This is a genomic window from Streptomyces sp. NPDC001450 (assembly GCF_053597295.1).
The window spans coordinates 56,471-111,485 of record NZ_JBSFHY010000036.1 but is presented as its reverse complement, the minus strand read 5'-3'; the positions used below and the strand labels follow the sequence as shown (position 1 = coordinate 111,485).

Sequence of the window (55,015 nt, the reverse complement as noted above, 5' to 3'; positions counted from 1 at the left end):
GTGAGGTGCTGCGCCGCCAGGGCCCCGACTCCCCGAGCCTCGAAGCCGCCCGCGCCCGGCAGGCTCACTGGCAGGGACGCGCGTCGGCAGGGCCCCCACCGCTGTGTCGACGGCCGCTCGTGAACTGCCGGCCGGGCTACGGGGCGGGCACAGCGTCCCACCGGTCGAAGTAGCTGAGCTCGCTTGCGGTCCATGCGCTGACGTCCTTGATCGCCACCCGCTCCTTCCACACAGCCTCGGGAGCCAGCCGGCCGGTGATGACGGCGCCGCCGACGACCACGGTCAGCGGCCGGTCTCGGCAGGGTTCCCCCTCCACCGGAAGGGTGAAATCTACGTTGGGCAGAGTAGATTTTCGCTCCCGATGTGGGTACGCTTCTTCTCGTAGACACGGTCGAACGAGACCCGCCAGACACGAACTGGCGGGTAGCTGAATACGAAGTTCGCAGGTCAGTGCGGCTCTCGAGCCTCGAAGCCAAAGCGTTCCCAGAACGGTGACGGGACTGGGAGCCGCACTGGGCGGCTCGCACGTCGAGGAGCTGCCAACAGCGGTACCGGTTCATTCAGTGGTTGGTCCAGAGAGGAATGGAGGAGCAGGCGCCATCAGGATCGCCCGGCCCGAGAGACACTCGGCCCGGGTACCGCAAGACCCCGGATTGGATGGTGGTCCCCGGTCACGCAGCAGCGATCCCCCGCTCCGCCCTGCCGGGCCGGGTAGCGGAAAACAGAAGGTCGGCACAGCAGTAGGGCCGACAGATGGTGTTGAATTTCCTTCGGGGCCCTGGTGCCGTACGGCACCAGGGCCCCTCGACGCGTTGCACAGCGAGGTGACATGACATCGGACAACCCCCTGAATGATCGTCTGGACGACGACGACTACCCCGCGTACACGATGGGCCGGGCAGCCGAGATGCTCGGCACCACCCCGGCCTTCCTCCGAGCCATCGGTGAAGCTCGTCTCATCACTCCGCTCCGCTCGGAGGGAGGACATCGCCGGTACTCCCGCTACCAACTGCGGATCGCCGCGCGCGCCCGCGAGCTCGTCGACAAGGGGACCCCGATCGAGGCCGCGTGCCGCATCGTCATCCTCGAGGACCAGCTCGAGGAAGCGCAGCGCATCAACGCCGAATACCGCCGTGCCGCCAGCGAATCGGCGGGCAGTGCCGGCTCCGGCTGAACACGCGGGCGGGGCCGTATCCGGAACGCCGTCCGGTGGCCGAAGGGGAGTGCGGCCCGGAAAGTGTCGGACCAGCACGAGCCGATGTGTCGGCCTGGGGGCGGTTGAGCCACGCGTCGGCATCCGGTCAGGCGTCGAGGTGGGACATCCCGGCGGCGGGGTATCGGTCACCGACTGCGATGCCGCTCGGGGCGATGTGGTCCAGAGCGGCCAGGTCCTCGGGGGTCAGGACCAGCGCGGAGGCGGCCGCGTTCTCCTCCAGGTAGCGGCGGCGCTTGGTACCGGGGACGGCAACGACGTCCGGGCCCTGGGCGAGCACCCAGGCGAGCGAGAGCTGGGCCGGCGTGACCTTTTTGACGGCGGCCAGCTTCTGGACTTCTTGCACGACGTCGAGGTTCTTGACGAGGTTTTCGCCCTGGAACCGCGGTGCGCCGCGGCGGAAGTCCGAATCGGGCAGGTCCTCCGTACTACGGATGCGGGCGGTGAGCAGACCACGTCCCAGCGGGCTGTAGGCGACGAAGCCGATGCCCAGTTCACGCACAGTCGCCAGCACACCGTTCGTCTCGACATCGCGGGTGAACAGTGAGTACTCCGTCTGCACGGCGGCCAACGGGTGAACGGCGTGGGCGCGGCGGATCGTGGCCGCCGAGGCCTCCGAGATGCCGAGGTTGCCCACCTTGCCCGCGGTGACCAGCTCGGACAGGGCTCCGAAGGTCTCCTCGACGGGCACCTCACGGTCGACGCGGTGGAGGTAGTAAAGATCGAGCCGGTCGGTACCCAGCCGACGCAGGGTCCCGTCGATGCTGCGGCGGATGTAGTCCGGGCGGCCGTTGACACGCCCGGTGAGCCTTCCGTCGGCGTCGATCTCCGCACCGACCTTGGAGGCGAGCCGGACGTTGTCGCGGCGGCCGGCAACGGCCTTGCCCAGGAGCAGCTCGCCTGCATGAGGACCGTACATGTCGGCGGTGTCGAGCAGCGTCACCCCGAGTTCCAGCGCGCGGTGCACGGTGCGGATCGACTCGTCCTCGTCGCCGGGACCGTAGGCGAAGGTCATTCCCATGCAGCCCAGGCCCTGCGCGGAGACCGACAGACCCGGGGTGCCCAACGTGCGTTGTTCCACTGAGAGTTTCCTTACTGCTTCGGTGAGGTCCTTGGCCCCGGTGAGGTTCCTGGCCCGGTGAGGCCGCTCGGTCACGGCAGGATCGGGCGCCATGACGGTGCTCGTGCGGCGGTCCATGCGCCGGCCGGCGCGGCCGGCGCCGTCGGCTGGCCCCACCGGGCCGCGGGTGGCTCTGCGTCGCCGGGCTCGCCGTCCTCCCGGTTGGCCAGGCCGTAGAGCACCGCGGTCAGCGCGGCCAGTTCGTGTTCCCGGGGGGCGCCCCGAACCACCCGGAACAGCGGGTCCTCGCCGGTCACTGCGGCTGATTCCCATGCTTGCGGCTGGGCAGCGGCACATGCTTGGCCCGCAGCATGGCGAGCGCTCCGATGAGCCGGTGCCGCGTCTCGGCCGGGTCGATGACATCGTCGACGAGGCCGCGTTCGGCGGCGTAGTAGGGGTGCATGAGCTCGCTCCGGTACTCCTTGACCCTCTGGGTGCGCACCGCCTCGGGGTCTTCCGCGGCCGCGATCTCGCGGCGGAAGATGACATTGGCCGCCCCCTCCGCGCCCATCACCGCAATCTCGTTGGTCGGCCAGGCGAAGGACACGTCGGCGCCGATGGAGCGGGAGTCCATCACGATGTACGCGCCGCCGTACGCCTTGCGCAGGATGACCTGGACACGCGGCACAGTCGCGTTGCAGTACGCGTACAGCAGCTTGGCGCCGTGCCGGATGATCCCCCCGTGCTCCTGGTCCACACCGGGCAGGAATCCCGGTACGTCGACCAGGGTGACCAGCGGGATGTTGAACGCGTCGCACATGGCGACGAACCGGGCGGCCTTCTCGCTGGCGTGGATGTCCAGCACGCCGGCGAGCGAGGCCGGCTGGTTGGCGACGACCCCCACCACGTGTCCGTCCATCCGGGCCAGGGCGCAGATGACGTTGGTCGCCCACAGCGGCTGGATCTCGAAGCAGTCGCCGTCGTCGACGATTTCCTCGATCACGGCGTGCATGTCATACGAGCGGTTGGGGTCCGCGGGCACCAGGTCGTTCAGCTTCTCGGTAAGCCGGCCCGGCGGGTCGGCCGAGGGAACGCGCGGCGGCAGTTCACGGTTGTTGGACGGCAGCAGGGACAGCAGGTGGCGCAGGTCCGCGAAGCACTCCTCCTCCTCGTCGTAGGCGAGGCTCGCCACCCCGGACACGGCGGCGTGCGCGTCGGCGCCGCCGAGCGCGTCGTGGCTGATCACCTCGCCGGTCACCGCCTTCACCACGTCGGGCCCGGTGATGAACATCTGAGCGGTCCCGCGCACCATGAACACGAAGTCGGTCAGCGCCGGGGAGTAGGCGGCGCCGCCCGCGCACGGGCCGAGGATCACGCTGATCTGCGGGATGACGCCGGAATTGCGGACGTTGCGCTGGAAGATACCGCCGTATCCGGCGAGCGCGGTCACGCCCTCCTGGATCCGGGCGCCCGCCCCGTCGCACAGGCCCACGATGGGGGCGCCGGCCGCCTCGGCCAGATCCATCACCTTGTGGATCTTGGCGGCGTGCGCCTCGCCGAGGGCGCCGCCGAAGATGCGGAAGTCATGGGCGTAGACGAACACGGTGCGGCCGTCCACGGTGCCCCAGCCGGTGACCACCCCGTCCGTGTAGGGCTTCTTGGCCTGCATGCCGAAGCCGGTGGCCCGGTGCCGGCGCAGGGTCTCGATCTCCGAGAACGACCCTTCGTCGAAGAGCAGCTCGATGCGTTCCCGCACGGTCAGTTTGCCTTTGGCCTTCTGCGCGGCGGTCGCCTGCGGGCTGGGGCCGCTGCGGGCTTCGTCCTGTATCTGGGCGAGTTCGGTGACGCGGAGCCGCATCGAGTCCGCCGGCCGCCCGTCATCAACGATGGTCATGCCTGCCCTTCCGATGAGATACGCGCCGCACGGGCGAGCCCGATGCGGTGACGCTGCCATGCCGGCGAGCGTCCGCCGCGGCCCTACAGCACCGCTCGAAGCCAACTGGACCGCCGCACCGCCGGTTTACGCCTCCATCTCGGATCCACCGGTGCTCCAGAGTGGTCGCGGAGAGTGACCTGCGGACGCGTTGAATCGGACTCAGGCGGCGGCGGTGTGAGATGTCGGTGACTCCAGACGAATTCCGGGCCTTCTTCGGCTCGTTCCCCACGTCCGTGTCGATCGTGACGACAGTCGACACGGACGGTACTCCTCGCGGGTTCACCTGCAGTGCCGTCACGTCGGTCTCGGTGGATCCCCCGCTGCTGCTGGTCTGCCTGGACCGGTCCGCACGCTCCCTTTCGCCGCTGCTGTCGGCGGGGGCGTTCGTGGTCAACGTGCTCGCCGACGGTGCCCAGGACGTGGCGCGGGCCTTCGCGAGCAGGTCGGAGCGGAAGTTCGCCGGCGTGCGATGGCAGCCCTCGGCGGCCGCCGGGGGCGCGCCCGTCCTGTCGGAACTGGCGGTTGGCTACGCCGAGTGCACGGTGACGCGGTCCCTGCAGGCCGGCGACCACTGGATCGTCATCGGCAGGGTGGAGGGGACCGAGGTCTTCTCCCGGCCGCCGGTGCTCTACCAGCGTGGCGTGTTCGGGGTCTGGCCCGGCGAACTCACCGCGGCCAAGGGGTGATCCGGGAGGGGCCGCGCACCGGCGCGGCCCTGTCGTCTCAGGCGTGGCAGACCGGCAGGCCCCCATGGTGCTCGATCATCTTCCCGAAGAGCTCTCCGATGTCCAGCGGGTCACCGGGGGCCGCACCCCGCTCCTCCGCGTAGGCGCGGTAAAGGTTCGGCACCAGCCGCTCAGCGTCCAGCAGCCCGGCGTACTCGCCGAGGTCGGCCTCGCGGGCCACGTCGAGTGGGTCGAGGCCGGCCGCCACGCCTGCCTTGGCCAACTGCTGGATCCAGCGCAGGTATCCCTCGGTCTCATCGAGCACCTCCGGTCCGGCGACCGGACCGTGCCCGGTGACGAGGACACGTGCCCCGAAGGCGCGCAGCCGGTCGACGGCAGCCAGGGAACCGGACACCGAACCCATCGGACAGAACGGCGTCACCCCGGCCATGACGAGGTCACCGGTGAACAGCACCCGCTGTTCCGGCAGCCAGACCACGGTGTCGTTGGTGGTGTGCGCCGGCCCCAGGTGCACCAACTCGGCCCGCACACCGCCTACATGGAGAGTCAGCCGGTCCTCGTAGGTCACCGTGGGCAGCACGAGGCGCACGTCCCCCCAGTCGACCTTCGGCCACAGCGAGGCCAGGTGGAGCCCGGCCGCGGCCATCTCGGTGCGCGTCCGATGCTGCGCCACGACCACGGCCTCGGGGAAGACGAAGTTCCCGAAGGCGTGGTCGCCGTGGAAGTGGGTGTTGACGACGAGCCGGGGCGGGGCCGGGACGACGGCCGACACGGCCATGCGCAGTCGCCGGGCGCGTTCCTCCGTCGCGGCGGTGTCGATCAGCGCGGCCTCGCCATCGGCGACGACCAGGCCGGCGTTGTTGAGGCACCATCCGCCGTTCGGCTGTACATAGGCGAACACACCGTCAGCCACCTCTTCCAGGGTGGCTGCCGAGGGGTCGTACGGTCCTGCGCTCATGGATCTCTCCCGTGGACGTCCGAGGGCCTGGTCGTGCACGGACTGTCGCGCGTGCCTCTGGAGAGCCGGTCGAGTCCGCCTGCCGGGCGGCCGGAGCACGGAACTCACCCTGCCAAATCCGCGCAATATTTCCGAATTCACTGCGTCACGCCGAGTTAGTATCGACCTTGTCGAGCAGTCGGGGGGAACTGTGATACGAATCATGCTGGCCGAGGATATGCACATGGTGCGTGGGGCCTTGGTGGCGCTTTTGAATCTTGAACCGGATTTCGAGGTGGTCGCGGAGGTCGAGAGCGGCGACGCCATCCTGCCGGTCGCGCTGCAGGAACGGCCCGATGTGGTCGTGGTCGACATCGATCTGCCCGGTCTCGACGGGCTCACCGCGGCGGCCCAGTTGAGGGACCGGGTCCCGGAGTGCGGGGTGCTGATCCTGACCAGTCTGGACCGCCCGGGCACCCTGCGGCGCGCGCTGGCCGCCCGAGCCCTGGGATATCTGCGCAAGGACGCCCCGTCCCAGGAACTGGCGGAGGCGGTGCGCAAGGTCGCGGCGCACGAGCTGGCGGTGGACCGTCAGTTGATGCAGACGGCGTGGATCCAGGAGGACAACCCGCTCACCAGCCGGGAGACGGAGGTACTGCGCTGGGCGGCGTCCGGTGCCGAGGCCACCGAGATCGCCGCCCAGGTCCATCTGTCGGTGGGTACCGTGCGCAACTACCTCACCGCGGCCGTGACCAAGCTCAACGCACGTAATCGGCTTGACGCGGTTCGGATCGCGTCGCAGGCGGGCTGGTTGTGACCGTCCGCTGAGAGGTGGCGAGCGGACAGCTGGCGATGACATGGAACCAGCCCTGCGCGTCCACCTCGGCGGTGAGCGCGCCGCCCAGGCGGCGCATCCGTTCGGCGAGGTTGTCCAGGCCTCGGCCGCCGACGAGCATCTGCGGACCGCTTTCCCGTACACCGTCGTTGGACAACGTCAGCCGGACATGGGAGGCCTCCTCGCGCAGCCTGATGCGGCACCGGCCCGGCTCCGCGTGCCGCAGCAGGTTGGTGACCCCCTCGCGGAGCACCGTGGCGAGCGCGGTCTCGATCTCGCAGCCCCAGCGGCCCTCTTCGGCCTTGATGTCGACATCGACGTCGGCGGCGGCCAGCACCCGTCGTACGGCGGCGACTTCCTCGCGCAGGGAGAGCTCCCGGTAGGAGTAGGCCACCGTCCGTACGTCCGACAGGGCCTGGCGCGAGATGTCCAGCACTTCGCCGAGCTCCTCACGGACCCGGTCGTTGTCCTCGACCATCCGGTACGCGAGCTCGCTCTTGAGCGTGATGGAGGCGAGGCTGTACCCGAGCAGATCGTGCAGGTCGCGGGAGAAGCGCAGGCGCTCCCGGCTGACGGCGAGGTGCGCGCGCTCGCCCTGGTTGCGATGGGCCTCGCTGAGCAGTTCCGCCAGGCACAGCAGGCCGTAGATCATCAGCCCGGTCATCGCGGTGCCCACGGTCAGGCAGGCGATGTCGAGCATCTCGAACCCCTTGGCCACGGCCAGGGCGCCCGCTGCCACCGGGCAGAGGGCGAACAGGATCCACGAGAGCGGGGCATCGACGATCAGCAGGGTGCTGCCGGCCACGAATCCGCCCATGCCGCCCCAGGCGGCGCTGAAGAGCACGACCGGGGCGAAGGTGAACAACGCCTGGAGCAGGAGCGTCCATTTGCCGTATCGGGCGCGGATCCGGCGGCCCGGCTCCGCGCAGTGAACGAATTGCAGACCCAGAACCATGAAGAAGGAGACCAGGCAGGCCACGATGGTCAGGGCCCCGGGATGGGTAGCCAGCAGGCGTAGCATGCCGGTCAGGCCGAACCCGCACTGGGCGAGCGCAACGACAGTCACCGGAAACCACGGTGACAGGTGCCGGTTTCTCGCCCCGGTTATTTCGAAAGCTGCTTCTGTTGATGCATTCCCCCGTGCTATACCGCCCATGGACTCTCCTAAACAGGCCACGCGGACAAGCCGTTTCGACAGGAAGCATACGCAACCGGCCGCCCGGACGAAGGAAGTGTGATGCGTGACTCGGCGATCGCATCCCGCATGACGATGAAAACGGCATCTCACAGCTGAAGCGGACGGCGGGAATCCGTTTTCACGTCGCCGCGGAAAATGTATTCGGGAATCAATCCGGCCATCGTGGCAAGAATTGATCGAATGTTTTCGGATCGCACAACGGTGAGATGCTGGGCTCCTCCCCACAGACGGCGGTGACCATGCCCGCCCCCGCCACATGGGCGATGATCGCCTGCGCCAGCAGTGGCGCCATCGCCCGGGCCGCGGCCTGCGCCGGCGTGACGTACCGCTGGAGCATCCGCGTCGTGAGCAGGGCCTCCGGCCGGTGCAGCAGCACCCGGTGGCACGTCGCCGAGGAGAACAGTTCCCCGGTGGCGCCCCGAACGGTCAGCGTGCAGCGGCAGGACAGCTTCACCCACCGTTGCAGCGGGGGCAGGACCGGCCGGAACCGGGCCTGACGGCACACCGGGACCACCGAGAGCACCGGCCCGCGCCGGTCGTCCAGCCCGATCGAGCGCACCACCAGGTGCTGCAGCCGCAACAGCGCGGCGGCGAGCGCGGCGGGAAGGGCCGGGATCAGGTCGGTGCCGGGCGGGCCCTCGAAGGCCCCGCGTGGCGCGTCCACCACGTTCTCCAGGGAGATCGGTCCCAGCGTCATCCGGTCGAGCGCCCTGCGTACGAGGGGATGGGGGGACGGCAACCGGACTCGGCCGACGGCACTGTGGACCACGAGCACGCGCCCTCCCTCCGCGTCCTCCAGCACGGCGTCGTCGCGCAGCGACCACAGGGACCGGGGGCGTCTTCCGTCCACGGATGAGATTCCTTCAACTGTCGGTCATGTACTCGCCACTATCGCGCAAGCGCTTTCACGTGGCGTGCAACGGGTTTCTCATTGTGCCGTCACACGGCCGCAAAGAGAGCCACCATGTCACCAGCGCTTCGTTACAGACTCAAGCACGCCTTCCGGTTGCGTGAGTTCGTCACAAGGTCTCTGTGAAGGGGTCACTACTTTCGACGAGGACCTCGTGGAATGCTCGAGAAGCACTCAGCGACCAGGGGCGGCGCCCATGACCAGGCCTCGCCCCGAAGAGAGGCTCCCACCATGGAAATCGAGATACTGGGTCCTGTTGAAATCCGGATGAACGGGGTGTCGATTGTTCCGAGCGCGGGAAAGCCGCGGCAGGTCCTGGCCCTGCTCGCCATCCGGGCAGGCCAGATCGTGCCGGTGACGACCCTGATGGAGGAGGTGTGGGGCGACGATCCGCCACGCAGCGCCGTCACCACGTTGCAGACGTACATACTGCAGCTGCGGCGGAAGATCGCCTCGACCCTGCCGACGGGGCAGGGCACGACCGCCAAGGACGTCCTGAGCACCCGGTTCGGCGGCTACAGCATCGGCGTACGGCCGGACGTCTGTGACCTCCGGGAGTTCGAGCAGCTCTCCGCGCAGGGCATGACGGCCCTGGAGGCCCGTGACGCGCGGACCGCCTCGGCCCGGCTCGGGCAGGCGCTGGCCCTGTGGCGGGGCACCGCGCTCCTGGACGTGCCGATGGGCCGGGTGCTGGAGATGGAGACGCTCGGCCTCAATGAGGCGCGCATGCGGGTCCTGGAGCAGCGGATCAAGGCCGATCTGCAGCTGGGCCGGCACGCCGAGCTGCTCGCCGAACTGCGGGTCCTGACCACCCAGCACCCGCTGCACGAGATGTTCGCCGGCAATCTGATGCTGGCCTTCTACCGGTCCGGGGCCGTCTGGCGGGCGCTGGAACTCTTCCAGCAGCTGCGCAGGACACTCGACGACGAGCTGGGCATCGTGCCCTCCCCGCGGCTGCAGCAGCTGCACCAGGCGATCCTGGTCGGGGACCCGGCGCTGGACGCCCCGCAGTTCACGATGGACGCGCCGCTGTCCCTCGCCGCCGCCTGACCGGCCCGCCACGGGTGCGGTCGCCCGGCCGGGACGGTCGTCCACGTCGAGCCCGACGGCGGCCGCGGGTAGGGGAGTTCAGCCCATGTGGTCGTAGTCGACGACGCGGGAACGCATCAGCACCCGGTCGTCGGAGACCTCCAGCACGTCGCGCACGATGCAGCTGGGCCAGATCTCCGGTTCCGGCTTGCCGCCCGGGCGGGTACGCACCACCAGGGCGTACACCGTGGACCGGAGGGTGCCGTCGGGCTGGGGGTCGAGCACGATCTGGTTGAACCAGTGCCGCCGCTGCACCGGTTCGTCCCGGTACTGCTCGTGGAAGCGGACGAGTTCGGCGAGGATGCCCTGCCGGGTGCGGGCGGGCTCGGTGCCGGGGGTGTGCTGGAAGGTGCCGTCCTCCGTGAACGTCGCGGCGTACTCCTCGAACCGGCCCTCGTCCAGCGCCTGCATCTGGCGGGCGTAGAACTGCTGGATCCGCGCGTACTCATGGGGCGGCACGGGCGTGTTGGTCATGGGCTTCCTCCGGTTCCGCGGCGAGTGCCAGGTCAGCGAGGGTCCCACCGTGGACCGCCCGACTCGAAGACGGCTTGAGCACCGCTGACACGGGCCGCGCGGCGGCGGTGTCGAGAACTCTTCGACCGCCGCTCAAGGACCCCGGCGCAGGCTCGGCCCGTTGGAGTGAACGCAGGTGAGGGAGGAAACATGGCGGAGGCAGTCAAGCCGGTCGCACTCGTGACCGGGGCCACCAGCGGTATCGGGCTGGAGATCACCAAGCGGCTGGCCGGGCTCGGCGCCCGCGTCTACATCTGCGCACGGCAGGAGCAGCAGCTGGCCGCCACGGTCAAGGAACTGCAGGACCAGGGGCTCGACGTCGACGGCACCACGTGCGACGTGGCGCGGCCCGAGCAGATCCGGGCCGTGGTCAGGGCCGCGGTGGAGCGCTTCGGGCCGATCGACATCCTGGTCAACAACGCCGGCCGCAGTGGCGGCGGAGCCACCGCGGAGATCCCCGACGAGCTGTGGCTGGACGTGATCAACACCAACCTCAACAGCGTCTTCCTGGTCACCAAGGAGGTCCTCACCACGGGCGGCATGCTCGACAAGGACCGCGGCCGGATCATCAACATCGCCTCGACGGGCGGGAAGCAGGGCGTCGTGCACGCCGCCCCGTACTCCGCCTCCAAGCACGGTGTGGTGGGTTTCTCCAAGGCGCTCGGGCTCGAACTGGCCCGGACCGGCATCACCGTGAACGCGGTGTGCCCGGGCTTCGTCGAGACGCCGATGGCGGAGCGGGTGCGCGAACACTACGGCGCCATCTGGGGGGTCAGCGAGCAGGAGGCGCACGACCGCATCACCACGCGGGTGCCGCTGGGCCGTTACGTGGAGACGCGCGAGGTCGCCGCGATGGTCGAGTACCTGGTCAGCGACGACGCCGCCGCGGTGACGGCGCAGGCGCTCAACGTCTGCGGCGGTCTCGGCAACTACTGAGCGGGACCCGGCCGCCGGCCGGCGCGGGGGCCTCTCAGCGGGAGGCCCCCGCGCCGTGTGCGGCCCTCGCGGCGGCCAGTCGGCGCACGTCGTCGAGCAGCCGGGCCTGGTGAACGAGCGAGGGGTCGGCCGAGGTCTGCCCGTGCAGCACGGCGTCCGCGAACGCATCCAGCGTGTTGGCGCACTGGTCGTCCGGTTCGAGGACCAACTCCTCGGTGCCCGAGGACCGTTCGAGCCGGATCACCGGGGCGTGGTCGGCGGGCGGGGTGAACGCGCGGTCCACCGTGATACGGCCCTCGGTGCCCAGCAGCTCGTAGCGGGAGGTGTAGGCGTGGTCCAGGCCGAAGACCAGCTGACCGACGACCCCGTCGGGCCGGTGCACCAGCGCCCCTCCGGCGACGTCCACGCCCGAGGCCTCCTCGTACCGCAGGGCCGATCCCACGACCTGTGCCGTGGGACCGAGGAAGTACAGCGCGGCCCGCACGGGGTAGGCGCCCACGTCAAGCCGGGCGCCGCCGCCCAGCGCCGCCTGGTACCGGATGTCCGAGCGGTCGCGGGGCGGTATGGCGAAAGCCGCGGAGAGGGCCCGGAGTTCGCCGATCGCGCCGCTCTCGAGGAGCCGGCGGACCCGGCGCTGGCGCGCGTGATGGAGGAACATGAAGTTCTCGTGGAGCACGAGACCGGCCGCCTGCGCGCGTGTCACGAGCGCCTCGGTCGCCGCCGGTTCCGCGGTGAGCGGTTTCTCCGCGAGGACGTGCTTGCCCGCCGCCAGGGCCCGCTCGACCCATTCGGCGTGCAGTCCGGTGGGCAGCGGAACGTAGACGGCGTCGACGTCCTCCCGGGCCAGCAGCCCCTCGTAGTCCGCCTCCGGCCGCCCGCCGAACCGGGCCGTCACCCGCTCGGCCCGCTCCGGGTCGCGGCTGGCGACCGCGGTGAGCGAGAGCCGGGGAAGCCGGGCCACGGCGGGCAGCACCCGGCGCAGGGCGATGTCCGCGCAGCCCAGCAGCCCCAGCCGAACCACCGGCCCGGAGGCGGCTGTCATGCCGAGCCCTCCAGCGCGCGCAGCGGCTCCCAGAAGCCGGGGTGCTCCCGGTACCAGGAGACGAGGTCGGCGAGACCGACGTCGAAGGACCAGCGGGGCACGTACCCCAGCTGCTCGCGGATCTTGCTGTCGTCTATGGAGTACCGCAGGTCATGGCCCTTGCGGTCCTCCACGTACCGGACCAGGTCCCAGCCCGCTCCGCACAGCTCCAGCAGCCGGGCGGTGACCTCGCGGTTGGTGAGCTCCGTGCCGCCGCCCACGTTGTAGATCTCGCCGGCCGCGCCCTTGGTGAGGACCAGCTGGATGGCCTGGCAGTGGTCGTCGACGTGCAGCCACTCGCGGGAGTTGCCCCCGTCGCCGTAGAGCGGGACGGACACGCCGGTGAGCAGGTTGGTGATGAAACGCGGCAGGAACTTCTCGGGGTGCTGGCGCGGGCCGTAGTTGTTGGAGCAGCGGGTGACGCGCACGTCCAGACCATGGGTGCGCCAGAAGGCGCGGGCGATCAGGTCGCTGCCCGCCTTCGAGGCGGCGTAGGGGGAGTTGGGCAGCAGCGGCTCGTTCTCGTCCCAGGAGCCGGTGGCGATCGAGCCGTAGACCTCGTCGGTCGACACGTGCACGACCGTGCGCACACCGACCTCCACGCAGGTCTCCAGAAGACACTGGGTCCCGCCGACGTTGGTGCGGACGAACGCCGCGGCGGCCTGCACCGAGCGGTCGACGTGGCTCTCCGCCGCGAAGTGGACCACCATGTCGTGGCCCGGCAGCAGCAGCCGCAGCAGGTCCTGGTCGCAGACGTCCCCGCGGACGAAGAAGAGCCGGGGGTCGTCGGTGGGCAGGTTGTCCAGACTGCCGGCGTAGGTCACCTTGTCGAGCACGGTGATCTCGGCGTCCTCGTAGCCCGGGTACGCGCCGGCCAGCATGGACCGCACGTAGTGGGATCCGATGAAACCGGCACCGCCGGTCACCAGTACCTTCATGTCGCCACCTCCGCTTGGGCGTGATCACCGACGATGAGCCGCGACGGTCGCGTACCGTCCGCGGCGCTGAGTTTGGCCCACCGGCCGATGATCGAGTGACGCAGGGCGGGCACACTGTCCACCGCGGCGCCCTCGAGCAGGATCGAGTCCGTCACGCCCGCGCTGCTGACCACGCACTCGCGGCCGACCGCGACGCCGGGGCCGATGACGCTGTCCGAGACCACGCTCCCGGCGCCGATGACCAGCGGGCCGACCAACCGGGACCGGATGACCTTGGCGTCCGCCTCGATGACGACGGGCCCCTCGACGGAGGTCTCGGCGTCGATCTCGCCCTCGATCCGCGACCCGAGCCGGGCCAGCAGCTCCCGGTTGCACTCCAGGAGGTCCTCGGGACGGCCAGTGTCCTTCCAGTACCCCTGGTACCTCTCGGCGAGCACCGTGCCGCCGCTGTCCAGCAGGTGCTGGATCGCGTCGGTGATCTCCAGCTCGCCGCGGCCGCTCGGGCGGATGGCGGCGACGGCGCGGTGGATCTCGGCGGTGAAGAAGTACACACCGATGACCGCCAGGTCGCTCTTCGGCTCCGGCGGCTTCTCCACCAGCCGACGGATGCGGCCGCCGGCGTCCAGTTCCGCGACGCCGTACGCCCGCGGGTCGGGCACGGGGGCGACGAGCACGGTCGCGTCGCACGCGGACGCCCGGAAGTTCCCGGCGGCCGGCCCGATGCCGTCGGCGAGAATGTTGTCCCCCAGGTACATGACGAAGTCGTCGTCGCCGAGGAAGTCCGCGGCGATGGCGATGCAGTGGGCCAGGCCGAGCGGGGCGTGCTGCCTGATGTACGTGATCTCCAGGCCGAGCTGCGCCCCGTCGCCGATGGCCGCCCTGATCTGGTCGCCGTGATCGCCGACGATGATCCCGACCTCGGTCACCCCGGCCTCACGGATCTTCTCCAGGCAGTGCCGGAGCACGGGCTTGTTGGCCACCGGGAGCAGTTGCTTGGCCGTCGAATATGTGAAAGGCCGCAATCGCGAGCCTGTTCCTCCGGACAATACAAGCGCCTTCATGCCGTGAAGCCTGCGGACCGCCGCTCAAGCCCCGGTCGACACTGGCTCGCGCCGTGGCCCAGCGCGCGGGAGGCCGCGCAGAGGCCGAGATGCTCGGTCGGTGTTCGACCGCGGCTCGAGCCGGCCGGGCGACGGTGTCCGATATGACACTGGCGAATGGTACGGCGACGCCGGCGCAGGCGGCCGGCGAACTCCACGACAACGGTCCGGCAGACGGCTTCTGGGACTTCGCGCGGCCGGTCGGCGGCCCGGTCGCCGGTATCGCCGAGTTCCGGCACTGGTTCGCTCAGCAGGGCCGGATCCACCAGTACGCGGTCGACCGCGTCCCCTTCTCCGCGCTGTCGGGATGGCACTTCGAGGCCGGCAGCGGCGACCTGGTGCACGAGTCCGGCGGGTTCTTCGCCATCTCCGGCCTGCGCGTGCGCACGGACTTCCGGCGCCCTCGCGAGTGGGCGCAGCCGGTGATCGTGCAGCCCGAGATCGGCCTGCTGGGCATCCTCGTCAAGCGGTTCGACGGCGTACCGCACCTGCTGATGCAGGCGAAGATGGAGCCCGGGAACGTCAACACGCTGCAGCTGTCACCCACGGTGCAGGCCACGCGCAGCAACTACACCGGCGTGCACCGCGGCCGGCGCGTGCCGTACGTGGAGTACTTCATGGGGCCGCGCCGGGGCACGGTGCTCGCCGACTCCCTCCAGTCGGAGCAGGGCTGGTGGTTCCTGCACAAGCGCAATCGCAACATGGTGGTCGAGACGCGGGACGAGGTGCCGTTGCTGGACGGCTTCCGCTGGCTGACGCTGCCGCAGCTCGGCGAACTGCTGATGACCGACAACCTGGTCAACATGGACTCGCGCACCGTCCTGTCCACCTTCCCCTACGGGGAGCCCGCGCCGGAGCTGGTCGACATGGTCGCGGACCCCTACCGACGGGCCGCCCTGCGCTCCCTGGCGCCGCGGTACGGGTCCGTGCACAGTCTGCACGAGGTGCTGCGCCGGCTCACCGACACCCGGGCCCGCCACGAGCTGGTGCAGCGCCGCGTGCCCCTGCGCGATGTCCTCGACGAGGGACAGTGGCGGCGGACGGAGACCGGGATCGCCCGGCCGGACGGGCGGCACTTCGAGGTGATCGGGGTCGATGTGCGCGCCGAGCGACGTGAGGTGGGCCGCTGGTCGCAGCCTCTGGTCGCGCCCGTGGCGGGACTGTCGGGGCTGTTCGTCAAGCGGATCGACGGGGTTCTCCACCTGCTGCTGGAGGCACGCGTGGAAGCGGGCACGCTGAATGTGTGCGAGTACGCGCCGAGCGTGCAGTGCTCCCCCTCCCACCACGTGGCCGGCGAGCGTCCCGAACTGCTCGACCGTCTGCTGTCGGCGCCGCGCGAGCGGATACGCTACGACGCCGTGCAGTCCGAGGAGGGCGGCCGGTTCCACCACGCGGTGACCCGCAACCTGATCGTCGAGGCCGACGACGCATTCCCGCCCGCCGAGCCGGAGGGCCACTGCTGGGTGACGCTGCACCAGGCGCAGGCGCTGCTGCGGCACAGCAACTACCTCAATGTGCAGGCCCGTACGCTCATCGCCTGCCTGCACCTCGGCCTGTTCTGAGACCACCGCGTGCCGCACCACGGTCCAGCCCGGCTCAAGGGGGGTTCGACCCCCGCGGCCTAGCGTCGCCCGTATGCGAATCCTCTTCATCTCGGGTGGCAGCCGGGGCGCGGTCTTCCCGTTGGTCCCGCTCGCCACCGCAGCGCGCAACGCCGGTCACGAGGTCTTCGTCGGCGTCACCGAGAACACCCTGCCCGCGGTGGCGAGCGCCGGTCTGCCCGGCGTCTCGCTCACCACCGGCACGATGCCTCAGTTCATGTACCAGGACCGCGAGGGGAATCCGGCCGTCGAGCCGGACGACCCGGACGAGTGGAACCTGTTCAACGGCCACGGTATGGGCCGGCTCGCGGCGGCCAGCCTGGAGGGTCTGGTCCCGCTGATCGAGCGGTGGCGTCCGGACGTCATCGTCGGCGGTTCCCTGTCCTACGCCGCCCCCATCATCGCCGCGCACTTCGGGATTCCCTTCGTGCGGCACTCGCTGAACATGGGCGAGCCGGCCAACATCGACCTCGGCGCCGCCGCGGAACTCGCACCGGAACTCGAGAAGTTCGGCCTGTCGGACATCCCCGGCGAGGACCTGTTCATCGACATCTGCCCGCCGAGCGTGCGCCCCGAGGACGCCATCCCGTCGCAGTCGATGCGGTACGTGCCGTACAACACGCACAAGAAGCTCGACCCGTGGATGTACACCCGGCCCCAGGTGCCGCGGGTCGTCGTCTCGGCGGGCAGCCGTGTCACCCCGGAGTACGAACTGCCCGCGCTGCGCGACCTGGTCGAGAAGGTCGAACCGCTCGGCCTCGAGATGATCATCGCGGTGCCCGACGAGGTCGCGAACCTGTTGGATCCGCTGCCCGACGGGGTGCGAGCCGGCTGGCTGCCCGTCGACGTGCTGATGCGCTCCAGCGATCTGCTGGTGCACCGCGGCGGCGGCAACACCATGCTGTCCGCGATGACCGCGGGCATTCCGCAGCTGGTCATTCCCGCCATGCCGAAGCAGGTCGGCATGACCGAGAACCTGGTCGAGTACGGCGCGGCCAAGATGCTGCTCGACGGGGAGGACACCGCCGAGGCCATCGCCGGGGCGTGCCAGGAGCTCCTGAAGGAGCCCTCCTACCTCAAGCGATCGCAGGACATCGCCCAGGAGATCGCGGAGCTGCCGAGCCCGGCGGAGGTGGTCGACATCATCGCGGCACTGGCGAAGGGCAAGGCCGCGTGACGTCCCTCGACAACGCGGTGGCGGGCGGCGTGGCCGGTGCGGCCCGCCGCCCGGCCTTCCTTGACGACTTCTCCGGCGGCCTGGACGCGCACGGCGACGGCGCCCGCTGGGAACTGCGTGCCTCGGGAGCACTGCCCGAGGGCGACGGAGCGGTGACAGTCACGCCCGACGGCCTGGTCGTCGGCCCCACCGCTCGGCACCCCGAGACCGGCGAGCCGGCCTGGGCGTTCGGCGCCTCGCCCGGGACCGGTGAGGACCACATGCGGTGGCGGGCCATCCCCCGCCGCACGGCGTCGTCCGGTTTCCCGGGCTTCGACGTGACCGACACGCTCACCGTGCACAGCGAGATGGGGGCCGAGGCCTTCGGTGTGGCACGGCATCCGTTCGGCGACGCCGTCGCCGATCCGGACACGGATCTGCGGCTCGCGGCGGGCGCGCTGATCGCGGCGGATGTGGAGACCCGCCTCGTCCTCAATCTGTCGCTGACCAACCGCCGCGTCTACGCCCTGTACGAGCGGTTCCCGCAGGGGCCGGACGACCCGACGGCCTTCTGCCGTGCCGTTCCGGTCGCCGACCGCAGTCCCGGCCAGGTGCACCGCCTCGCCCTGTCCTACAACCGCACGACGGGGACCGCCCGCTGGTGGGTGGACGGCGTCGAGGTGCTCACCGTCGACCGCCTCGGCAGCCACGGTCCCGCCGACCGGGGCAGGCTGCTCCTCGGCGCGGACGGCCGGGAGGAGGCCGTCGCACCCCGGCAGCTGCTGACCGGGTACGCCTGCTTCACTCTGCTCAACGCGGGCGGTCCGGACGGCGGACCCTCGCTGGAACCCCAGGGCGGCAGCGCGGCACGGCCGTCCCTGTGGGGCCAGGGCGTGCGCCTGACGCTCCGGGACTTCGGCGTGTACGTCACGGACTGAGCGCAGCGGCACACACTCGAGGGGCCCTCCCACCGGTCGTTCCGGCGGGAGGGCCCTTCGACGTGCCCGTTCCGGGTCAGCGCAGGTGGTACTCCTGCGGCCGGACACGCCGGGTGCTGCTCCAGTACTCCAGCGTGGTGAACGGCCAGTTCTGCGCCGAACGGCCGGCCGCCCGGTCGAAGGTCCAGTTGCTCACCGAGGAGAACCCCCAGGCTCGCTCCGCGTTGGCCTCGTCGACCCTGGCGTTGTACTCCTCGTAGACGTCCCGGCGCGCCTCGAGCGAGCGGTGGCCGCCGGTCAGCAGCAGGCGCAGGGCGTCCAGCAGGTAGGTGGTCCCGCACTCGGAGAAGTAGAAGATGCTGCCGCCCTGGCCGGAGAGGTTGGTGTTCGGGCCGTACAGACAGAACAGGTTCGGGAAGCCGGGGATGGTCAGACCCAGATAGGCGCGGGCACTGCCGCCCCACATCGTGTGCAGGTCCACGCCGTCCCGGCCGGTCACCTTCATCGGCATCAGGAAGCGCGAGGCCTCGAAGCCGGTGCCGTACACCAGGACGTCCAGCTCGTGATGGCGCCCGTCGGCCGTCGTCACACCGGTCGGCGTGATCTCCTCGATGGCGTCGGAGACCAGCGTGACGTCGTCCCGCTTGAGGGTACGGATCCAGCCTCCGTTGTCCCGCAGCACCCGCTTGGCCCCGACCGGGTAGCGGGGCAGTACCCGGGGCAGCAGTTCGGGGGCGTCGGTCAGCTGGCTCTCCAGGGCCCGGGTGAGGGCCACGCGCATGTTCTCGTTCAGCGCGGACACGGCGCGTTCCGTCGGCGGGTAGTCCCGGTCCACGATCCACGCCTCCAGCACTCCGCGCAGTCCCGGCGCAAAGAGCCAGAACCGGTACCAGTCCGCGTAGTAGGGGACGTGCTCGAACAGCCACCGGGCGCCCTGCGGGACCGGCTCGTGGTAGTGCGGGGTGGGCCGCAGCCAGGGCGGCGTGCGCTGGAACACCCGCAGTTCGGCGGTCTTCTCGGCGATCTCCGGGATGAACTGGAAGGCGCTGGCGCCCGTGCCGATCACCCCCACCCGCCGGCCAGCCAGCTCCACCGAGTGGTCCCAGTGGGCGGAGTGGAACGCCGGGCCGCGGAAGGTGTCCCGCCCGGGGATCGCCGGCAGGCTCGGCCGGGACAGTTGTCCAACGGCGCTCACCAGCACGGTGCACTCGACCTGCTCCGGCCCGTCCGGGGTGTCCAGCGACAGCGACCACCGGCCGCGCTCCTCGTCCCAGGCCGCCTCGCGTACCTCGGTCCCGAAGCGGATGTGGTCGTACAGGCCGAAGCGCTTGGCCACGTCTCGGAAGTAGTCCAGCAGTACGTCCTGGGTGCAGAAGTACTCCGGCCAGTCGGTCCTGGTGGCGAACGAGTAGCTGTAGAGATGGCTGGGCACGTCGACCCGGCATCCGGGATACCGGTTGTCGAACCAGGTTCCGCCGACGTCGCTGTTCTTCTCGTAGATCTCGAACGGCACGCCGGCCTGGGCGAGCCGGTGAGCGGCCAGCAGACCGCTCATGCCGGCTCCGATGATCCCCACCCGGATGTCACTGTCCGGTGCCAGGTCCCGCAGGTTCCAGCCGGGCGCCTTGGGATCGGCGCCCGGCGCCGTCAGCTCCTCGGCGATCAGCGGCAGCAGCTCTTCGGTGTCCTCGCCCATCGCCCAGGAGGTGATGGCCTGCAGCAGCTCCGGCCCGGGCGGGGGCGGCGCCACGCTCCCGCCGTCCCGGTGGCGGACCAGAGCGTGCAGCGCCAGCTCGCGGGCCGAGGCGAGCTGTTCGGGGGTGAGACCGCCCTGCGGAAGGGTGAGCCATCCGCTGGGGCCGGAGTAGTCCTCGAGGAAGGACACCTCCCCCGTCAGATGGGCCACCGCCATCAACAGGGCGGGTATCTCGGCGCTTTCGAGATGGGCCCGGATGACGTCGTCCGCGGCGGTGATCGGCGGAAACTCGGATGTGACGCCCATGGCCGCTCCTTTCCAGTTCGGTACGCGGGCGCGTGGGCCTCGTCAGGAGCGGACGATGTCGAACTGGCCCATCATGCCCATGGCTCCGTGGTCGATGAGATGGCAGTGGTAGTAGTAACGGCCCAGGTAGGGGTAGGCGAAGCTCACCTGGATGCGGGCCTTCTGGCCCGGCATGACGCTCACGATGTCCTTGAGCCCCGCCTCGCCCGCCCTGGGCGGCGTGCCGTCGATGTCGAGGACACGGAAGTCGACCAGGTGGATGTGGAAGTTGTGCGGGATCTGGTCGACGTTGCTGATCTCCCAGACTTCGGTGGCTCCCTGCTTGACGGTGAAGTCCACCCGGTCCATGTCGAACTCACGCCCGTTGATGAGGCCCGCGCCGGTCGCCGGGTCGAGGGCGAGCGAGAATGCGCGGGTGACCGTGGGTGTGCCGAGGGCGGGCAGCGTGGCCAGCTTGCCGGGCACCCGGCTGGTGTCCCCTGCGGCGTCGCCGACGTCGAACCGCATGATCTGGGCGGTGGTGTCCGTCGGGAACAGGGTGTTCTCCAGCACGATCCGGGTGCCGGCGGAGTACCTGGAGAAGTCCACGACGATGTCGGCCCGTTCGCCCGGCGACAGCGGCAGGCTGGTCGTCGTGACGGGCGCCGGCAGCAGCCCGCGGTCGCTGCCGATCTGCTGGAACGAGTCACCGTTGGAGAGCTTGAACTCGAACGGGCGCAGATTCGAACCGTTGACCAGACGCAGCCTGTACTTGCGGGCGCGGACCCGGAAGTACGGCTGCGGCTTGCCGTTCACCAGGATCTGCGGGCGCGAGGTGAACAGGTGGTCGAAGTAGAGGGAGCCGTCGTCGTTGAGGCCGACGTCACGGATCATGATGGGCACGTCGTAGCCGCCACTCGGCAGGCCCAGCGCGTCCTCGTTCGCGTCGCCGAGGAGATAGAAGCCGGACATGCCGCGGTAGACGTGCTCGGCGTCGGTCATGTGCGCGTGGTCGTGGTACCAGAGCGTCGTCGCGACCTGCTTGTTCGGGTACGTGTACGTTCGGGTGGAGCCGGGGGCGATCAGGTCCATCGGACCACCGTCGTTCTCCGGGTCCACCACGGCGCCGTGCAGATGCATCGAGGTGCCGTCGCCGATGCGGTTGGTCTGCCGGACCACCACCGTGCGGCCGGAGCGGGCTCGGATGACGGGGCCGGGCAGCGACCCCCCGTAGGTGAGAACCGTCGATTTCTTGCCGGGCATGATCTCGGTGACCGCCTGCTGCACATCCAGCGTGTAGTAGTCGGTCGTGGTGGAACGGCTGGTCGGCTGGAGCACCTTCGGTACCGGCATCGCCACCTGGAAGGGCGTGATCGGGCCCGCCAGGGCGGGTACGGTACCGGCGACCGGCAGGGTGTCCTGGCGCAGGTTCCGCGCGGCCAGGCCGCCGGTCACCACCAGGGCACCCCCCGTGGCCACCATCAGCTTGAGCATCTCTCGTCGGCTGTTCATTGCGTCTCTCTTCGTGCTTCGTGCTCCCCTGGGGGATCCCCCGGCGCCAGTCCGGCGTAGCCGGACCGGCTTCCCCTTGGTGGGTTTTTCAGGAGGGGAACACCTCTCCCCCGTACACACCGGCGGCAGCCTCGAACTGCAACGCGACATGCGTCGCGGCCGAGTTGACGTCCCGCCAAAAGCGCTGCATCGGACTGTGCTCGGACTGCCCGCTGGTACCGCCGGCGCGGAAGAGCCGGTCCACCGCGGAAACCAGTTGCTGCACCGCAAGCGAGCAGTCGCGCAGGTTGCGCGCCGTCTGCAGCGGGCTCACGGCCGCACCCAGATCGGCCACGGCGGACGCCCGCTCCAGCAGCAGCTGGGCGGCGTCGATCTCCCCGGACGACCGGCTGAGCGTCTGCTCGTGCGCCGCCCGGTTGACCGGCGGCCGGCCCGGAACCGAGGCCGTCCGCAGCTTCTCGCCGATGTACTGCGACCACGTGCGCAGTGCGCCCTGGGCCGCGCCGAGCGTCGGCGTGGCGAACGACAGGCCGTTGGCCGCCTGCAGCGGCACGCTGTGGCAGGCGGCGGTGGAGTCCACGGCCCGTCCCGCGAACAGGTCCTCCCGGCGGAAGGCGCGCGGTGTGGGTACGAACACCTCGTCGAGCACCAGGGTGTTGCTGCCCGTGGCCCGCATGCCGACGCTGGACCAGGAGTCCACGACGGAGTACGCGGAGCGCGGGACGGCGAACATCAGTGCCTGCGGCTCACCGTCGGTCGCGGCCATACCGGCGACCAGCGCCCAGTCGGAGAAGTCGACCGCGCTGATGTAGGGCCACGCGCCGGCCAGCCGCCAGCCGCCGGGCACCTCGGTCGCCTTTCCGGCCGGAGTGAGCGAGCCGACCACCACCGCGTCGGGGCCATCGGCCCAGATCTCCCGGTAGCCCTCGGCGGGCAGGAACGCTGCCATCCGGGCCAGGTTCGCGAAGAGCGAGGCACACCAGGCGGTGGCGGCGCAGGAGGCGCCGACGGTGACGACGGCCTCGCTCAACTCCGTGAACGTGCCCGCGTTTCCGCCCACGTCGAGCGGGACGAAGTGCCGGGCGAAACCGGCCGCGACCACCTCCTTCACCACCTCGGCGTCGAGCCGGCGGTTGGCCTCCGCCGCGGCCGCGCTCCGCTCGGCTGCCTGCGCGACGTCCTTCGCGGCGGACAGCAGACCGGTGTTCGGAAGGGTTCGCTCGGGCATCCCTGCACACTCCTTGGTCTCGCTGGTGGCGCCGACCCTGGCGAGACGCGGTGGAAGGTGGCTTGAACACCGCTGGAACCCGTCCCGGCCGCCGTCGCGCGAGCCTCGCTCGAGTCGCACTCGACCGGAACTCCCTATATCTGGGGCGGTGTTGCGTGCATACCGTTGTCGGTGCGGGGGCCGCGCTCGGGCGCGGACACCCCAAGTACCCGGACGCAGGGAGACAGGGTGCGGTGGGCTGTGGAGGACCTGATCGGCGTGTGGCGCCTGATCTCCTACGTCGATCTCGACGAGGCGGGGGGCAGCCGTGAGGGCCCGCTGGGACCCGACCCCCAGGGCCTGCTGATCTACGGCGACCACGGGCACATGTCGGTGTCGATGATGCGGGGCGATCACGCGACCGTTCCCGCGTCTGCCACGGTCTTCATGGGCTACGCCGGCACATGGCGGCTGGCCGACGGTGTGGTCAAGCACGACGTCAGCGTGAGCGCCCATCCCTTCCAGGTCGGTACCGAGCTGACGCGGGAGGCCGAACTCGACGGTGACCGGCTCGTTTTGCACGGTGTCGCGATCATCGACGGCCGTCCGCAACGCCGCAGGCTGACCTGGCAGCGCGTGCCCGCCCCCGTATCACCGCAGCGTCCGGCAGGCATGTCCTCCGCACAACCTCGCTATTAAGGAGCACAGTCCTTGAAGGCAGTCATCGCCCAGTCGTACGCCCCCGTCGACCAGCTTACGGTCACCGACACGGCAACCCCCACGCCCGGGCCCGGCCAGGTGCTGGTGCGGGTGGAGGCGGCGGGGCTCAACCCGATCGACGTCATCCTGATCACCGGCCGGCTGCGCCAGGTGATGCCCGTCGAACACCCCTTCGTGCCCGGCATGGACGCGGCCGGCGTCGTTGAGGCCGTCGGTGCCGGTGTGACGCGATTCGCTCCCGGCGACAAGGTCGTGGCGTTCACGCACGACACGACGGGCACCCTGGCCGAGCTGACGATCGTCGCCGACGGCCCGGGGCTCGTCCACCGGCCCGAGTCCGTGGACGCGGTCAGCGCCGCGGCGCTGCCGGTCTCCGGGATGACCGCGGCCGCCCTGCTGGAGGCCTCCGGCCTCACGGCCGGCCAGAGCGTGCTGATCGTCGGCGCCACCGGCGGTATCGGTTCCTATCTGGTGCAGCTGGCGGCCGGCGCCGGCGCCGAGGTGGTCGCCACCGCGACGCCGTCCGCCCTCGACCACGTACGGAAACTCGGTGCCGCGCACGCAGTCGACTACACCTCCGCCGACCCCGTCACCGAGGCCCTGCGCCTGTACCCGGGCGGCGTAGACGTGGTCATCGACCTCGTCAACGGCGGCCCCGCAGTCGAGAAGACGGCCGCCGCGGTCCGCCCGGGCGGCCGGCTGGTCTCCTCGATCGGCGTTCCCGACTCCCTCGAGCGGGACGTGACGCCGGTGCACGTGGGAGTGGAGAACGGCATCGGCCGGCTCGAGGAGCTGGTCGCCAAGGTCGCGGCGGGCGAGCTGACCGTCCACGTCAGCGGCACGTACCCGCTCGCAGACGCCGCGCAGGCCTACGGCGACTTCGCTGCGGGCAAGCACCCCGTCGGCAAGGTCGTCATCACCGTCTGACGCCGGATCCGGCGCCAGACGACGTTTTCCTGAAGGACGGTGCCCGGCCGCGGCGGCGGCCGGGCACCACGGTTCGCCCCTCCTGGAAGGTCTGCCGTGGAGTACGACTACGACCCTGAGCTGGCCCCCTGGGCAGCCAAGTTCCCGGCCGTCGACTACCGCGATCTCGCCGCGGCGCGCACGCTGCTGCGTGCGGCGACGGACAACGCTCCCGCCTACGAACCCGAGCAGCCGGTGGAGGTGACGGACCGGACCGTCCCCGGTCCGCCCGGCGCCCCCTCGGTCGCGGTGCGCGTCTACCGGCCCGCCGGGCGGACCGGGCCGCTGCCCGCGTTGCTCTATCTGCGCTGGGGCGGTTTCGTCTTCGGCGACCTGGACTCCATCCACTCCACGGCACTGCGGCTCGCCGACCGGGTCGGTGCGGTCGTGGTGTCGGTCGGTTACCGCAACGCTCCGGAAGACCCCTATCCGGCCGCCCTGTTCGACTGCTGCGCCGCGCTGGAGTGGACCGCGCGCAACGCTGGAGAACTCGGCGTCGATCCCGACCGCATCGGGGTGGGCGGCGAGAGCGCCGGCGGTGGTCTCGCGGCGGCGCTGACCCTGTTGGCCCGTGACCGCGGCGGCCCACGGCTGAGCTTCCAGTGCCTCTTCCAGCCGGAGCTCGACGACCGGCTGGACACCCTCTCCGCGCGTTCGTTCACGGACACCCCCAAGTGGAACCGCGCCGGGGCCCAGTTGAGCTGGCGGTACTACCTGACGGGGACCGCCGAACCGGGAACCGGCGCGGTCCCGGCGCTCGCCGCCCCGGCCCGCGCCGACGATCTGGGCGGCCTTCCCCCCGCCTTCGTCATGGTCTGCGAGTTCGACCCGCTGCGGGACGAGGGGATCGGGTACGCCCACCGGCTGATCCAGGCCGGTGTGCGCACCGAATTGCGTCACTACCCGGGAACCTTCCACGGTTCCGTGGCGATCGACGCGGAGGTCTCCCGCCGGATGATCACCGACCAGGTCCACGCCCTGCGCCAGGGCCTGGGCACCTGACGGGCCGCCCTCGGCCCACCACGACACGACCACTGCCGGGGCCCGTCCCCGTGTAAGAGAAGGTGAGCGCGTTTCCATGGCACGTAAGAGGAGTCTGAGGCGGCTGCTGACAGCCACGGCGCTGTGCTGCGCGGCGGTGACCGGTACCGTTCCGGCGGCCGCGGCCGACAAGGGGGCGGACTCGACCTCGTACCGCATCACATGGGACGACTTCCGGGGCGGTTTCTCCTCCTCGGGACCCGATGCCCGCTGGACCTTCCCCACGATCGGCTCCTTCGTGACGGACGACGGGAAGACATCGACCTCCAAGAACGGTCTCCACCTCGTCTCCGGCGGCGTCAACCCGACCACGGGCGATCCGGCCTTCACCCACACCGTGGGCCAGGAGAACAGCGACGGCTCGGGACTGCCGGGCAATCTGGACCACGTCAAGTGGCTGGCGTTCACCAACCACACCTCGTCGGCGGGCTACCAGGGCTTCGACGCGGAGCCCGGCCGGGTGCTCTCCTGCGAGACCTGGATGTCGGGCCGGACCTACGGCACCCAGGCGCATCCGTTCGGGGGCCGGGTGGCCGACCCGGATGACGATCTGCGGCTGGCCTCGGTGGGCATGCCGGTCCTCGACCCGGAGACGTCGATGATCTTCGACTTCTTCGTGACGAACAAGCGGGTCTACGCCTTCTACGAGCGGGTCCCCGACAACCGCGCGAAGCTGGGCGACTACGCCGCCTTCACATACGCGATCCCGGTGGCGTCCACCGCGCCCGGCCGGCAGCACCACTTCAAGATCTCCTACGACCGGTCCGCCGGTGTGGTGCGCTGGGTGCTCGACGGACGCGTGGTCTACACCGTGGACCGCATCGGATACCGCCTCCCGTCCCGGAAGAACATGATGCTCGACAACGGCGGCACGGACATGGCGGCGGCGCCGCGCCAGCTCAGCTGCGGCATGGGCCTGTTCACGATCATGGACGGCGGCCGGCCCGGCAGCACCGACGACTCGGCCCTGATCCGGCTGACCAACGCCCCGAACCACTACTACGGCCCGCGGGCCGGCGCTCCGGTCCCGCAGACGTTCTACGACAACGCCAGCGCGCCCGGGAACCGGCTGTTCGGCCAGGGCGCCGGACTGGACATGAGCCGGTACGTCGTCTCCAGCGTCCCGGCGGCCGCGGCCGGCAGCGATCACTGATCCGGCCACAGACACACGAAGGGGCGGTCCGCTGGTGCGGACCGCCCCTTCGTCGTTCCGGATCAGCGGCTGCCCTGGGCGGCCGCGGCCGCGTACGACAGGGTCGTCCTGCTGTTGTTGCCGAGTGCCTCGCGGATGTAGGCGCGGGCGTCGCCGAGGGTGCTGCCCGCCCCGAGTACCTCGGTCACCGCGGCCGGGTTCAGGGCCACCGTGTGGTGGGCGGTCGCCACCGGTCCCTCGTCACCGTCGGAGAAGGTCCACAGGCCGCTGTGGCCGAGCAACAGCTTCGGCATCCTCAGCTGCTTGTAGGCGATCCACTCCCCGTCCTGGCACACCCGGAACGAGCGGGTCGTGTGTGCGGAGCCGTCCGCCGTCACGGTTTCCATCTCCAGCTCCTGGACGCCCGGGGACGGCTCGCTGAGCCGGACGCTGCCGACGTGCGGCAGCCGCTCGGCCCACAGGTCGGCGCGGTGGATGAAGTCGTAGGCCTCGGCCACGCCCGCGCGCAGCGGCAGGACGTCGGTGAACGAGAAGATCACCTCCTGCAGCGGGTGACCCAGGCCCGACAGCCGGGCGAGCGCGGCCAGTTCCTCGGGGCTGTTGCGGTCCAGCGCCGCCATGATCGAGGCCAGCGTCTGCGGGCTGTCGTCAACCGGGGCGAAGTCGTGCACCAGGACGATCTGGCAGCGTCCGTCGGGCAGCTCGCGGAAGATCCACTCACCGCTCATGGAGGCGAACGGCGGTCGGCTGTGCTCCTGGTGGAAGACGATCCGCAGCTCTTCGGGGTGCAGGGTGCGCCGGGAGACCCAGCTGGTGACCTGTCCATTGACCACGGCCCACAGCTGGAAGCGCTCCTGTCGTGGGGTGTGTTCGAAGTGCCGTACGTACACGGTCGGCCCGAACGCCGCGGGCCACAGGGTCACGTCCGCCACCAGGTCGTAGAGCGTGCGGGGCGGCGCGGACACGGTCAGGGTGTGTTCGGTGCGGTGCCGGTTCGTCATGGACGATGAACTCCTTCGGTCTGCCGGGCGGACGCGGAACGACGACGGTGCCCGCACCCGCGGCCTGCGGGGTACGGGCACCGTCCGAGGGGATGGGAAAGGGATCAGGCGGTCGCGGCGACGGACCGGTTGACCAGATCGAGCAGGGCCCGCGGGGTGGCGACCTCGGTGATCTCGTCGTCCGAGAGGTCCACTCCGTACTCCTGGGTGATACGGGCCGCTGTCTCCATCATCGCCAGCGAGTCGTAACCGAGGTCCTGGAACGTCATGTCGAGGATGTCGCCGCTGAGGTCGGCCGCGTCGTCCTCGCCCGCGCACGCCACGAGGATGCGGCGCAGGTCTTCGATGTCCATCATTGCCATGGGTGGTGATTCCTCCTGCGTTGTTGCCTGTTCAGCGAGTGGATGCGGTCACAACGAGGGCCGAGTTGAACCCCCAGCGGCCGCGGGCGAGGATCAGGACCGCTTTGACGGGCATGCTCCGTGCCTCGTGGCGGACCACGTCGAGCCCGTACTCCTCCGGCACGTCGGCGGTGTGCGCGGTCGCCGGTACGACCTGGTCGCGGATGCTCAGCAGGGCGGTGACGACATCGACCGGGCCGCCGCCCGCGTACATCCGGCCGGTGAGGGCCTTCGGCGCGGTCACCGGGACCCCCTTCAGCCCGAAGATCTCGGTGATGGCCTGGGCCTCGGCGCGGTCCAGTCCCGGCAGACCGGCGGCGTCGGCGAACACCACGTCGATGTCGTCGGGCCGCAGCCCGGCGTCGGCGAGGGCGAGTTCGGCGGCCCGGCGCAGCGTGGGGGGCCGGTCGGAGCCCGGCCGCGGGTCGAACGTGGACGCGTAGCCGGCGATCTCACCGTAGATCTGCGGGGCGCCGCGCCGGGCGGCCGAGTCGGCGTTCTCGACGATGAGGATGCCGCCGCCCTCGCCGGGCACGTATCCGCTCGCCCTGCGGTCGAACGGCAGGTAGGCCGCCGCCGGGTCGTCCACGGTGCTGACCCGGCCGCCGGCCAGTTGCGAGGCCCAGCCCCATGGGTCGAAGGCGGAGTCGACCCCGCCGGCGAGCACCAGTTCGGTGCCGTTGCGGACGGTACGGCGGGCATGCCCGAGGGCGTCGAGGCCCCCTGCCTGCTCGGCGACGAGGGCGGCGCTCGGCCCGCGCATGCCGTTGCGGATGGAGATCTGGCCGGTGTTGACCGCGTAGAACCAGGCGAAGGACTCGTAGACGCTGACGAACTCCGGTCCCTTGCTCCACAACTTGCGGAACTCACGGTGGGTGAAGTCGAATCCGCCCTGGGCGTTCGAGGTGACCACGCCCATGCTGTAGTCCGCGAGCGTGTCCGGCCCCACGGCGGCGTCCGCCAGCGCCCAGTCGGCGGCGGCGAGCGCGTACCGGGTCGACACGTCGGTCTGCGGCAGCAGCCTGCTCGGCAGGTGTTCCTTGGCGTCGAAGTCCGTGATCTGACCGGCCAGCCGGGAGGTGTAGCCCGACGTGTCGAAGCGGGTGAGCTCGCTGATCCCGCTCTCGCCGGCCAGCACGGCCTTCCAGTGCTGGTCGCTGCCGAGCCCGGTCGGCGCGGCGACCGCGATTCCAGTGATCACCGTGGCGCTCATGCCGATGCTCCCTTGGGACGGTGGAGGACCATGGCGCTCTGGAACCCGCCGAAACCGCTGCCGACGGTCAGGACGGTGTCCACCCGCTGTTCGCGCGCGGTCAGCGGCACGTAGTCCAGGTCGCACTCGGGATCGGGAATGTGCAGGTTGGCGGTCGGTGGCACCACGTTGTGCCTGATGGCCAGCGCGCACGCGGCGATCTCGATCGATCCGATGGCTCCGAGCGAGTGCCCGACCATCGACTTGATGGAGCTCACCGGGACGTCGTAGGCGTGCGGGCCGAGGCTGCGCTTGAACGCGGCGGTTTCGTGCCGGTCGTTCTGCTTGGTCCCCGATCCGTGAGCGTTGACGTAGTCGATGCCGGTGGGGTCGGTCCGGGACTCGTCGAGCGCGACCCGGATGGCCTCGGCCATCTCACGGCCGTCCGTCTTCAGGCCCGTCATGTGGTAGGCGTTGCAGCGGGTCGCGTAGCCGCCGACCTCCGCGTAGATGTGGGCGCCGCGGCGCACCGCCCGCTCGTACTCCTCGAGCACGAACATCGCGGCGCCCTCGGCCAGCACGAAGCCGTTACGGGAGCCGTCGAAGGGCCTGGATGCCCGGGCGGGATCGTCGTTGCGCGGAGTTGTCGCCTTGATCGCGTCGAAGCAGGCGACGACAATGGGCGAGATCGGCGTGTCCGCGGCACCGGCCAGAACGATGTCGGCGGAGTCCTCCCGGATGAGCTGGACACCGTAGCCCACCGCGTCGAGTCCGGAGGTGCAGCCGTCCGACACCATGGTCGCCGGGCCCTCCGCGCCCACCGCCCAGGCGACCTCGGCGGGCATCACGCCCGGGCTCAGATAGTCGAACATGTGTGGGGACATGTAGTCCATGTCGACGAGCCACTTGCGGCCCGCGTCCGACATGACCAGATACTCGTTCTCCAGGCTGGTGGCGGAGGCGACCGCGCTGCCGAGGCTGACGCCGATCCGGGCCGGGTCGACCACGTCGAACTCCAGCCCGCTGTCGGCCACCGCATCACGCGTGCAGACGACGGCGAACTGGCTGGCCCGGTCCATCCGGCGGATCTCCCGGGGACTCAGCCCCTCGGCCACCGCGTCGAAGTCCACTTCGCCCGCGATGCGGGAACGGAAGGCGCCGGCGTCGAAGGCCGAGATCGTGCGAGTGGCGGTACGCCCTGAGGACAGCAGGTCCCAGAACTCCTTCGTTCCGGAGCCGCCCGGGGCACGGACACCGATACCAGTGATCACTACGCGCCTGGTCATCGGGTACTCCGGGCGCGAGTGGAGCCGGGGCGGTGCCCCGTGGGCAGACGCCGCAGCCGACCCCGGCTTCCCTCCATGCAGAACATCGCAGTTCGTTCCTTTCGCGTAACGGAGCTCGCGCTCTCCGGCGGAACCGCGCCGAAGGTTCCAGCAGGCTCGCTCCGACTGCTCGAGCCGGGCTCGAAGAAGAGTGGACGTACCGGATGTGCCGATCCGCGATCAGCCGCCGGAGGGTGCCCTCGGCTCCCCCTCGGCTCCCTCCTCCCGGCAGGGTCACGCGGCCATGAACTGCCGCATCATCTCCCGCGCGGCGCGGATACCTGGTCCCGCCAGTACAGAATTACGGACCCCGCGGGACAAGAATGACCAGACGCTCGGGAAAACGCAGAGGTTCTGCCACCCCACCTGTGTTAGCGTGATAGCAGTTGCAGTTTTGGTTACCAGAGATTTTGTTCTTTGCAGAGCTTTCCGGATCTTTCCGGAGGGGTGATCATCGCGGCGACTCGGCTTCGCAAAGTGCGGAGTCCGGCACTGCCCCCCAAGGGAGATTCAATATGGCATCTGGCACCGTGAAGTGGTTCAACGCGGAAAAGGGCTTCGGCTTCATCGAGCAGGAGGGTGGCGGCCCCGACGTCTTCGCCCACTACTCGAACATCGCCACCCAGGGCTTCCGCGAGCTTCAGGAAGGCCAGAAGGTGACCTTCGACGTCACGCAGGGCCAGAAGGGCCCGCAGGCCGAGAACATCGTTCCCGCCTGACACTGACGCGAACCGTCGCGAGCCAGTGGTTCGCGCATCACATGGCTGGGGCCCGCACTCTTGGGGTGCGGGCCCCAGCCCATTGTTTTACCGCTTTCCGGACTGTCCGGATCGCCGGCCGCCCCGGCTTCAGCGCCACGAGGCGCGGCACTTCTATTTTTCTTCGGCTCATTCTTGCGAATCCTCGTACGGTCACCACCGTCGGACGGAATTCCTCGATACGCCGCATCGAGGAAGGTTCCGATGAACCGCACCCGTCGCACCGACGGCACTTCCGGTGGCTTCCGCGCGGACAGAAGGTCCACGCGTTCGGCAGGCTCCGCTCCCGGCAGCCGCTTCCGTACGCAGGGGGCGGGCCGCCAGGGTCCCCGTCCGGGCACCGGACGAAAAGGCAGCCAGGGCGCACGTCCCACCCCGCGCCGGCAGGAGTTCGCCCTGCCGGTCACCCTCACCGAGCCGCTGCCGGCGGTCGAGACGTTCGCCGAACTGGACATGCCCGCAAGGCTGTTGGCCGCGCTCGGCACCGAGGGCGTGGCCGTGCCCTTCCCGATCCAGGCGGCCACACTGCCGAACGCGCTGGCCGGCCGGGACGTCCTGGGGCGGGGTCGTACCGGCTCGGGCAAGACGCTCGCCTTCGGCCTGCCGGTGCTGGCTCGTCTGGACGGACAGCGGGCCCAGCCCCGGCAGCCGCTCGCCCTCGTCCTCGTCCCCACCCGGGAACTGGCCCAGCAGGTCACCGACGCACTCACCCCCTACGCCCGCGCCCTGCAGCTGCGGCTGGCCACCGTGGTGGGCGGCATGTCGATCGGCCGGCAGGCGAGCGCGCTGCGCGGCGGCGCCGAGGTCGTCGTCGCGACGCCCGGCCGCCTCAAGGACCTCATCGAGCGAAGGGACTGCCGGCTGGACCGGATCGCCGTGACCGTCCTGGACGAGGCCGACCAGATGGCCGACATGGGGTTCATGCCGCAGGTGACCGAACTGCTCGACCAAGTCCCTTCCAATGGACAGCGGTTGCTGTTCTCGGCCACCCTGGACCGCAACATCGACCTCCTGGTACGCCGCTACCTCCACGACCCCGTCGTGCACTCGGTCGACCCGTCCGCGGGAGCCGTCACCACCATGGAGCACCATCTGCTGCACGTGCACGACGCCGACAAGGACACCGCCGCGACCGAGATCGCCGCACGCGACGGCCGCGTGATCATGTTCCTGGACACCAAGCACGCGGCCGACCGGCTGGCCAAGCACCTGCTGTCCGTAGGGGTGCGTGCCTCGGCCCTGCACGGCGGCAAATCCCAGACACAGCGCAACCGGACGCTCGCCCAGTTCAAGGACGGCCACGTCACGGTCCTGGTGGCCACCAACGTCGCCGCCCGCGGAATCCATGTCGCGGGCCTGGACCTCGTCGTGAACGTCGACCCTCCCGGCGACCACAAGGACTACCTCCACCGCGGCGGCCGTACCGCACGCGCCGGCGAGTCCGGCACCGTGGTCACCCTCGTCCTGCCGCACCAGCGGCGCGCGATGGACCGCCTCATGGCCGACGCCGGCATCGCTGCGCGCACCGTCCGGATCCGCCCGGGCGAGGCCGAGCTGCAGCGCATCACCGGTGCCCGGACCCCCTCCGGCGTACCCGTCGTCCTCGCCACACCGGTCGACGGGCGTCGTGAGGGCAACGGATCCGCCGGTCGGCGCCGAGGCCGGGCCGCCGGCCGTGGTGGGAGCGGTCGGGCCACCGCCCGGGTCCGCCGGCCCGCACCGAGTAACAACCCATAGCCCGAAGACGGGGAAGCGCTCCCTGCGGTCGGGACGAGCCGTCGCCCGCCCTGCCCGCCCCGATGAAGAGGAGAAGCCCTTGACGCCGTTTCCGCCCCGAACACAGCAGGCCGACCGCGCCGACGGCACCGGTCTGACCGCCCGCGACGCCATGCACGCTCCCGGGCCGCAGGTCGACGACCACATGGCGATCGACGTGGCCCTGTCCGTGCTCATCGGTGCGCGCGTCCCGCACCTGCTCCTCCGGGACGAGGACGGGCGGTGCGCGGGACTGGTCACCCGGGCCCAGCTCGCCGCGCACCGCGGCGGCTCGTGGTACAGCAATCGGACGCGGCTGCGGGACATCCCGCTCGACCGCGGACCGTTCACCTCGTCCAAGGCCCCGCTCAGCGCGGCGGAAGCCGCCATGCGGGGCCGGACCCTGGACGTCTCCCCCGTGATCGACGAACACGGCTACGCCTTGGGCATCCTCGCTCTCACTCCCTGACCGTCGTCCGGCCCCGTCCACCCCCGTCCGGCCGCCGCCATGCGGTCGACCTCTCCGGCGTTCTTCCCGACTCCTGCGGAGGCATCCATGCGCTGTGTCATCGCCCGTTTCCCCTTCGACCTGACCAAGAGTGAGGTCGAACAGTCCATGAGCGGCATCACGCCCGAACCCGTCACCGGCATGACGGTGAGCATCGGTCGCCGCGTCTACCCCGTGATGCAGGTCGGGGAAGTGGTCACCCGGCAGAACCGCCGGGACTTCACGGTGCCCGAGATGCACCGGGCACTGACCCGGCTCGGCTTCACCTGCCACGACGCGCGCCCGGTCGCGCCGGCCCGGGATGTGCGAGCCGACGGGGACGCGCTCAGCTGGTGACGCCGTCAAGGGCGACGGCAGGTGATGCGTCGTCTGCGGGTCGGAACGCCGAAGGATGTGCCCACTGCCGCGGTCGCTGCTCGATCGCGGGAGCCGGTGGCCAGGCCGGAATAGGGTCTTTCGGCCCCAGACACGTCCGGGCGGGCAAACCCACGGTGGCGTCACCTACGCAACCGTAGGTTTGGACGACGCGCCCGAAGGCTGGAAGGCCCTGTGAGTACCACCCGCCCGAATCGATCCGATGCCGAGTTGCTGAAGGACCTGGAGGAGGTGGTCGAGCGGGAGCTCAACCGCCATCTGCGGGTCTTCAGGGAGTGGATGCCGCACGAGTACGTGCCCTGGAGCCGGGGCCGCGACTTCGACGGCCCGCTGGGCGGACAACCCTGGTCGCAGGAGCAGTCCCCGCTGACGGAGGTGGGCCGGGTGTCGCTCGTGGTCAACCTGCTGACGGAGGACAACCTGCCCAGCTACCACCACGAGATCGCCACCCTGTTCGGCCGGGACGGCGCGTGGGGCACCTGGGTGCACCAGTGGACGGCTGAGGAGGCCCGCCACTCGATGGTGCTGCGCGACTACCTGCTCGCCTCCCGCGCGGTGGACCCGGCGGCGCTGGAGCGGGCGCGGATGACCCACATGTGCGGCGGCTTCGTCTCCGACAACCGGCACTCCCCGCTGCACACGGTGGCCTACGTCGCCTTCCAGGAACTGGCCACCCGGATCTCCCACCGCAACACCGGCCGCTCCTCCGGCGATCCGGTCTGCGACCGGATGCTGGCGCAGGTCGCCAACGACGAGAACCTGCACATGGTCTTCTACCGCAACCTGCTCGACGCCGCCCTCGAACTGGCCCCGGACCAGGCCATGCAGGCGATCAACGAGGTGGTGTGCGCCTTCCGCATGCCCGGCCACGGCATGCCCGGCTTCGAGCGCGCGGCAGTGCAGATCGCTCTCGGCGGCATCTACAACCTCCGCGTCCACCACGACGACGTACTGCTGCCGGTGCTGCGCCATCTGAAGGTGATGGAGCGCGGCGGTCTGGGTCCTGACGGCCTCAAGGCACAGGAGGAACTCGGGATGCACCTGGCCGAGTTGGACGCCCAGGCCAGCCGGTTCGACGAGCGGCGGGCATCGATCCTCGCCCGCCGCGCCGCGGCGAAGGGCTGAACCGCCCGGCGCGAGCGCGTGGTCGAGGCGTGTCAGTCCCGGGAGTAAAGGGGCCGCACCGACTCGCTCACGTGCCCGGGCCCGATCTCGGCACTCACCGCAGGCTCCTCACCTCTGCGGCCCCGCCGGGAGCTGGTGCTCCTGTTCCTGCATCGCAATGTCGGGGTGGTGCAGGTCGAACGCCGGGGATTCACTGCGGATCCGCGGCAGGGTGAGGAAGTTGTGCCGCGGCGGCGGGCAGGACGTCGCCCACTCGAGGGAACGGCCGTAGCCCCATGGGTCGTCCACACCCACCGGCTTGCCGTACTTGGCCGTCTTCCACACGTTGTAGAAGAACGGCAGGAGCGACAGACCGAGCAGGAACGAGCCGATCGTCGAGATGGTGTTGAGGGTGGTGAATCCGTCGGTCGCCAGATAGTCGGCGTAGCGGCGCGGCATGCCCTCGACACCCAGCCAGTGCTGGACCAGGAAGGTGGTGTGGAAGCCGACGAACAGCGTCCAGAAGGTCATCTTGCCGAGCCGCTCGTCCAGCATCTTGCCGGTGAACTTCGGCCACCAGAAGTGGAAACCGGCGAACATCGCGAAGACCACCGTGCCGAAGAGGACGTAGTGGAAGTGCGCGACGACGAAGTACGAGTCGGAGACGTGGAAGTCCATCGGCGGCGAGGCCAGGATCACGCCGGTCAGGCCGCCGAAGAGGAAGGTGACCAGGAAGCCGGTCGTCCAGAGCATGGGCGTCTCGAAGGACAGACTGCCCTTCCACATCGTGCCGATCCAGTTGAAGAACTTCACGCCGGTCGGGACGGCGATCAGGAAGGTCATGAAGGCGAAGAACGGCAGCAGCACACCGCCGGTGACGTACATGTGGTGGGCCCATACGGTCGCGGAGAGACCGGCGATGGCGATGGTCGCGGCGATCAGTCCCATGTAGCCGAACATCGGCTTGCGGGAGAAGACCGGGATGATCTCGGAAACGATGCCGAAGAACGGCAGCGCGATGATGTACACCTCCGGATGGCCGAAGAACCAGAAGAGGTGTTGCCACAGCAGGGCGCCGCCGTTGGCCGCGTCGAAGACGTGGGCGCCGAACTTCCGGTCCGCCTCCAGGGCGAACAGCGCGGCCGCGAGGACCGGGAAGACCAACAGGACCAGCACGGCCGTCAGCAGCACGTTCCAGCAGAAGATCGGCATGCGGAACATGGTCATGCCGGGAGCACGCATGCAGATGATCGTGGTGATGAAGTTGACCGAGCCGAGGATGGTGCCGAAGCCGGAGAACGCCAGACCCATGATCCCCATGTCGGCGCCGATGCCCGGCGAGTGGACCGCGTCCGACAGGGGTACGTACATGAACCAGCCGAAGTCGGGGGCGCCCTGCGGGGTGAGGAAGCTGGCCGCCGCGATGAGCGAGCCGAAGAGGTACAGCCAGTAGGCGAACATGTTCAGCCGCGGGAACGCCACGTCGGGTGCGCCGATCTGCAGTGGCATGATCCAGTTCGTGAAGCCGGCGAACAGCGGCGTCGCGAACATCAGCAGCATGATCAGGCCGTGCATCGTGAAAGCCTGGTTGAACTGCTCGTTCGAAATGATCTGCAGGCCCGGGCGGGCCAGCTCGGCGCGCATGACGAGGGCCAGCACACCGCCGACGCAGAAGAACGCGAACGACGTGATCAGATACAGCGTTCCGATCGTCTTGTGGTCCGTAGTGGTCAACCAGTCCACGGCCACACTGCCCGGCTGACCACGCCGCAGCGGCAACTCGTTCTCGTACGACTCCTCAGCTGGTGCAGCGGCGGCGGCGTCCTGAGATCCGTTGGAGATGCTCACAATTCACTCGTCTCCGATGTTCCGAAAAGCAGTAGCCGACATCGCGGCTGCGAGTAGCGACGTCGTTCCGATGCGACGCTACTGACACCCGGATCGGCATCAACCAGACTCACCGACCTTCGCCAACACTCGCCACCTCGTGCATCCGTTCGGCGGAGCCGGCCTCAGAGCAGCGTCTGCCAGTAGTCCCACCAGCGGGTGGCGATCAGCATCACGATGGCCAGGTACCAGGTGATCGGCACCACCCAGTGGAACTCTGTCACCCCGGCGACCACGGCGCGGGGGGCGCGGATGATGCCGTGCCGCAGGTTGTGCACGCTGGCGTACCAGAACATCGCGATGGTGGCGGCCCAGGCCAGGCAGCACCACAGGCACAGGGCGTCGATCTCGTACAGCGCCTGGGTCATCAGCCACATGCAGAAGCCCGCGCCGAACAGCGTGCCCGCGTTCAGCCCGAGCCAGAACCAGCGACGGAAGCGGGCGCCGGCCAGCAGCGCGAACCCGACCGCGACCACCACCGGGTAGGTGAGCAGCCCGAGCATCGGGTTGGGGAAGCCGAACACGGACGCCTGGGCGCTGCGCATGACGTTCGTGCAGGACAGCACCGGGCTGAGGTTGCACGAGGGCGAGAAGTGCGGGTCCTGCAACAGCTGGAACTTGTCGATGGTGATCACGAACGAGGCGAGGATGCCGAGCGCTCCGGACACGATCAGCAGCCAGGCGAAGGCACGCGAAGCGCTGGTGGCGCCCTCCGGTGTGATCTCTCCTCGTCGTCCGTCTTTCCTGGTGCGGTGGTGTGCGGTAGCGGTGGTGCCGGTCATCGGGCTGGTCCGCCTCGCCGGTGATCCGAGTGGGCACGGGGCCCACGGTGGTCGGGAGACGGCTGTTGCCGCGGGTCGGCGACCGCGTCCCGGGCCGGTCCGTCGGGTGTCGCCTCGCGGGTGGCCCCCGTCGGCCACACGACCTGGACCGGAATGCCGCGGGCACGGGCGTACGCCACCAGGTGCGCGGTGGCGTCGCGGCCGTTGGAGGGCGAGCCGTCCCACACGGCCAGCAGCTGCCGGCATTCGTTGATCATCCGCTCGTCCGCGCCGACACACGCGTCCCGGTCGGCAGGGTCGTACGCCACCAGACGCACCTGCTGGGCGAGGGGCACCAGCTTCCCGACCGCCGTCCGGTCCCGCTCCGGCAGCAACGCGGGCACCATCCCCTGGGTGGGAGTCACCAAGACCAGCTCCCGCCCCGCCGCGCGCACCGCCCGCCCGAACGCCAGCGGCACACCGGCCCCCGCCCGTACCAGCGCGGACCTGCGATCGGGGAACCGCTCCAGTGCCGCCCGCAGCTCGGCCTCCACCAGATCCAGCATGTCCGAAGTCAGGTCGGCGTGCCCCACCGCCGCGATCATCTCCGCTCCCGCTTCCCCGCCATACGGCGTTCTCCCGTCCGTCCTCGTGATGCGCGGCCCGCCTGGGCCTCGCCCGTGAGCGGGACCGCTTCGCCGAGCCCACGGGCGAGGTCAAAGCACCACAGGCGGGACCGCGGCATCAGTGAAGTCAGTAGGTGCAGCGGTCGACAAGGGCCGAACGGCCCTGGCACACCATGTTCGAGACCCGGCTCCTGGCCGACGGCCTGGGGCTGGTCCGTCGGCCAGGACGTGTCAGCCGGCCTGCGACGGGGTCTGCTTCATACCGTCGACGACGGCCCGCTTCAGGACGGCGGTGGTGAAGGTCACCGTACCGGGCTTGATCACGGTGCCCGCCTCAGTGGAACTCCGCACCTGGACACTGCGCTCGCCGAGGAGGACATGAGTCTTCCTGTCGAAGATCCATTCCTCGCGCTGACCGCTGGTCTCGTCGAGCCGGGCCACCGCCACCCCGTTCCGGCCCACCGCGTCCACCGCGTCCCGCACGACGACGACACCGGGGATCTTCGCGGCGGCCTTGAACAGCGCCGAGTAGAGCTCCGCCGGCGGGTAGCTCTCGACGAGCAGGTCTCCGATGGTGGTGAAGGCCTCCTGGTCAGGGGAGTTCCCGTGGCCCTTGGTCTCCTTGTAGATCTTGGTCAGCAGTTCGTCGGGGTCGGTGGTGAGCTTGGCCAGGTAGTCGTACGACGGACTGTTCAGAGTTGCCTTCGGGGTGTTGCCCTGCTCGTCGGGCAGGCTCAGGGTCTCGCCCTCGGGACTGTCGTTGACCGCGGGGTCGATCAGCCAGCCCTTGGTGCCGTCCGGCGACATCCACACCTGGCGGCGGTGCAGTTCGTGGCTGGCCAGAGTGGTCCTGCCGTGGTCGGTCTTCGGGAAGGTGTCGGCGGTCTTGGACTCTATGTAGACGTACTGGCCGGGCTTGACCGCCGGGCGGGTCCCGTCGGCCGCCGCCAGCGAGATCTGGTTCAGCAGCTGCGGTACGCCCTTGGTGGTCGTGGTGCCGATCTGTGTGGTGAGGGCCGGTCCGTCGGCGACGCCGCCGCCCCCGGCTCGGCCGCCGGACATCGCGTTGCCGGCGACGACCGCCGCCGCCAGAGCCGCGGCCATCGCGGGCAGCGCGATCGCCGGACGCGGCAGCCGGAAACGCCGGGTCTTCGCGGGGACTGCCGTCGTCCTGTGCTCTGCCTGCCGCGTGTCGTGAATATGGGCCATCAGACGCTCCTTGTGGAACTGGTGACGGCCCGTCGGCAGGTCACGCGCCGTCCAGGACAGGAGCCGTGCGCTCTCATCCTCTTCGGCCGGGTGCTGCCGGGACGTGTCCGCGTTCATCGGGTTCCTTCCTGCGCGGGCCGGACCGCGTTTGTGCGATCACCCTTTGTCTGTCGGCCGACGTCGCCGCCTTCCCGTTTCCCGGGCATTTTCTTGCGTACTGTCTCGGTTGCGGGGCGGGACGGTCCGGCCGCCGTGCGCAGCTTCCTGCGGGCCCGGGAAAGCCGTGAGGCCACCGTGCCGGCCGGAATCCCGAGGGCCTCCGCCGCGGCCACGTAGTCCAGGCCCTCCCCCAGGCAGAGCGCGATGACCTCGCGTTCCGGTCTGCGCAGCGCGGCGAGCGCGGTGAGAGCCGTGGTGAGTCGCCGCCGGTCGTCGACCCGGTCGGCCACCTCATCGGCGTGGTCGGGCACCGACAGCTCGGCCGCCGCGGCGGCATTGGCCGCCGCCCGGTAGCGCCGGTTGCTCCGGTACTGGTTGCGCGCCGTGTTGGTGGCGATGCCCAGCAGCCAGGGCCGCAGGGAACCCCCCTCGGGGTCGACCTTGTCACGCAGGCGCCATGCCTCCATGAAGGTCGCGGCCATCACGTCCTCGGCCGTCGACCAGTCGGCGGTGAGCCGGAAGGCATGGTTGTAGACCGCGCGGGCATAGCTGTCGAAGAGTTCGGCGAACGCGCTCGATTCCCCGGCCCGAACCCGGGTACGCATATGAGTGCTCACCTCAATGAGCTGTCCGGCACCCGGCACCGACTTCCTGTGACCTGCACCACGCTCAGGAGAAGTGGGTGTGCGTGTCCCGACGCGTGGGGTGCGGACCTCGATCGGCCCGCGGGCCGCGAGACTCGGCGTGGGCAGCAGCGGCGCCACGGTCTCGTCATGCCTGTGCCCCTGCTACGCATCGAGTTCCCTCCGTGTCGGCCGTGCCTGCACGAAGCGGCAGTTCGCACCCGTGGCCACCGTGGCCGTCCATGACAGCCTCTGGGAGAGGTCGGGCGTGCCGCAACCCGGGCCTCGTCGCGCGGGCGTGCCGGGTCCAGGACCGTGATGCGACAACCGCTCGCCGTCCGGCTGCCTCACCTGACCCGCCTTGGCGGTCACCGGCATTGCGTCCAGTGCCCCGGCAGGCAACGTTTGCCCGTCAAGGAGCGGCGTCCGGTGCGTGCTCTCGGCGTGCCGGCCGGAAGTCCTCGTACTGGACGTACTTGGGCTTTCGGCCGGTGCGGCAAGAGTGCGTGCCGGGCGTCGCGACGGGGCGAACGTTGCCTGTCGGGGCACTAGGTACGCCGCCGAACGCTGATCGGCGTTCCGGGTCCTTCCTGATCGGCAAGGGCACGGCCCGGACGCGCCGGGAGCGTCGCCCCCGCCCGGCGGGGATGCGCCGTTACCTCCAGTGCCTCTGGGCGGTTCGCGCTCAAGTCCCTGATCAAGCCCTGGACAAGAGTGAAGAGTTCACGGCCGAGCGAGCGTCCCGCGGCAGCGAAGAGATCGGGGTAGAGACCAGGGAAGGTGTTCTCGTCCACGATGAAGGGCTGCCCCTGACTCACGATCAAGTCGAAGCCGACCAGCGGCAAGCCCAGGGCCTGCTGGGCCCTGCGGGCGAGTCGGGCGTGTGTCGCGGGGACTTCACAGCCGTCGACATCGCCGCCGATCCCCTCCGGGTCGTACACCTTCCAGACGTCGGTGGACAGGCGGGTGAAGCGGTGGCTGCGCTTGCGATAGCCGTACATCAACGTGCCGTTGACGAGGGTGGTGCCGAGCCAGTCCGCAGGGCCGCTGCCGGGGCAGACACGCTCCAGGAGGAAGGTGCCCTCCCTGGTGGCCGCGAGGGTGTTGTCCAGGTAACCCGCCAGGTCACGTAGCGTCGCGAAATCCTCCACCAGCAGGACTCCCTGTCCGTAGGAACCGCGCCGGGGTTTCAGCAGGGCGCGGCCCCACTCCGCGAGAACGGGGACGGCGGCTTCCGTGTTGTGGTGGCCGACGAGGATCGTGTCGGGGACCGGAAGGCCGGCCCGGGACAGCCGGAGGTGTGCCCGGTACTTGTCGAGGGCGGTCGAAAAGCGTGTCGGATCGGGCACGACGGGGATGTCCAGGCTGAGCGTGTGCAGGGCCTCCAGGGTGTAGCCGACGGGGTCCTTGGCCATGCAGGCGTGCCAGATGTAGAGGTCGAGGTCGTTGAGGCAGACCTCGCCGCAGTACACCTTGCCGTTGCGGACGCAGGAGCGGCGGATGTCCAGCCCGTGCAGGAACTCGACGTCCGTGAGGGCGGGCAGCAGCTCCATCAACAGCGCGTGGTCGTCGGCCGGGATCTTGCCGACCTCCCCACGTGCACCGGGCGGCACCGTCCTGCCGTGGGGGGCGGGGGGCAGGAAGGTGCCCACCCTCAGCATGGGGGGATGCCCGGCGGGGAAACGTACGGCGACGGCTGCGACGAGTCCCGCCGAGGGCTCTCGCCGTTGCGTGGTGTCACCCGTCTGCTCATCATCACCGTCTCCGCCGTCCTGGCTCGGTCAACGGCTCGTCGCACGGGCTCGTTCTCTTCCCGAGCCGCACGGGTGGGCGCGCGCCTCCGCGACGCGTTCCCTCCCCTGTCTTCAGCCCAGCACATCCCGCCGCAGGACGCATCTCCGGGACGAGGAGCTGTACGAACTCCTGGTCGGGAAAGGCCGAGAGGTAAGGGCGCCACGCAGAGGTCCTGCAGCCCTCGGCCGCCGGTTTGCGACACCGGCGTCATGTGGCTGCCGGTCGCGTTGGCGACGATCAGATCGCGGTCGCCGCTGCCTCCTCCGCCCGTGTTGAAGCAGTAGCAGCCGGGCGAGAAGGCGCCTGCCGATCTCGGGCAGCAGGTAGTCGTAGCCGCGCCCGCGGTACTTGCCGCCGGGTTCCTGTCGCCCGGTCGGGTCATGGTCTTCTCCGATGGCAGGGGAGCGAAGCACGGCGACGTCCCTGTCGCGCCTGCGGCCGGGCGAGGGTACGAGAGCCGTCTGCATGTCGCAATGCTGTTCGGCTGCCCGTGCGTACTTGCACCGCCATTCGAGTGGCCACCCGTGACTGCTTCCGCAAGGCCCTGAGGATGAGCAGCTGAACTGAACGGCGTCCGCGAAGGGGGCCGCGTGGCTGGTCCTGCGGCCGGCGACAGTCAAGGAGACATCGGATGCGCGTACCGCGCAAAATCGTAGGGAGCGTCCTTCTGTCGCTCCTGATGGTCGGCATCTCGCCCGCCACCGTCCAAGCCGCAGAAGCCCAGAGCCGAAACGGCGCCTCCTGCCCGACCGAGCATCGGGACACCGCGACGAACACGGCGCCGCACCCGCAGCTGGAGGCTTACCACGACGGCGACTGGCGGCTCGGCCCCAAGGAGCTTCCCCGCACCGGCCCCATCGGGAGGATGCTGCGGGGTTACCACCCGGAGGGCCCCACAACGCGGTACTGGTTCCTCGGGTGCTACTGGCAGACGAATCCGGAGAAGGACCCGACGCAGCAGATCGGCGGCTGGTGGTTCCCGGACAACCATGGGTTCGTGCTCCGCAACGGCCGCCCGGTGGAACGGTCGCTGACCCTCCAGAAGGGGCAGCGGGTCGACCTCTTCGGCAGGGGGAACCCGGGCAACTTCCTCGCGCCGGAAGGCACGCCGTACGCCAAGCGCGCGATCCCGCCGAGCAACCTGGACAACTACAGCTCTGCCAACCCTCCGTTCAACTACCACCTCTACGAGGTCATCGCGCCGTTCACGGTCGAGGCCGGGCCGGCCAGGCCCTGGTTCAACCAGTCCGGGCTGGGCACCCAGTACTACACGAGCACGACCGTCGGGGATCTGATTCAGGCCCAGAAGCTGAGGGAGATCCCTGTCGCATGACGCCATGAGGCAGTGACGGGATCCCCGGACTCGTTCCGTCCGGAGCCGGCCGTACGCATGGGGTCACAGGGGCTGGAGCCGGGTGTGCAGGAGGCAGAACTCGTTGCCTTCCGGGTCGGCCAGGACGTGCCAGTTCTCGGTGCCGGCCTGGCCTACCTCGGCGGGCCTGACGCCGAGGGCGAGCAGCCGCTCCAGCTCGGCGTCCTGGTCGCGGTCGGTGGCGTCGACGTCGATGTGCAGTCGGAGCTTCCCGGTCCGCGGCTCGCTGCTCGGGCTGAGGACGAGGGTGGGCTGCGGGCCGCCGAAGCCGGAGTCGGGCGGCCCGATCTCGATGCTTCCGTCGTCCTTGCGGCCGAGTTCGACGTAGCCGAGGACCTCGCTCCAGAATCAGGTCTGGGCGGCGAACTGCCTGCGAACGAATATGAGGGCGGTCCATCCGGCCAGCATCACGAGGCCGCCCACCGCAGGCCACTGACCACCCGCCAGAATGCCGAAAGCCGCCAAGGACGCACCGAGCATGGCTACGGCAGCGGCGGCCGACTCGGCCCGAAGCTGTCGGCCTGAACGCCTGCTCACCGAAGGCCTGACAAGCTGACGGCCGAGGAAGGTCTGGACACCGTTGATCACAGCCAGCAGGGCCGCAAGAGCGCCGAGGACGCCGAAAGCGATGGACATGACGTGAAGGTACACACTCGGGAGTCGGCCTCCCTGCTCGGGTGACGACGGGACGCCGAGGCCAGGTACTGGCGCCGTACGACGGGGCGAGGGCGGCCATCTCGTTCAGCAGGTCGATCCAGGCGGCACGGTCGCCCGGGGTGGGGGTGTCCGCGGGCGGCGCGGCTCCAGCCGGCGTGAGGCCAGAAACCCCCAGGTCATGGACCCGGGGGTGTCCTCTGGCTCAGGCGTTGGGACGCTTGCCGTGATTGGCCTTCTTCTTCTTACGCCCGCGTCGCTTGTTCCCTCGCTTGGCCATGGTGCATATCTCCTCATCCGGGACTTTCTACGCCGTCGCCAGTCTAGGTTCGGCCCGGAGTGTCCGCACCAGCTGGATGGTGCACTGTGGAAGATGTGGACGTGCGGCAATACACGGCCGGTGTGCGGCAGCCGTGGCAGTCGAGTCATGCGCTGCTGCTGATCCCGATCGTGCTCATCGTGGTGATCACGGTGGTCGACCAGTTGGTCCCGGCCGACATCCATCTGGGTCCACTGCTGGTCATCGCCCCCGCGATCACCGCCTCGTTCGCCGACGCCTGGCTGACCGGGTTGATCGGATTCCTGGCCGTGGGAGCGCAGGCGTACATCGGCTGGCACTTCGGCGTGCTGTTCAGCCGGAACGTGCTGGTGCAGATCCTCGCCCTGGCCGTGCTGTCGACGCTGACCGTGTTCTTCTGCGTGGTGCGTGACCGCCGCGTCCGCCAGCTGGCCCAGGTACGCATGGTCGCCGAGGCGGCACAGCACGTTCTGCTGTGGCCGCTGCCGGAACAGATCGGCTCGATGAGGATCGCGTGTCTGTACATGGCCGCCGAGGCCGAGGCCCAGATCGGCGGTGACCTGTACGCCGCGACCCCCACCGACAACGGCGTGCGGGTCATGATCGGCGATGTCCGCGGGAAGGGGCTGTCCGCGATCGGCGAGGCCGCGCTCCTCATCGGGGCCTTCCGCGAGGCCGCCCACCACCACACCTCCCTGCCCGCGCTGGCCGCCTCCCTGGAACGAAGCGTGGCCCGCAACCTGCCCGACCTCGGGCCCGAGGAACACGTGGGCGAGCGGTTCGCCACCGTGATGCTGGTGGAGATCCCCGACGAGGGGCACGTCACGCGGATACTGAGCTGCGGCCACCCCCCGCCCCTGCTGCTCGGCCCCGGCAGCGCTGTCACGGTCCCCGTGCACCCCGCGCCCCCGCTGGGCATCCACGGGCCGGCGGCCGGTGACTACACCGTCGACGTGTTCGCCTTCGAGCCCGGGGACACCCTCCTGCTCTACACCGACGGCGTCATCGAGGCCCGGGACGCCGACCGCGCCTTCTACCCGCTGGCGGACCGGGCCGCCCAGTGGGCGGGCAGCAGCCCCGAGGAGCTGCTGCACCACATCCGCCGTGATCTGCTCGACCACGTCGGCGGATGCCTCGACGACGACGCCGCGCTCATCGCGGTGTGCCACGCGCAGAGCACCCACCGGACGCATCGGCACGGGCCGGGCCTCCATGTCAGCGGGTTCGGTCACCAGCAGGGTGTTCTGCCGCCCGAGTGAGCCCTGTGCAGCGGCCGGCGCTCGGTCGCGACGCGCAGACGTCAGGTCAGCCGGCCTTGAGGGTGCTCAGGAAGACGGGGTCGGACGACGACACCCGCCGGCCCGCCGGTACCGAGTGAGCCGCGGCGGCTACCGCGTCACCGCACCGTCCAGGTCAGCGAGTCGGACGTCTGTGCTCGGACCGCTGGGTCCCGTACGGCCGTCGTGTGGTCGGTCACGGTCGCCGTGATCTCGTGGCCTCGGCCGTGGACGCCCAGTTCGTGTGGCGTCACCGACCGGGCGCCCGTGGCCGACGGGACCTGTCTGCCGTCGACGTACCAGGTCAGTTCGAGATCGGCGAGGCCGGTCAGCGGGGCGAGGCGTACGGTGATCCGCCGCCCTTGCCCCACCGGCCGGTACGTGGGGACGGAGGAGGTCAGCGCGTCCGCGTCGGCGTAGAAGCCGGCGATCATCGCCTCGCGGCCGACGACGTTGAACTCGGCCGACGTCAGGGAGCGCATGATGGACGTCTCGGTCGGCCGGTAGATGCCCGTCTCGTAGTACCCCCCGCCTTCGTACGCACCCACGACCGAACCGGTCGGGTCGTCGGCCCCGAGCCAGCGGTACCACTTCGACGCGCCCGGGTCGCGGCGAAGCGTGAGGTTGGCCTCGGCCGGTTCGTCGGTGTACGGGTAGGCGCCGTAGCCCGCGTACTGGTACTCGTCTGCCAAGTGGCCTATGGAGTGGCCGAGTTCATGGGCTCCTATGAGGTACGACCTGTCGTTCGCGGACGACATCGTCGCCACACCGTGGAAGGGCGAGCCCGGCGGCAGGTCACCGGCGGAGTAGCCGGCACCGCCGTACTTGGCGGAGTTGGCGATGACGAACACGATGTCGGCGTCCGGGGCCAGACCGGCGTAGTGCGCGACCTTGTCCGTGTCGACGCACAGCAGGCGCTCGAGGCCGTCGCAGAAGAAGTGGGCACCCAGCGCGGTGTCCTTCACGACATCGGTCGTCGGGTCGCCGGAGACACCGGACTCGCGGGAGACGGGGTCGACCAACCAGACGTTGAACAGGCCGCGGTAGCTCCGGTACGGCTCGATGTCGAAGATCTCGTCCAGCTTCTCCTCGGCGTCCGTGGCGAACTCGTCCTGTTCGTCCGAGGTGTAGCCGTCGCCCATCACCACCAGGTCCAGCCGCCCGGCCACAGGTCCGGTCCGCTGCAGTGCGCTCACCGCCGCGGGGGCGCCCACCGGTATCGGTGTGCGGCGGGCCGTCCGGGCGGGGGTGTCCGCCGGGACGGTCACCTGGCGGGGCTCTGCTGCGGGACCGGGGAAGTACTCGACGCGCTGGGTGTGAGCGGGGGCGGCGCCTGCCGCCTCGGCCGGTCCCGGGTTCGCTCCGACGGCCAACGCCACCGCGGCGACGAAGGCGGCTTTGGCAGCAACTGTCCGGTATGTACGTGGTCTTGCGCGATGCGGCACGGAGACCTCGCTTAAGTGTCCGGTTAAGTAAACTTAAGATCGCGCTTAACCTAGAGGCCGGCACAGCAAACAGCAAGAGCCGCCGCATAGTTGACGGTTCATCAGGCATTGGACGCCTTGCGGCGACGAGACGCCGGCAGCCGGTCGAGATCCGTCCGCGTGAGGCTCAACGGCACTTGTGCGGGTGGCAGTTGCGGCCGGATGTCGGGGCGCCTGGTGTGGGAGCGACGGTGGGGGACGACCCCTTCCTGCCGGGCTTGGCACTCCGCTTGGCCGGGGGTCCGGAGGGAGTGGGAGAGGGAGCGCCCGGCTCGTCGGTGCCGTGCCCCAGGGGCACGGGGGTGGGGAAGGGAACGTCGGGGAGGCCGGTGAGGGCGTCGCGCATGTACTGGGTCCAGATCTCGGTGGGGATGTCGCCGCCGAACACCTTCTGGAGGCCGCCGACGCCTGCCAGGGACTGCAGCTGGGGGTGTTTCGCGTCCTCCCGGAAAAGGACCACGGAGGTGGCGAGTTGGGGGGTGTAGCCGACGAACCAGGCCGACCGGTAGTCGTCGGTGGTTCCCGTCTTGCCCGCGGCCGTCCTCCCGAGCGCCTGGGCCTTGGTGCCGGTGCCCCGGGCTATGACGCCTCGGAGCACGTCGGTCACGTGGTCGGCGACGGCCGACGGCAGAGCCTGTACGGGGGCGGGGGCGGTGAAGCCGGGCAGCGCGGTGCCGTTGTGGGTCACCTTGGTCACCGAGTACGGGGTGGTCTGCCTACCGGAGGCGGCGAAGGTCGCGTAGGCGCCTGCCATCCGGATGGCGCTCGGTGTCGAGGTGCCGATGTAGAAGCCGGCGCTGGGATCGGCGAGGCTGCCGGAGCGCAGGCCGAGGGCTTGGGCCGTCTTCGCCACGTTGCCGTAGCCGACGTCCTCTCCCAGCTGCACGTACGGCGTGTTGACCGACTGCTCCATGGCCGTGCGCAGAGAGATGTAGCCCCAGCGGTGCGTGGTGTCGTTGTGCTGGTGCAGGAGGCCGGTGGGGTCCTTGTCGTCGGTGACGTAGTCGCCCTGCTGGTCCTTGATCCTGATGCCGTCGTCACCGTTGAACTTGCTGGCCGGGGTGATCGGCTGTGCGGGTCTGCCGGGTCGCATGACGGCTCCGTGCTGGAGCGCGGCGGCGAGGACGACCGGTTTGAACGTCGATCCCACCGGGACGCCGGAGGTGTCGGCGTTGTCCGAGTAGTGGGCCCGGTCGAAGCCGGGACCGCCGTAGACGGCCAGGATCCGGCCGGTCCCGGGGTCCACCGAGGCGGCTCCGACCTGCACGTCCCGGTCGACCGACCGGTGGGCGGGGTCGAGACGTTGCCCCCGCACCTTCGCGACGGCCCGGGACAGTTCCGCCGTCTTCTTCCTGTCGAAGGTGGTGTGGATCTGGTAACCACCCCGGCTCAGGCTGCTGTCGGTGACGGTCGGGTCGTGCGCCTGGACATACGACCGGGCCAGTTGGACCAGGTAGCCGGTCTGGCCGGTGAGTCCCGAACCGGGGGCCCACTTCCTGGGCGTCGGGAAGCCCGCGGCGGCGTACCGGGCCCGCTGCTGGGGCGTCAGTCTGCCGGTCTTCACCATCCGGTCGAGCACCCAGGACCAGCGGGCTTCGGCCTTTGCCCTGGCCGTGGGATCGGAGTCCGCGTACTGGAAGAGGCTCGGCTCGTTGACCGCCGCGGCGAGAAAGGCCCCCTGGCTCGCGTCGAGCTTCTCCACCGGGAGGTTGTAGTACGTGCGGGCGGCGGCCTGGATGCCGTTGGTCTGGCGGCCGAAGAAGCAGGTGTTCAGATATCCCTGGAGGATCTGCCGCTTCGTCATGCTGGCGCCGATCTTGGACGAGATCAGCAGTTCCTTGAACTTGCGGGAGATCGTCTGCGACTGGTCCAGGTAGGTGTTCTTCACGAACTGCTGGGTGATCGTCGATCCGGACTGGACGGAGTCGCCCTCGGCCATGTGGATGACGGCGCGGGCGATGCCCTGCGGGTCGATGCCCGGGTCGGTGTAGAAGGACGAGTTCTCCGCGGCGATGAAGTCCCACTGCACGTTCGCGGGCACCTGCTCGAGGGTGACATTCTGCCGGTTGACGCTGCCGTCGGTGGCCAGGACGGTGCCGTCCGACCAGTAGTAGACGTTGTTCTGCAGCAGCGTCGTGGGGTTGGGGTCGGGGATGGTGACCGTGGCGTAGGCGTAGCCGACGGCCGCTGCCGTGCCGCCGAAGAAGAGCAGGAAGAGCGCCAGCAGTTGGCGCACCGACGGCAGCCAGCGGCGCGGGCCCGTCCTGCTCCGGCGCGGGTAGTCGATCCAACGTTTCTTCTGTGGCGCCCTTCTTCTGGCGCGGCCCGGCAGGTCCTCTCGTGGGGCCTGGTCACGACGTGCGGCCCGGCGGCTCGTGCCGCGGTCAGCCCCGCCACGCGTGCCGCCGTTGAAGCGCTGCGGCGGTCGGCGCCGGGTTCCGCTCATGGGCTCTGCTCACTGTTCTCTCAGTACAACTGCTGTGTCTCGTACGGTCCGGGCTGCCGGAAACCCGGGTGCGGCGGCGGCTGGGGAAGGCCGCCGTACGGCGCCGGCTGCTGGAAGGGGTCGTACGGCGCCGGCTGCGGACCGCTGTGATACGGCGGCCACTGCGGACTGCCGGGGTCCTGCGGAGGGAGGTCGTTGCCGGGCGCCTCCGCCCCCACCGGGGCCCGCAGGCTGCCGTAGCGCTCCATGCGCTGCCACCTCAGCCGGGAGCCCGACACGGCGGTGAAGACGGACTGGATCACCACCAGGTACATCAGCTGGCGGTAGACGAACTGCTGCAGCGGCAGGCTCCACAGCGGGCCGGGCCGTTCTCCGTCCAGACGGAACGCGTACAGGCCCATCATGAGTTGCAGCAGGAGGAAGGCCAGCCACAGCCCGACGATCCGGACCGGATCGAGGAAGAGCAGCCCGTACACGGCGAAGATGTCCACGACGGGTGCGAGCAGCGGCAGCAGCACCTGGAAGAGCAGCAGGTAGCCCAGGCCCCGGCGGCCGAGCTTTCCGGCCGCGCCGCGCTGCACGAGCGCGCCGCGGTGCACGAGCGCGCCGCGGTGCTTCCACATCGCCTGCAGGGTGCCGTAGCACCAGCGGTACCGCTGACGCCACAGGGCGTTCAGCGACGCGGGCGCCTCGGTCCAGGCCTTCGCGCCCTCCTCGTACACCACCCGCCAGCCGGCCCGGCACAGCGCCATGGTGAGGTCGGTGTCCTCGGCGAGGGTGACGTCGCTGACCCCGCCGAGGTCGAGCAGTGCCCGGCGGCGGAAGGCGCCCACCGCTCCCGGGACGGTCGGCATGCACTCGGCGAGGTCGAACAGACGGCGGTCGAGGTTGAAACCGACCACGTACTCGATGTGCTGCCAGCGGCCCAGCAGACCTCCGCGATTGACGACCTTGGCGTTGCCCGAGACGGCGCCCACCCGGGGGTCGGCGAAGGGCTGCACGATCGTGCGGACGGTGTCGGGTTCGAAGACCGTGTCGCCGTCGACCATGACCACCAGGTCGTAGGTGGCAGCGGCGAGTCCGGTGTTGAGCGCGGCGGGCTTGCCCGCGTTCTGCCGGCGGATCACCCGCACCGGCAGGCGCAGCGACTCCACCAGGTCGGCGGTGCCGTCGGTCGAGCCGTCGTCCACCACGATGATCTCGACCGGATGGTCCGAGGCGAGGAGTGAGCGTACGGCCGCCTCGATCCCGGCGCTCTCGTTGTACGCGGGGACGATGACGCTGACCGGCTCGGTCACCGGCGGCCCCCAGGACCGGCTCCGGCGTCCCGTCCGCAGCCGCCGGTGGCGACGGGCCGCGATCAGCACGACCGCCGCGCGCAGCACGCTGATCGCTCCGGCCGCGTACATCAGCACGCCCAGCAGCCACACGACCCAGTCGCCGGCCTGCAACACGCTGATGAGGGCCATCCCCTGCAGACGGTCGCCGAGCCCGGCGGGCTGGACGGGTCCGGCCATGCCGACCGCGGCACCTGCTGTCGCGAACCGGAAACCGTGTGCCTTGAGCCGTGGGATCAGGGTGCTGAGCGCTGCGACGGTCTGGGACCGGTCACCGCCGCCGTCGTGCATCAGCAGGATCTGCCCGGAGCGCCCGTGCGGTGTCGCGTTCGCGAGGATGCGGTCCGCACCGGGGCGCTGCCAGTCCTCCGCGTCCTGGGTGGAGAGCACCGTGACATAGCCTGCCGCGTCGGCCTGCTGGAGGACGGACCAGTCGGCGTCGTCCAGCGCGTCGTTCTTCGCGGAGTACGGCGGCCTCAGCAGCGCGGAGGTGACCCCGGCGGCGCCGGCCACCGCCAGCTGCGTCTCCCGCAGCTCCAGGGAACGCTGCCACGGGGCGAGGCGGGCCAGGTCGGGATGGGTGAAGGAGTGGATGCCGATCTGGTGGCCGTCGGCGACGATCCGGCGGACCAGCTCCGGATGGGCCACGACCTGGGTTCCGACGACGAAGAACGTCGCGTGCACGTGGTTGCGGCGCAGCACGTCCAGGATGCGTGGCGTCCAGACGGGGTCGGGGCCGTCGTCGAAGGTGAGCGCGATGGTGCGGGCCTGTGCCTTGGCGGTGTGTGGAGAGGTGGCGGCGTTCGCGATCACGGGGCCGCCGTGGACCACCTGGGTGGGCACCGTGTCGCTGCGGCCCCGGGCGCCGGTCACGTCGTCGGACGTGATTGCGAACATGTGGTGGGTGTAGCCCTGCAGCAGGAGGGCCGTCGACAGGGTCACCGCCAGCACGCTCAGCAGCAGCCAGTGGGTGCGGGGTGTGATCTGACGGATACGGCTGTGGCGGCGGGGAGAAGCCTTGCGGCGTCGGCGATCGGTCACGTCGGGGCCTTGGATCACTTCACGGGCTTGTGGGACGAGCCGATGGCACGGCCCCTGGAGGTGCGGGCGGGGGCGGAGGTGGTGGTCGGGGTCGGGGACGTGATCGTGGTGGACCGGGACGTGGCCGCAGGGGCGGTCGACACCGTCGGCCGGTCAGTGGGACTGGAGGTCTTCTGCGCCGCGGAGGGGCCCGCGCTCCCCGCGGTACGGCCTGTGCCGGGCGTGGAGTCGGGTGCGGTCGCGCGGGGAACGGCCGGATGCGTGGCGCCCGACTGCGGCACGAACGGGGAGCTGACGCTGGGGCCGCCCAGCATCGTGCTGATCAGCAGGGCGACGTAGCCGCCGGCGGGGATCACCAGCAGCCGGGCGGCGCGGAGCACGCGGCGCTGGCGGCGCCCCGAGGAATCGACGAAGACGGGCCGCACCGACTCGCCCGTCGGCGTGTCCGGTTCCGGTACGCGCTGGCCGGATGTGTCGAACTCCGCGGGCGCCGGCGCATCGGTGTCGTACCCCGGGTACGTCCACTGCGCGGGTTCCACCGAGCGCCAGGGCATCGTGGCCGGATCGGCCGGGTGCCAGGGCATCGTGGCCGTGTCGACGGTGGCGCTGCCGCCGTGCTCGTGGCCGTAGGCATACGCATGCCCGACACCGCCGTACGGATCCTCGCCGTACCCTCCGCCGCTGTCGTTCGTCCACTGCACGAGTCGCGTCCCCTGTCCTGGCCGACCGACACGGTCGTCCACATGGACAGAGCGGACGCGGCCGGAAGTGTTACACCTCGGCCGACAGCTGCCTCACCACCGAGGCATGTGCGGGCGGCCTGAACCCCGCGCAGTGGATGGGGTTCAGGCCGCCCCGTCCCTCTGCGTGCCGCTTCCGGGGGGAGTCAGCAGCGCCACGCAGACGGGGTCCGGGGACTGGCGGGTCGTGGTGCCGGTACCCGGCCGGGCGGTCGCCCTCGGCCTCCGGTCCGGACCCGGTATCCACGCCATGCAGCGCAGGGCCGGCGCGAAACGTCACCCGGGCACGGACAGCGACGACGTGAAGACGCCTGGTGCGTTGTGACATTTCCGTGAGAACTGACGCTGGTCACTAGGGGGCCGTCGACGCGACCGGAGCACGGCGGACGACAAACGGCATGAACCCCGCGCGAACGAGGACACTCTTGAGCCAGGTACGGCACCCCCGGCGCGTGCAGGCGTACGACACGGAACTGGGAGCGGCAGTCGCGCGGGCCCAGGACGGTGACGAAACCGCTTTCGCGGTCGCCTACCGGATCGTGCAGCCGGGCCTTCTCGGCTATCTGCGCGGGCTCGTCGGCGACGACGCGGAGGACGTGGCGTCCGACGCCTGGCTGGAGATCACCCGGGACCTCGGACGGTTCAAGGGGGACGGGGCAGGGTTCCGCGGCTGGACGGCGACCATCGCCCGGCACCGGGCACTGGACCATCTGCGCCGCCAGCGCGTACGGCCCCGGGCGGGAGGGACCGAACAGGACGTACTGGACCTGCCCGCCCCGCACAGCACCCCCGACCTGGCCCTGGAGTCCCTCTCCACCGAGCGGGCCCTGGAACTGGTGCGCTCACTGCCGGGGGACCAGGCCGAGGCCGTGCTCCTGCGGGTCGTCGTCGGCCTGGACGGTCCCGCCGCCGCACGCGTCCTGGGCAAGCGGCCGGGAGCCGTGCGGACCGCCGCCCACCGGGGCCTGAAACGCCTCGCCCGCCAGCTGGGCGTCGGCGACGAGACGGACGAGAGTGTGACGGATGAGGCCTCCCGAGCGCTGGGGGGTCGAAACGAACGACGACGGCGACAGCGGGTCGGCGGACGGGCAACGGGCCCCGGCACGCCGGACGAATCGAACCCGTCGGACAGGAACGGAAGCGGACATGGGTGAACGGATGAGCGGCGGCGCGGTTCCGGGCCGTCGACGGGTGCACCCTGGCTGCACCGTGTCGGGTCGGCGGGACGTGCATGACGCCGCCTCGCTGGAGACGTCGCTGGCCGCCGCCCTACGCGCGGGCCATCTCGACCCCGAGGCCGAGCAGCGGGCGGTGGCCGCCTTCCGGGCCGCCCGCGGCACGGGCGCGCACCGGGCGCGCACCCGGCGCCGGGACGACTGGCGGCCGGCCGCGGAGCGGCGCGCCGGACGCTCTGTGAAGATGACGTTCGGCGTGGTGTTCGCCAGCCTCAGCCTGGGCGGTGTCGCGGTCGCGGCCATCGGTTCGGTCGGCTCGTCCGCGGACGGCGCCGGTGCCGGCCGGGGGACCGCGCACCCGTCGGCGGTCGCCCCGGAGCGGCCGGGCGGGGAGGCCTCGTCGGCGTCCTCCCCCGGCGGCCCCCGGCCAACAGGCGGCCCGTCCCCCGCCCAGGACACCGAGGCCCACTGCCGCTCCTACGAGCAGGTCAAGGGCCCTGGCAAGGCGCTCGACGCGAGGGCCTGGCAGCAACTCGTCGCGGCCGCCGGCGGGCAGGACAAGGTCGCCTCGTACTGCTCCGAGCAGCTGGCGCGGGCGACGGCCACGCCGAGCGGACCGGCGGGCACGGGCAGACCCGGCGGGGGCGCCGCGGACACCGGCAACGGTGCGGCGAGGAAAGCCGGGGATTCCGGCAACGGCACGTCCGGCACCGGCGGCACGGGCAACGCGGCAGGAAGCGGCCAGGCCGGCGGTGACAAGGGCAGCGGGAACCACAGGTAGAGCCAGGGCTGCACGACGGCCGTGCGAGCAGGCCCCGCGACGAGGTCGGCGCCGCTGAGTCCGACGGGCTGAAGCCGTCGATGCCGGGCGTCCCGGGGCAGGCCGTCGTACGGCAGCGGCGGGTGGCTACTGGTAGGAGTAACCGAGCACGGTGATGTCCTTGACGGAGTCGGTGGTGAGGCCGCCGGCGGCCTGGGTCCACCAGGGGTCCAGGCCGGCGTCCGC

Annotated in this window: 51 protein-coding genes and 1 pseudogene (1 of these 52 only partly in view); 21 read left to right on the top strand and 31 right to left on the bottom strand. The window is 70.4% G+C overall.

Features of this window, described 5'->3' with window-relative positions; all coding sequences use genetic code 11:
* Positions 1-136 precede the first annotated feature (136 nt).
* On the bottom strand, positions 137-316 hold the full coding sequence (locus ACWC5O_RS32915; protein ID WP_450592530.1) for a hypothetical protein: 180 nt from the start codon (positions 314-316) through the stop codon (positions 137-139).
* Between the two features lie 513 nt (positions 317-829).
* Here ACWC5O_RS32915 and ACWC5O_RS32910 point away from each other — a divergent pair.
* The gene (locus ACWC5O_RS32910; RefSeq protein ID WP_389179731.1) at positions 830-1,174 is read left to right on the top strand and encodes a helix-turn-helix domain-containing protein; all 345 of its coding nucleotides are present in this window, start codon (positions 830-832) and stop codon (positions 1,172-1,174) included.
* A 127-nt stretch (positions 1,175-1,301) separates the two neighbouring features.
* On the opposite strand, the gene ACWC5O_RS32905 is transcribed toward ACWC5O_RS32910, so the two are convergent.
* From ACWC5O_RS32905 to ACWC5O_RS32895, 3 genes are all read right to left on the bottom strand, one after another.
* Positions 1,302-2,294 carry an aldo/keto reductase gene (locus ACWC5O_RS32905; protein WP_450581110.1) on the bottom strand — a complete coding sequence of 331 codons (993 nt, stop codon included), beginning with the start codon at positions 2,292-2,294 and terminating at the stop codon, positions 1,302-1,304.
* Between the two features lie 71 nt (positions 2,295-2,365).
* Complete coding sequence (locus tag ACWC5O_RS32900; RefSeq protein WP_450581111.1) at positions 2,366-2,590, bottom strand: acyl-CoA carboxylase subunit epsilon; 225 nt, start codon at positions 2,588-2,590, stop codon at positions 2,366-2,368.
* Positions 2,587-4,167, bottom strand: coding sequence for an acyl-CoA carboxylase subunit beta (locus tag ACWC5O_RS32895; RefSeq protein WP_450581112.1), 1,581 nt, complete (start codon positions 4,165-4,167; stop codon positions 2,587-2,589). The genes ACWC5O_RS32900 and ACWC5O_RS32895 overlap by 4 nt, the downstream gene beginning before the upstream one ends.
* 221 nt (positions 4,168-4,388) lie before the next feature.
* Between ACWC5O_RS32895 and ACWC5O_RS32890 the strand changes: the two genes are divergently transcribed.
* On the top strand, positions 4,389-4,895 hold the full coding sequence (locus tag ACWC5O_RS32890; RefSeq protein ID WP_450581113.1) for a flavin reductase family protein: 507 nt from the start codon (positions 4,389-4,391) through the stop codon (positions 4,893-4,895).
* A gap of 37 nt (positions 4,896-4,932) precedes the next feature.
* Here the strand turns inward: ACWC5O_RS32890 and ACWC5O_RS32885 are convergent, their stop codons facing one another.
* Positions 4,933-5,853 carry an MBL fold metallo-hydrolase gene (locus ACWC5O_RS32885; protein WP_450581114.1) on the bottom strand — a complete coding sequence of 307 codons (921 nt, stop codon included), beginning with the start codon at positions 5,851-5,853 and terminating at the stop codon, positions 4,933-4,935.
* A 202-nt stretch (positions 5,854-6,055) separates the two neighbouring features.
* Between ACWC5O_RS32885 and ACWC5O_RS32880 the strand changes: the two genes are divergently transcribed.
* Positions 6,056-6,649, top strand: a complete 594-nt coding sequence (locus ACWC5O_RS32880) for a response regulator transcription factor (RefSeq protein WP_450581115.1) — start codon at positions 6,056-6,058, stop codon at positions 6,647-6,649.
* Here the strand turns inward: ACWC5O_RS32880 and ACWC5O_RS32875 are convergent.
* Both ACWC5O_RS32875 and ACWC5O_RS32870 read right to left on the bottom strand, forming a co-directional pair.
* A complete protein-coding gene (locus ACWC5O_RS32875) occupies positions 6,591-7,733 on the bottom strand; it encodes a sensor histidine kinase (protein ID WP_450581116.1) in 1,143 nt (380 codons plus the stop codon). The two genes, ACWC5O_RS32880 and ACWC5O_RS32875, sit on opposite strands and share 59 nt — an antisense overlap.
* Positions 7,734-8,013: 280 nt before the next feature.
* Positions 8,014-8,715 carry a hypothetical protein gene (locus tag ACWC5O_RS32870; RefSeq protein WP_450581117.1) on the bottom strand — a complete coding sequence of 234 codons (702 nt, stop codon included), beginning with the start codon at positions 8,713-8,715 and terminating at the stop codon, positions 8,014-8,016.
* A 291-nt stretch (positions 8,716-9,006) separates the two neighbouring features.
* On the opposite strand from ACWC5O_RS32870, the gene ACWC5O_RS32865 reads away from it, so the two are divergent.
* Positions 9,007-9,825, top strand: coding sequence for an AfsR/SARP family transcriptional regulator (locus ACWC5O_RS32865; protein ID WP_450581118.1), 819 nt, complete (start codon positions 9,007-9,009; stop codon positions 9,823-9,825).
* 78 nt (positions 9,826-9,903) lie between these two features.
* On the opposite strand, the gene ACWC5O_RS32860 is transcribed toward ACWC5O_RS32865, so the two are convergent.
* A complete protein-coding gene (locus ACWC5O_RS32860) occupies positions 9,904-10,338 on the bottom strand; it encodes a nuclear transport factor 2 family protein (RefSeq protein WP_450581119.1) in 435 nt (144 codons plus the stop codon).
* Positions 10,339-10,527: 189 nt separating this feature from the next.
* Here ACWC5O_RS32860 and ACWC5O_RS32855 point away from each other — a divergent pair, with 189 nt between their 5' ends.
* Complete coding sequence (locus ACWC5O_RS32855) at positions 10,528-11,313, top strand: 3-oxoacyl-ACP reductase (protein ID WP_450581120.1); 786 nt, start codon at positions 10,528-10,530, stop codon at positions 11,311-11,313.
* A gap of 34 nt (positions 11,314-11,347) precedes the next feature.
* Here ACWC5O_RS32855 and ACWC5O_RS32850 read toward each other — a convergent pair whose 3' ends face one another.
* Genes ACWC5O_RS32850 through ACWC5O_RS32840 form a run of 3 tightly spaced genes read right to left on the bottom strand, consistent with a single transcriptional unit; the run spans position 11,348 to position 14,393 of the window.
* A complete protein-coding gene (locus tag ACWC5O_RS32850) occupies positions 11,348-12,355 on the bottom strand; it encodes a Gfo/Idh/MocA family protein (protein WP_450581121.1) in 1,008 nt (335 codons plus the stop codon).
* Positions 12,352-13,332 carry a dTDP-glucose 4,6-dehydratase gene (gene rfbB / locus ACWC5O_RS32845; protein ID WP_450581122.1) on the bottom strand — a complete coding sequence of 327 codons (981 nt, stop codon included), beginning with the start codon at positions 13,330-13,332 and terminating at the stop codon, positions 12,352-12,354. The genes ACWC5O_RS32850 and rfbB overlap by 4 nt, the downstream gene beginning before the upstream one ends.
* Positions 13,329-14,393 carry a glucose-1-phosphate thymidylyltransferase gene (locus ACWC5O_RS32840; RefSeq protein ID WP_450581123.1) on the bottom strand — a complete coding sequence of 355 codons (1,065 nt, stop codon included), beginning with the start codon at positions 14,391-14,393 and terminating at the stop codon, positions 13,329-13,331. Before ACWC5O_RS32840 ends, rfbB begins: the two co-directional genes overlap by 4 nt.
* Positions 14,394-14,536: 143 nt before the next feature.
* Here ACWC5O_RS32840 and ACWC5O_RS32835 point away from each other — a divergent pair, with 143 nt between their 5' ends.
* From ACWC5O_RS32835 to ACWC5O_RS32825, 3 genes are all read left to right on the top strand, one after another.
* Positions 14,537-15,994 (top strand): NDP-hexose 2,3-dehydratase family protein, encoded by a 1,458-nt coding sequence (locus ACWC5O_RS32835; protein WP_450581124.1) that lies wholly within the window; start codon positions 14,537-14,539, stop codon positions 15,992-15,994.
* A 73-nt stretch (positions 15,995-16,067) separates the two neighbouring features.
* Complete coding sequence (locus ACWC5O_RS32830) at positions 16,068-17,210, top strand: glycosyltransferase (RefSeq protein WP_450581125.1); 1,143 nt, start codon at positions 16,068-16,070, stop codon at positions 17,208-17,210.
* The gene (locus ACWC5O_RS32825; protein ID WP_450581126.1) at positions 17,207-18,127 is read left to right on the top strand and encodes a DUF6081 family protein; all 921 of its coding nucleotides are present in this window, start codon (positions 17,207-17,209) and stop codon (positions 18,125-18,127) included. The genes ACWC5O_RS32830 and ACWC5O_RS32825 overlap by 4 nt, the downstream gene beginning before the upstream one ends.
* 76 nt (positions 18,128-18,203) lie before the next feature.
* On the opposite strand, the gene ACWC5O_RS32820 is transcribed toward ACWC5O_RS32825, so the two are convergent.
* The 3 genes from ACWC5O_RS32820 to ACWC5O_RS32810 all read right to left on the bottom strand — a co-directional run bounded on the left by ACWC5O_RS32820 (position 18,204) and on the right by ACWC5O_RS32810 (position 22,848).
* Complete coding sequence (locus ACWC5O_RS32820; RefSeq protein WP_450581127.1) at positions 18,204-20,129, bottom strand: flavin-containing monooxygenase; 1,926 nt, start codon at positions 20,127-20,129, stop codon at positions 18,204-18,206.
* 42 nt (positions 20,130-20,171) lie between these two features.
* A complete protein-coding gene (locus ACWC5O_RS32815) occupies positions 20,172-21,620 on the bottom strand; it encodes a multicopper oxidase family protein (RefSeq protein ID WP_450581128.1) in 1,449 nt (482 codons plus the stop codon).
* Positions 21,621-21,708: 88 nt separating this feature from the next.
* Entirely contained in the window at positions 21,709-22,848 is a 1,140-nt protein-coding gene (locus ACWC5O_RS32810) for a hydrolase (RefSeq protein ID WP_450581129.1), read from the bottom strand.
* Positions 22,849-23,076: 228 nt separating this feature from the next.
* On the opposite strand from ACWC5O_RS32810, the gene ACWC5O_RS32805 reads away from it, so the two are divergent.
* The 4 genes from ACWC5O_RS32805 to ACWC5O_RS32790 all read left to right on the top strand — a co-directional run bounded on the left by ACWC5O_RS32805 (position 23,077) and on the right by ACWC5O_RS32790 (position 26,707).
* Positions 23,077-23,526 (top strand): lipocalin-like domain-containing protein, encoded by a 450-nt coding sequence (locus ACWC5O_RS32805; protein ID WP_450581130.1) that lies wholly within the window; start codon positions 23,077-23,079, stop codon positions 23,524-23,526.
* 12 nt (positions 23,527-23,538) lie between these two features.
* Positions 23,539-24,474: an NADP-dependent oxidoreductase gene (locus ACWC5O_RS32800; protein WP_450581131.1), complete on the top strand. Its 936-nt coding sequence runs from the start codon at positions 23,539-23,541 to the stop codon at positions 24,472-24,474.
* Positions 24,475-24,570: 96 nt separating this feature from the next.
* Positions 24,571-25,515, top strand: coding sequence for an alpha/beta hydrolase (locus ACWC5O_RS32795; protein ID WP_450581132.1), 945 nt, complete (start codon positions 24,571-24,573; stop codon positions 25,513-25,515).
* A gap of 76 nt (positions 25,516-25,591) precedes the next feature.
* Positions 25,592-26,707 carry a DUF6081 family protein gene (locus ACWC5O_RS32790; protein ID WP_450581133.1) on the top strand — a complete coding sequence of 372 codons (1,116 nt, stop codon included), beginning with the start codon at positions 25,592-25,594 and terminating at the stop codon, positions 26,705-26,707.
* Between the two features lie 62 nt (positions 26,708-26,769).
* Here the strand turns inward: ACWC5O_RS32790 and ACWC5O_RS32785 are convergent, their stop codons facing one another.
* The 4 genes from ACWC5O_RS32785 to ACWC5O_RS32770 all read right to left on the bottom strand — a co-directional run bounded on the left by ACWC5O_RS32785 (position 26,770) and on the right by ACWC5O_RS32770 (position 30,587).
* Positions 26,770-27,708, bottom strand: coding sequence for an aromatase/cyclase (locus ACWC5O_RS32785; RefSeq protein ID WP_450581134.1), 939 nt, complete (start codon positions 27,706-27,708; stop codon positions 26,770-26,772).
* Positions 27,709-27,812: 104 nt separating this feature from the next.
* On the bottom strand, positions 27,813-28,070 hold the full coding sequence (locus tag ACWC5O_RS32780) for an acyl carrier protein (protein ID WP_450581135.1): 258 nt from the start codon (positions 28,068-28,070) through the stop codon (positions 27,813-27,815).
* 31 nt (positions 28,071-28,101) lie between these two features.
* Positions 28,102-29,322: a ketosynthase chain-length factor gene (locus ACWC5O_RS32775; RefSeq protein ID WP_450581136.1), complete on the bottom strand. Its 1,221-nt coding sequence runs from the start codon at positions 29,320-29,322 to the stop codon at positions 28,102-28,104.
* Positions 29,319-30,587, bottom strand: a complete 1,269-nt coding sequence (locus ACWC5O_RS32770) for a beta-ketoacyl-[acyl-carrier-protein] synthase family protein (protein WP_450581137.1) — start codon at positions 30,585-30,587, stop codon at positions 29,319-29,321. The genes ACWC5O_RS32775 and ACWC5O_RS32770 overlap by 4 nt, the downstream gene beginning before the upstream one ends.
* Positions 30,588-31,141: 554 nt before the next feature.
* Here ACWC5O_RS32770 and ACWC5O_RS32765 point away from each other — a divergent pair.
* The 5 genes from ACWC5O_RS32765 (at position 31,142) to ACWC5O_RS32745 (ending at position 35,147) form a co-directional block, all read left to right on the top strand.
* Positions 31,142-31,345 (top strand): cold-shock protein, encoded by a 204-nt coding sequence (locus ACWC5O_RS32765; protein ID WP_031482971.1) that lies wholly within the window; start codon positions 31,142-31,144, stop codon positions 31,343-31,345.
* Between the two features lie 243 nt (positions 31,346-31,588).
* Entirely contained in the window at positions 31,589-33,121 is a 1,533-nt protein-coding gene (locus ACWC5O_RS32760; protein ID WP_450581138.1) for a DEAD/DEAH box helicase, read from the top strand.
* A gap of 79 nt (positions 33,122-33,200) precedes the next feature.
* Positions 33,201-33,608 (top strand): CBS domain-containing protein, encoded by a 408-nt coding sequence (locus tag ACWC5O_RS32755; protein ID WP_450581139.1) that lies wholly within the window; start codon positions 33,201-33,203, stop codon positions 33,606-33,608.
* 87 nt (positions 33,609-33,695) lie between these two features.
* Complete coding sequence (locus tag ACWC5O_RS32750; RefSeq protein ID WP_450581140.1) at positions 33,696-33,983, top strand: SCO5918 family protein; 288 nt, start codon at positions 33,696-33,698, stop codon at positions 33,981-33,983.
* 213 nt (positions 33,984-34,196) lie between these two features.
* A complete protein-coding gene (locus tag ACWC5O_RS32745) occupies positions 34,197-35,147 on the top strand; it encodes an acyl-ACP desaturase (RefSeq protein ID WP_450581141.1) in 951 nt (316 codons plus the stop codon).
* A gap of 108 nt (positions 35,148-35,255) precedes the next feature.
* Here ACWC5O_RS32745 and ctaD read toward each other — a convergent pair whose 3' ends face one another.
* The 6 genes from ctaD to ACWC5O_RS32715 all read right to left on the bottom strand — a co-directional run bounded on the left by ctaD (position 35,256) and on the right by ACWC5O_RS32715 (position 42,052).
* Complete coding sequence (ctaD, locus tag ACWC5O_RS32740) at positions 35,256-36,974, bottom strand: aa3-type cytochrome oxidase subunit I (protein ID WP_450581142.1); 1,719 nt, start codon at positions 36,972-36,974, stop codon at positions 35,256-35,258.
* A gap of 164 nt (positions 36,975-37,138) precedes the next feature.
* Positions 37,139-37,795 carry a vitamin K epoxide reductase family protein gene (locus ACWC5O_RS32735; RefSeq protein WP_450581143.1) on the bottom strand — a complete coding sequence of 219 codons (657 nt, stop codon included), beginning with the start codon at positions 37,793-37,795 and terminating at the stop codon, positions 37,139-37,141.
* Entirely contained in the window at positions 37,792-38,379 is a 588-nt protein-coding gene (locus ACWC5O_RS32730) for a hypothetical protein (RefSeq protein WP_450581144.1), read from the bottom strand. The genes ACWC5O_RS32735 and ACWC5O_RS32730 overlap by 4 nt, the downstream gene beginning before the upstream one ends.
* Before the next feature lie 252 nt (positions 38,380-38,631).
* Positions 38,632-39,726, bottom strand: coding sequence for a CU044_5270 family protein (locus ACWC5O_RS32725; RefSeq protein ID WP_450581145.1), 1,095 nt, complete (start codon positions 39,724-39,726; stop codon positions 38,632-38,634).
* Positions 39,723-40,373 (bottom strand): RNA polymerase sigma factor, encoded by a 651-nt coding sequence (locus ACWC5O_RS32720; protein WP_450581146.1) that lies wholly within the window; start codon positions 40,371-40,373, stop codon positions 39,723-39,725. Before ACWC5O_RS32720 ends, ACWC5O_RS32725 begins: the two co-directional genes overlap by 4 nt.
* Positions 40,374-40,939: 566 nt before the next feature.
* On the bottom strand, positions 40,940-42,052 hold the full coding sequence (locus ACWC5O_RS32715; protein WP_450581147.1) for an ATP-grasp domain-containing protein: 1,113 nt from the start codon (positions 42,050-42,052) through the stop codon (positions 40,940-40,942).
* Between the two features lie 764 nt (positions 42,053-42,816).
* On the opposite strand from ACWC5O_RS32715, the gene ACWC5O_RS32710 reads away from it, so the two are divergent.
* On the top strand, positions 42,817-43,518 hold the full coding sequence (locus ACWC5O_RS32710; protein ID WP_450581148.1) for a TNT domain-containing protein: 702 nt from the start codon (positions 42,817-42,819) through the stop codon (positions 43,516-43,518).
* Between the two features lie 63 nt (positions 43,519-43,581).
* Here the strand turns inward: ACWC5O_RS32710 and ACWC5O_RS32705 are convergent.
* Together ACWC5O_RS32705 and ACWC5O_RS32700 are read right to left on the bottom strand one after the other, a co-directional pair.
* Positions 43,582-43,905 (bottom strand): annotated as a pseudogene (locus ACWC5O_RS32705) (VOC family protein); the annotation flags it as partial.
* A gap of 511 nt (positions 43,906-44,416) precedes the next feature.
* Positions 44,417-44,491: a 50S ribosomal protein bL37 gene (locus ACWC5O_RS32700; protein WP_099504217.1), complete on the bottom strand. Its 75-nt coding sequence runs from the start codon at positions 44,489-44,491 to the stop codon at positions 44,417-44,419.
* 101 nt (positions 44,492-44,592) lie between these two features.
* On the opposite strand from ACWC5O_RS32700, the gene ACWC5O_RS32695 reads away from it, so the two are divergent.
* The gene (locus ACWC5O_RS32695; RefSeq protein ID WP_450581149.1) at positions 44,593-45,768 is read left to right on the top strand and encodes a PP2C family protein-serine/threonine phosphatase; all 1,176 of its coding nucleotides are present in this window, start codon (positions 44,593-44,595) and stop codon (positions 45,766-45,768) included.
* 137 nt (positions 45,769-45,905) lie between these two features.
* Here the strand turns inward: ACWC5O_RS32695 and ACWC5O_RS32690 are convergent, their stop codons facing one another.
* From ACWC5O_RS32690 to ACWC5O_RS32675, 4 genes are all read right to left on the bottom strand, one after another.
* A complete protein-coding gene (locus ACWC5O_RS32690; protein WP_450581150.1) occupies positions 45,906-47,165 on the bottom strand; it encodes a M64 family metallopeptidase in 1,260 nt (419 codons plus the stop codon).
* A 232-nt stretch (positions 47,166-47,397) separates the two neighbouring features.
* Entirely contained in the window at positions 47,398-49,716 is a 2,319-nt protein-coding gene (locus ACWC5O_RS32685) for a transglycosylase domain-containing protein (protein WP_450781130.1), read from the bottom strand.
* A 20-nt stretch (positions 49,717-49,736) separates the two neighbouring features.
* On the bottom strand, positions 49,737-52,094 hold the full coding sequence (locus tag ACWC5O_RS32680) for a glycosyltransferase (RefSeq protein WP_450581152.1): 2,358 nt from the start codon (positions 52,092-52,094) through the stop codon (positions 49,737-49,739).
* Positions 52,095-52,108: 14 nt separating this feature from the next.
* On the bottom strand, positions 52,109-52,795 hold the full coding sequence (locus ACWC5O_RS32675) for a hypothetical protein (RefSeq protein ID WP_450581153.1): 687 nt from the start codon (positions 52,793-52,795) through the stop codon (positions 52,109-52,111).
* A 437-nt stretch (positions 52,796-53,232) separates the two neighbouring features.
* On the opposite strand from ACWC5O_RS32675, the gene ACWC5O_RS32670 reads away from it, so the two are divergent.
* Positions 53,233-53,988 (top strand): RNA polymerase sigma factor, encoded by a 756-nt coding sequence (locus ACWC5O_RS32670; protein WP_450581154.1) that lies wholly within the window; start codon positions 53,233-53,235, stop codon positions 53,986-53,988.
* Complete coding sequence (locus ACWC5O_RS32665) at positions 53,981-54,790, top strand: hypothetical protein (protein WP_450581155.1); 810 nt, start codon at positions 53,981-53,983, stop codon at positions 54,788-54,790. The genes ACWC5O_RS32670 and ACWC5O_RS32665 overlap by 8 nt, the downstream gene beginning before the upstream one ends.
* 126 nt (positions 54,791-54,916) lie before the next feature.
* On the opposite strand, the gene ACWC5O_RS32660 is transcribed toward ACWC5O_RS32665, so the two are convergent.
* Positions 54,917-55,015: the final stretch of a tyrosinase family protein gene (locus tag ACWC5O_RS32660; protein WP_450581156.1), read on the bottom strand. The gene runs 924 nt beyond the window's last position; 99 of the gene's 1,023 nt are visible here — the last part of the coding sequence; its start codon lies beyond the right edge, outside the window; its stop codon occupies positions 54,917-54,919.

What these genes read in the sequence shown, in the direction of transcription:
- ACWC5O_RS32895 (WP_450581112.1), bottom strand. Translation starts at nt 4,167, where the DNA reads ATGACCATCGTTGATGACGGGCGGCCGGCGGACTCGATGCGGCTCCGC.
- ACWC5O_RS32840 (WP_450581123.1), bottom strand. Translation starts at nt 14,393, where the DNA reads ATGAAGGCGCTTGTATTGTCCGGAGGAACAGGCTCGCGATTGCGGCCT.
- ACWC5O_RS32710 (WP_450581148.1), top strand. Translation starts at nt 42,817, where the DNA reads ATGCGCGTACCGCGCAAAATCGTAGGGAGCGTCCTTCTGTCGCTCCTG.
- ACWC5O_RS32890 (WP_450581113.1), top strand. Translation starts at nt 4,389, where the DNA reads ATGTCGGTGACTCCAGACGAATTCCGGGCCTTCTTCGGCTCGTTCCCC.
- ACWC5O_RS32760 (WP_450581138.1), top strand. Translation starts at nt 31,589, where the DNA reads ATGAACCGCACCCGTCGCACCGACGGCACTTCCGGTGGCTTCCGCGCG.
- ACWC5O_RS32770 (WP_450581137.1), bottom strand. Translation starts at nt 30,587, where the DNA reads ATGACCAGGCGCGTAGTGATCACTGGTATCGGTGTCCGTGCCCCGGGC.
- ACWC5O_RS32830 (WP_450581125.1), top strand. Translation starts at nt 16,068, where the DNA reads ATGCGAATCCTCTTCATCTCGGGTGGCAGCCGGGGCGCGGTCTTCCCG.
- ACWC5O_RS32780 (WP_450581135.1), bottom strand. Translation starts at nt 28,070, where the DNA reads ATGGCAATGATGGACATCGAAGACCTGCGCCGCATCCTCGTGGCGTGC.
- ACWC5O_RS32880 (WP_450581115.1), top strand. Translation starts at nt 6,056, where the DNA reads ATGCTGGCCGAGGATATGCACATGGTGCGTGGGGCCTTGGTGGCGCTT.
- ACWC5O_RS32765 (WP_031482971.1), top strand. Translation starts at nt 31,142, where the DNA reads ATGGCATCTGGCACCGTGAAGTGGTTCAACGCGGAAAAGGGCTTCGGC.
- ACWC5O_RS32750 (WP_450581140.1), top strand. Translation starts at nt 33,696, where the DNA reads ATGCGCTGTGTCATCGCCCGTTTCCCCTTCGACCTGACCAAGAGTGAG.
- ACWC5O_RS32810 (WP_450581129.1), bottom strand. Translation starts at nt 22,848, where the DNA reads ATGCCCGAGCGAACCCTTCCGAACACCGGTCTGCTGTCCGCCGCGAAG.
- ACWC5O_RS32730 (WP_450581144.1), bottom strand. Translation starts at nt 38,379, where the DNA reads ATGATCGCGGCGGTGGGGCACGCCGACCTGACTTCGGACATGCTGGAT.
- ACWC5O_RS32835 (WP_450581124.1), top strand. Translation starts at nt 14,537, where the DNA reads ATGACACTGGCGAATGGTACGGCGACGCCGGCGCAGGCGGCCGGCGAA.
- ACWC5O_RS32865 (WP_450581118.1), top strand. Translation starts at nt 9,007, where the DNA reads ATGGAAATCGAGATACTGGGTCCTGTTGAAATCCGGATGAACGGGGTG.
- ACWC5O_RS32855 (WP_450581120.1), top strand. Translation starts at nt 10,528, where the DNA reads ATGGCGGAGGCAGTCAAGCCGGTCGCACTCGTGACCGGGGCCACCAGC.
- ACWC5O_RS32685 (WP_450781130.1), bottom strand. Translation starts at nt 49,716, where the DNA reads ATGAGCGGAACCCGGCGCCGACCGCCGCAGCGCTTCAACGGCGGCACG.
- ACWC5O_RS32790 (WP_450581133.1), top strand. Translation starts at nt 25,592, where the DNA reads ATGGCACGTAAGAGGAGTCTGAGGCGGCTGCTGACAGCCACGGCGCTG.
- ACWC5O_RS32820 (WP_450581127.1), bottom strand. Translation starts at nt 20,129, where the DNA reads ATGGGCGTCACATCCGAGTTTCCGCCGATCACCGCCGCGGACGACGTC.
- ACWC5O_RS32775 (WP_450581136.1), bottom strand. Translation starts at nt 29,322, where the DNA reads ATGAGCGCCACGGTGATCACTGGAATCGCGGTCGCCGCGCCGACCGGG.
- ACWC5O_RS32725 (WP_450581145.1), bottom strand. Translation starts at nt 39,726, where the DNA reads ATGAACGCGGACACGTCCCGGCAGCACCCGGCCGAAGAGGATGAGAGC.
- ACWC5O_RS32815 (WP_450581128.1), bottom strand. Translation starts at nt 21,620, where the DNA reads ATGAACAGCCGACGAGAGATGCTCAAGCTGATGGTGGCCACGGGGGGT.
- ACWC5O_RS32785 (WP_450581134.1), bottom strand. Translation starts at nt 27,708, where the DNA reads ATGACGAACCGGCACCGCACCGAACACACCCTGACCGTGTCCGCGCCG.
- ACWC5O_RS32715 (WP_450581147.1), bottom strand. Translation starts at nt 42,052, where the DNA reads ATGCTGAGGGTGGGCACCTTCCTGCCCCCCGCCCCCCACGGCAGGACG.
- ACWC5O_RS32885 (WP_450581114.1), bottom strand. Translation starts at nt 5,853, where the DNA reads ATGAGCGCAGGACCGTACGACCCCTCGGCAGCCACCCTGGAAGAGGTG.
- ACWC5O_RS32670 (WP_450581154.1), top strand. Translation starts at nt 53,233, where the DNA reads ATGAACCCCGCGCGAACGAGGACACTCTTGAGCCAGGTACGGCACCCC.
- ACWC5O_RS32860 (WP_450581119.1), bottom strand. Translation starts at nt 10,338, where the DNA reads ATGACCAACACGCCCGTGCCGCCCCATGAGTACGCGCGGATCCAGCAG.
- rfbB (WP_450581122.1), bottom strand. Translation starts at nt 13,332, where the DNA reads ATGAAGGTACTGGTGACCGGCGGTGCCGGTTTCATCGGATCCCACTAC.
- ACWC5O_RS32720 (WP_450581146.1), bottom strand. Translation starts at nt 40,373, where the DNA reads ATGCGTACCCGGGTTCGGGCCGGGGAATCGAGCGCGTTCGCCGAACTC.
- ACWC5O_RS32665 (WP_450581155.1), top strand. Translation starts at nt 53,981, where the DNA reads ATGGGTGAACGGATGAGCGGCGGCGCGGTTCCGGGCCGTCGACGGGTG.
- ACWC5O_RS32910 (WP_389179731.1), top strand. Translation starts at nt 830, where the DNA reads ATGACATCGGACAACCCCCTGAATGATCGTCTGGACGACGACGACTAC.
- ACWC5O_RS32850 (WP_450581121.1), bottom strand. Translation starts at nt 12,355, where the DNA reads ATGACAGCCGCCTCCGGGCCGGTGGTTCGGCTGGGGCTGCTGGGCTGC.
- ACWC5O_RS32735 (WP_450581143.1), bottom strand. Translation starts at nt 37,795, where the DNA reads ATGACCGGCACCACCGCTACCGCACACCACCGCACCAGGAAAGACGGA.